A 57,671-nucleotide genomic window follows, 5' to 3' on the forward strand; every position below is an offset into this window, starting at 1 on the left:
GATAGGCAAGTAGGCGAATACCGAACCGGGTTCAATGCGCTGAAGGCCGTCGATCCGGATATCCTGCACGACGAACGGCGTTGTCGCGTGCGCCGCCATTCCGGTTGCGGCCAATGCTGCGGCCACAGCCGACTTAGGAACAAAGCGATGAGGTTTGAACAACGTGCTTCCCCAGTGTGTATAGCTGCATCAAGCCCGGCGGCGTTCGTTCAAGCGCCGCCAGACAGGATGAAAAAGGATCAAAGTGACGGCAAGCCGGATCAAAAGCGGATCAGGCGGGCAAGGTCGTTGAAGAGCGCGATCATCGACAAGGCAACGATGCAAACAAGACCCGCCCGCTGCAACACCAGCTGCCAGCGATCTGACACGGCCTTGCCGGTTGCAGCTTCAACCAAATAATATAACAGATGCCCACCGTCAAGAACCGGAATCGGTAACAAGTTCAAGACGCCGAGGCTGATACTCACGAGCGCGAGGAAAGAAAGAAACGCCGACAATCCAAGCCGAGCGCTCTTGCCGGCGTAGTCGGCGATCGTCACTGGCCCTGAAAGATTTTTCAGCGACGCTTCGCCCGTGATCATCCGCCCGAACATGCGCAGCGAATAAATGCTGATGTCCCAGGTCCGTTTGACGCCAAGCTGGAGGCTTTCCACCGGGCCGTAGCGCACGTCCACCGACGGAATCCGGGTCGCGAGCGACGCGCCGATCCGGCCGACATCGCGATGCGTAGCCGCGTCCTCCTTGAGCTCCGGCACGATCCGCACCGCTTGCTGCACGCCGTTGCGCTCGACCGTCAGCGAGACCGGCGTACCCGGACGATGCTGCACGTAGTCGATAAATCCCGTCGCGTTATCGATCTTTTTACCGTCGATCGCGCGCAGCACGTCGCCCGCCTGCAAGCCCGCTTTTGCCGCCGCGCTGCCCGCTTCCACGCCCGCGACCGCCAACGTGCCGCCACCCGGCTCGAAGCCGAGTTTATCCATGAAATCCTGGTCGACGTCCTGGTCGTCGATCTTGCCCACGCTCAAGGGGAAATCGAACGTGCCCTCGTTGGTCTTGGCCGTCAGCACCACGCGGCGGCGATCGAACGAAGCGTCGAGCAGTTTCCAGCGCAGGTCGGACCACGAGCGCACCTTGTGCGTCTCGCCGCTAGCGTCGCTGCTGCCCTGCACGTCGCGCATTGAAACAATCGTCTCGCCACCCTCGAAGCCCGCTTTCGCGGCAACGGTATTGGGTGCAGGCGCCGCGACAATGGCGGCCGGCTCCGAGACGCCGCCCGCGAACACGGCGGCGAACAGCAGGATGGCAAGAATGAAGTTCGCCACCGGACCGGCTACAACAATCGCGATCCGCTTGAACACCGGCTGACGGTTGAATGCGCGGGGCAAATCGGCTTCGGGAATGGTCGCTTCCGCTTCCCGTTCGTCGAGCATCTTCACGTAGCCGCCCAGCGGCAGCGCGGCGATTGTCCACTCGGTACCGGTGCTCTTGCTGACCCACTTCACGAGCGGCTTGCCGAAACCGACCGAAAATCGCAGGACCTTCACGCCGCAAAGCCGCGCGACGCTGTAATGGCCAAACTCGTGGACGACGACCAGCACGCCGATAGCCACCACAAATGCAACGATTTCAGTCAGGAAGTTCATGGCGACCTCAGTGCAGGACGCGTTCGGCGTGCGGCGCGTCGGCTGTCAGCAAAGCGGTGAACTCACTTGCCAGGCGACGCGCTTCGGCATCGGCGGCAAGCACTTCATCGAGTGTCGATGCGCTGCCGTTCGGCAACGCATTCAACACGCGCTCGACCACTTCCCCGATCGCCATGAAGCCAATGCGACGAGCAAGGAACGCCTCCACCGCGACCTCATTGGCCGCGTTGAGCGCCGCGCTCGCGGTGCCGCCGGCTTCCAGCGCCTTCAGTGCGAGCGCGAGGCAAGGGAAACGGTTCAGGTCGGGCTTCTCGAAGGTGAGCGTTGCAATTTGCGCGAGATCAAGTTGTGCGACCCCGGAATCCACGCGTTCCGGGAACGCCAGCGCATAGGCGATCGGCGTACGCATGTCAGGATTGCCGAGTTGCGCCAGCACGGAACCGTCCGCGTATGAAACGAGTGAATGAATCACGCTTTGCGGATGGATCAGCACTTCAATGCGCGACCCCGGCACGTTGAAGAGCCAATGCGCCTCGATCACTTCGAGACCCTTGTTCATCATCGTGGCGGAATCGACGGAAATCTTGCGGCCCATCGCCCAGTTCGGGTGCTTACAGGCTTCGTCCGGCGTGACGTGCCGGAGAGTAGCCGGCTCGCGGGTGCGGAACGGGCCGCCGGATGCCGTCAGAATGATCTTCGATACCCCGCCGTGCAGCGCTATTTCACGCGGCATGCACTGGAACACGGCGTTGTGCTCGCTGTCGACCGGCAGCAGCACCGCGTTGTTGTCGTGCACCGCGTCGATGAAAATCTTCCCCGACATGACCAGCGCTTCCTTGTTGGCCAACAGGATGCGCTTGCCCGCGCGGGCGGCAGCCAGCGTGGGGGCCAGGCCCGCCGCGCCGACAATAGCGGCCACCACCGTGTCGCAGACGGCGCTCGCCGAAACGTCCACGAGCGCTTGCGGGCCGTAGCTCACCTCGGTCTTGCAGCCTTGGGCGCGCAGCGCGGCGGCGACCTTCGCAGCGGTATCGGCGTCGCCGACCACCGCCACTTCCGGCTGAAACCGCACACATTGGTCGACGAGCTTGTCGCCGTTGCGGTGCGCGGTCAGCGCATAGACCTTGAAGCGGTCCGGATGCCGCGCCACGACGTCGAGCGTGCTTTCGCCGATCGAGCCCGTGGAACCGAGCAGAGTCAGACGTTTTTGCATAAATCCTTCTTTAGCCGATTAACCAATTGACTGGGCAACAGGACCGAGCAACAGGAGTGCGATCGGCAATACGGGCAATAACGCGTCGATCCGGTCGAGGACGCCACCGTGCCCGGGCAGCAATCCGCTCGAATCCTTGACGCCGGCCTGGCGTTTCAGCAGGGATTCGAACAGGTCACCAATCACGCTGAATACGGTCAGCACCGTCAAGGAGAGAAGCGCCCCGGCCCAGCCGAGGTGCTCCACCAGCGCCGAAAAAAGTGTTGGCGCAAAAACCAGCGTGGCCGCGCCCGCCGAGCCGACGATCATCACCGCCAGCCAGCCGCCCAACGCGCCTTCGCGGGTTTTGCCCGGACTGATGGAGGGCGCAAGTTTATGACGACCGAACGCTTTTCCGGCGAAGTATGCGCCAATGTCGGCCAGCCATACGACTAGGAGAAGCGATAGCACGAACGCCACCCCGACCGTACGGGCCGCAACGAGCGCGTGCCAGCAGGCCACGAACGTCACAATTCCCGCAAACAGCAGGAACACGCGCCACGCGCCGTCGGCAAGCGCGGGTTTGCGCGCGAGCGCGAACGGACCGGCCAGCACCCAGAATATGGCCGCCATCTGGTACAGCGGTTTATAACCCAGCCCGAGCCGCGTGCTGGCGATCAGCGCCATGCCGGCAACCACCGCGTACACGACCGGCGACCCGCCGGTCAGCTTGAGCAGCCGCCCCCACTCCCAGGCAGCGAAGATGACCACAACGGCGATCAAAGCCGCGAAGACGCCTATTGGCGCGAATAACGTGATTGGCAGAAGCACTGCCAGCAGGACGATTGCCGTGATGACACGGGTCTTTAGCATGAAAGAGTGTCGGCCTTCTGCGATTGCGGCTCAAGTTGCGCGCTGGTCCGCCCGAACCGGCGCTCACGTTCGCCATACGATTCGATCGCGCGAGCCAGTGCTTCGGCGTCGAAATCGGGCCAGTAGGTATCGGTGAAATAGAGTTCGGTGTACGCCATTTGCCACAGCAGGAAATTGCTGATGCGCTGCTCCCCGCCCGTCCGGATGAACAGGTCAGGCTCCGGCGCGTAGGACATGGCCAGGTGCTGCTCGAACGCCGCTTCGTCGACTGGCACGACGCGGCCTTCCTGAACGGACTGCTCCGCCAGCTTTTTCGCCGCCTGCATGACATCCCAGCGGCCGCCGTAATTCGCTGCAATAGTCAGCGTCAGGCGCGTATTGCGCGCCGTCTTGGTTTCGGCGCGCTGAATCAGCGCGCGGATGCGGTCGTCGAACATGGAAACGTCGCCGACCACGCGCAAACGGATGCCATTGGCGTGCAACTTGCCGACTTCCCGCTCCAGCGCCGTGACGAACAGGCGCATGAGGAAGGAAACTTCGTCGGTCGGGCGACGCCAGTTTTCGGAACTGAAAGCGAACAGCGTCAAGAATTCGACGCCCTGGCGCGCGCAGCTTTCGACCGTCGCCCGCACGGCGTCAACGCCGCGCGTATGCCCGGCCACGCGCGGCAGGCGCCGCTGCGTCGCCCAACGGCCGTTGCCGTCCATGATGATCGCGATATGGCGCGGGACAGCCGCGACATCGGGTACGCGAACGGTAGAGCTGGTATAGGTCATGGCCGCTGAATCTAAGTATCGACAGAGTGACGCGCCGGCACGACGCAAGAGACCGGCAACGGTCTCAAACCGTCATGATTTCGGCTTCTTTCGACACAACCAGCTTGTCGATATCCGCAACGTTTTTATCGGTGAGTTTCTGGACGTCGTCGCTTGCACGGCGTTCGTCGTCCTCGGAGATTTCCTTGTCCTTCACGAGCTTCTTGAGTTGCTCGTTGGCGTCGCGACGCAAGTTGCGGATCGCGATCTTGGCGTTTTCGCCTTCGCTTTTCACCACTTTCGTCAGTTCGCGACGGCGCTCTTCGGTCAGCGCGGGCATTGGCACGCGGATCTGGTCACCCTGGTTTGACGGGTTCAGGCCCAGGTCGGAGTCGCGGATCGCCTTTTCCACCACCGGCACCATCTTCTTTTCCCACGCCTGCACGCCGATCGTACGGGCGTCGATCAGCGTCATGTTCGCTACTTGCGAAATGGGCACGCTCGAACCGTAGTAATCCACCTGGATATGATCCAGCAACCCCGTATGGGCGCGGCCCGTGCGGATCTTGGCCAGATCGTTCTTGAACGCTTCGATCGACTTTTGCATCTTCTGATCGACGCTCTTCTTAATGTCAGCCACACTCATTTGAGCCTCCGTACTTTTGTTACGTGCAGTGCCGGCGGCGGCGGTGCAGTTCCCGTGGGACCGCTCCCGCCCTCGCCCTTTGTCACCGCGAGAGTTTACACGTGGACGAGCGTACCTTCGTCGTCGCCCTGAACGATGCGCTTGAGCGCACCCGGCTTATTGATCGCAAACACGCGAATAGGCAGCTTCTGGTCGCGGCATAGCGCAAATGCGGTTGCGTCCATCACCTGCAGATTCTTGCCGATCGCCTCGTCGAAGCTGATCGTGCTGTAGCGCGTGGCGCTCGGGTCCTTCTTGGGATCGGCGGAATATACACCGTCCACCTTGGTCGCTTTCAGCACGACTTCGGCACCGATTTCCGAGCCACGCAGTGCAGCGGCGGTGTCGGTGGTGAAAAACGGGTTACCGGTACCGGCCGCGAAAATGACCACTTTGCCTTCTTCCAACTGGCGAATGGCGCGCGGGCGGATGTACGGCTCGACTACCTGGTCCATGCGCAGCGCGGACTGCACGCGCGCCTCGATCCCGGCGTGACGCATGGCGTCCTGCAATGCAAGCGCGTTCATCATGGTCGCGAGCATACCCATGTAGTCGGCTGTTGCACGGTCCATGCCGGCCGCACCGCCCGCCACGCCGCGAAAGATGTTACCGCCGCCAATGACGACCGCGAGTTGCGTGCCCATGCGCACCACTTCCGCAACGTCTGCCACCATCCTTTCGATTGTCGCGCGATTGATGCCAAAGGCATCGTCGCCCATTAGTGCTTCGCCGGAGAGTTTGAGGAGTACGCGTTTGTAGGCTGTGGGCATATGAGGGTTCCGATCGCGCCGAGAGGGAGTGCAACAACGTAGAACTGTAGGGGTGAAACGATATTTCCGGCAAGCATCCCATGTCGGACAAGCCGCGGCGGCATAACGGGGTAACCTCGGGTCATCCCCGGTTTGCCCGTCCGGCGCGGTTTCGACCGCCATGAGGGCGCGAGACGGGCGTTCCGCATTTGGGAACGCCGAACTCGCATTTAGCTGCTTTTCACTGCATTTTTGACTCGGCGGCCGGTGCGCCTGCATCGAGCGGCCCGGCTGAACGGACCGGCTGATGCTGCACTGCACTGCTTGCGCGTGGCTGCTTCAAAGCAAACAGCCTGCGCGGTACTGACCGCCGTTTGACGCTTTAGCCTTGCTTGGCAGCGGCAACTTGCGCGGCCACTTCGGCAGCGAAGTCGTCCGTACGCTTTTCGATGCCTTCGCCGACCACGAACAGCGCAAACTTCTGCACCGACGCGCCGGCCGCCTTCAACATCTGTTCGATCGTCTGCTTGTCGTTCTTAACGAACGTCTGGTTCAGCAGCGACACTTCCTTCAGGTACTTCTGGACGCTACCGTCGACCATCTTCGCGACGATCTCAGCCGGCTTGCCCGATTCCGCGGCCTTTTGCTCGGCGATGCTGCGTTCCTTCGCGATCAGTTCCGCCGGAACGTCGTCCGACGACAGCGAGACCGGCTTCATTGCAGCGACGTGCATGGCAACGTCCTTGCCGACCTGCTCGTCCGCGCCCGTGAATTCGACCAGCACGCCAATGCGCGTGCCGTGAAGGTACGAAGCCAGCTTGTTGGCGGATTCAAAACGCACGAAACGGCGTACCGAGACGTTTTCGCCGATCTTGCCGATCAGCGCGAGACGCACTGCGTCGACCGTCGAGCTTTCCAGCGGCAGGGCCGACAGAGCAGCCACGTCAGCCGGGTGATGCTTCGCGATGAGCTCAGCCACGGCCTTGCCGAACGCCAGGAAGTCGTCGTTCTTCGCAACGAAGTCGGTTTCGCAGTTCAGCTCGACCAGAACGCCCACGCCGTCAGCGATATGCGAGGTCACAATGCCTTCAGCCGTCACGCGCGATGCCGCCTTGCTTGCCTTGTTACCCAGCTTCACGCGCAGCAACTCTTCAGCGCGCTCCATGTCGCCTTCAGCTTCCGTCAGCGCCTTCTTGCATTCCATCATGGGCGCGTCGGTCTTTGCGCGCAGTTCTGCCACCATGCTTGCGGTAATTGCCGCCATCATTTGCTCCTTGAGTCTGTGCCGTGCTTTCGCACGTATCGCACTATTGACACGCGCCGCCGGCGAGAAATGCCCGCGGCCAGAATGGGGGTGCTGCCTGATACTTCACAGATGCTTCACGGCTGTTTCGCGTTCTGCTACAGGCGAATAGTGCCGTTGTTACTTTACGTTGCAGTTGCGGCCGGTTAAAAAAAGGGGGCCTTTCGCAAAGCCCCCTTTTTTGCCGGATACAGCACGTCGGCGTCAGATGCCGCGACTTACGCTTCTGCGTTGACTTCCACGAACTCGTCGCCTTCACCGCTGCGAACTGCCTGAACCACTTCGTTCACCGCGTTCGAACGGCCCTCCAGGATCGCGTCGGCCACGCCCTTGGTGTACAACATGACAGCCTTGCTGGCGTCGTCGTTACCCGGGATCACGTAGTCAATGCCTTCCGGCGAGTGGTTCGTGTCAACCACGGCGATAACCGGAATGCCCAGCTTCTTGGCTTCGGTCACGGCAATCTTGTGGTAACCCACGTCAACCACGAAAATTGCGTCCGGAATGCCGCCCATGTCCTTCACGCCGCCAATCGACTTCACCAGCTTGGCCATTTCACGTTCGAACAGGAGCGCTTCCTTCTTGCTCATGCGTTCCGTTTCACCGGCTTCCAGCGCTGCTTCCATGTCCTTCAGGCGCTTGATCGATACTTTCAGCGTCTTGAAGTTGGTCAGCATGCCGCCGAGCCAGCGTGCGTTCACGAAAGGCATGCCAGCGCGTTGCGCTTCTTCTGCCACCGTGTCACGCGACTGACGCTTCGTGCCAACGAACAAAATCGTGCCGCGATTCGCTGCCAACTGACGCACGTACTTCAGCGCGTCGTTGTACATCGGCAGCGTCTTTTCGAGGTTGATAATGTGAATCTTGTTACGATGACCGAAAATGAACGGCGCCATTTTCGGGTTCCAGAAGCGAGTTTGGTGACCGAAGTGGACACCGGCTTCCAGCATTTCACGCATTGTTACTGCCATGAGAGTTCTCCGCGAGGGTTAGGTCTTAAGCCGGCTGCCGCATCGGGCGCCCCGTGTTTCTTAACCGAGTTTCCCCGGACCGGAGCGCCGGACACCCTGGGTGCACCGGCTTGCGATTCAAGTCCGATCTTCCTTCATGCCTTTTTGCACCAGCCTTCCGAAAAACACCTGTTTTCAGAAACGCCGCATTGAAAAGACAATTACAAAGTTGATGCAGACTTAGCCAGCGAGTATATCACGCTCAAATGGCACGACTCAAGATGCCCGCTCATCGGAATATAGACAGAGCGGCTTTCTCCAACCGCCCCGTCGTGGGCCGCGGCCGCCCCTGCAATCGGTAAATTCGTGTGTCAGCCGCCCTAAAACCGCTGCGCCGGCCCGCGCCCGGGTGCGGCGAGGTCTGTAAGGTGCGATAATGCCCGATTGGCGCTCAGAGCCGCTTACACGCATTCTCGATACAAGTCATGTCCATTACGCTGAAAAACGACCACGATATCGCGCAAATGCGCGTCGCCTGCCGGCTTGCCAGCGAAGTGCTCGACTTCATCACGCCCCATATTGTCGCCGGCGTGACGACGGGCGAACTCGATCGTCTCTGCCACGAGTACATGGTGAAGGAACAGGGCACGGTGCCCGCGCCGCTCAATTACCAGCCGCCTGGCTATCCGCCGTACCCGAAAGCGACCTGCATCTCCGTGAATGACGTGATTTGCCACGGCATTCCCGGCGACAAAGCGTTGAAAAACGGCGACGCGCTCAATATTGACATCACGGTGATCAAGGACGGCTATTTCGGCGATACCAGCCGGATGTTCCTGGTCGGCGAAGGGTCAATCCTGGCAAAGCGCCTGGTGCAAACCACGTTCGACTGCATGTGGCTCGGGATCGACCAGATCAAGCCGGGCGCGCATCTGGGCGATATCGGGCATGCCATCCAGAAATATGCCGAAGCACAGGGCTATAGCGTGGTGCGCGAGTACTGCGGCCACGGCGTGGGCAAGGTGTTCCACGAAGACCCGCAAGTGCTGCACTACGGCCGGCCGGGCACGGGCATTGAATTGCAGGCGGGCATGATCTTTACCGTCGAACCCATGATCAATGCTGGCCGCCGCGATATCCGCACCATGCCCGACCAATGGACTGTCAAGACGCGCGACCGCAGCCTGTCCGCGCAATGGGAGCATACGGTGCTGGTTACGCCAACGGGCTACGACGTGCTGACTGTGTCCGCGGGTACGCAAGCGCCGTCGCAATTGATCGCCGCGACGGTTTGAAGCCCTCCCTGACCGTAAAACGCGGAGCGCGTGGTTCTGCCATTGACCGGCCGGGCTTTTGACACCTCAGGGTATGGCCGAACCGCGCACGCATCGTATTTCGGACGATATCAAGCGGGTCGAATCTCGCTATTTGGGTTGTGCTCCACCCGCCAGGCGCTTGTCGCGCCCATGAATTTTCTTAGCTGAGTAGTACCAGATGTGCCGGATCGTCGAAGCCAGTTATTTCGCCCGGTTTAAAGACAGCTTAAGCTTGCTGTATAGAGCGGTATAGGGAGCCTGCGGCATCTCGCCTTGCCCGATGATCCCCCGACAAATTCAAGCTCGCGGTCATGGCTGGTCAGGCAGCGGCCTGAGTTTCACGCCGTAAGCGGCCTATGGCGGACACGCGCTGAGCGCATCGCTGCGACCCGGTCAAAAGCCCGCGAACCGCCTGTTCGCCACGATCAATTTCACCCACTGACCTCACGACCCGCCTGCCCATGAGCGTACCTGCCGACGCCCCGCCCCGCGCCGATTCGCTGAAAGCCTCGTACAAGACGGCCAAGGCCGCCCTGCTGGAGCGCTTCCAGAGCGCGACCAACGTCGATGGCCTGATGCACGCCCTCGCGCGCGCCACCGACGAAGCGCTCCGAGGCGCCTGGGAAGCCTGCGCGATGCCGAAATCGGCGGCGCTGATTGCGGTCGGCGGCTACGGGCGCGGCGAACTTGCCCCCTATTCGGACGTCGATATCCTCGTCCTCCTGCCCGATGACGATACGCCCGAGCACACCGCTTCGCTGGCCTCGCGTATCGAACGGCTGATCGGCATGGCGTGGGATCTTGGTCTGGAGATCGGCAGCAGCGTGCGTTCGGTGACGCAATGTATCGACGAAGCGAGCAACGACATCACCATCCAGACCTCGCTGCTGGAAGCGCGGCGCATAGTGGGCAACGAGAAACTGTTCGAGACGTTCGAGGAGCGGTATCGGCAGACGCTCGATCCGCGTGCGTTCTTTCAGGCGAAAGTCCTCGAGATGCGCCAGCGGCACGCCAAGTATCAGGACACACCGTACAGCCTCGAGCCGAATATCAAGGAAAGTCCCGGCGGCCTGCGCGACCTGCAGCTTATTTTATGGATCTCGCGCGCGGCCGGTTTCGGCAGTAGCTGGCGCGAACTGGATTCGCGCGGCCTCATCACCGAGCGGGAAGCCAGCGAACTGCGCCGCAACGAAGGCTTCCTGAAGACCCTGCGCGCGCGGCTGCATGTGATTGCCCGGCGGCGCCAGGACATCCTCGTCTTCGACTTGCAGACGGCGCTGGCCGAAAGTCTCGGCTACAAGGCAACGTCGTCCAAGCGCGCGAGCGAACAGCTCATGCGCCGCTATTATTGGGCCGCCAAAGCCGTCACGCAGCTTGCCACCATCCTGATCCAGAACGTGGAAGCGCAACTGTTTCCATCGACGAGCGGCATCACGCGCGTGCTCAACGAGCGTTTCGTCGAGAAGCAGGGAATGCTGGAAATTGCCAGTGACGACGTTTTCGAACGTGAACCAAACGCCATTCTCGAAGCATTCCTGCTGTACGAACAGACGCGCGGCGTGAAAGGCTTGTCCGCCCGGACGCTGCGAGCGATCTATAACGCCCGTGACCTGATGGGCCGCGACTGGCGGCGCGATCCGGAAAACCGGCGCCTGTTCATGGAGATCCTGAAGCAACCCGAAGGCATCACGCACGCGCTGCGGCTGATGAACCAGACAAGCGTGCTTGGGCGCTACCTGCTCAACTTCCGGCGCATTGTCGGCCAGATGCAGCACGACCTGTATCACGTCTATACCGTCGATCAGCACATCCTGATGGTGTTGCGCAATATCCGGCGCTTTGCGATGGCCGAACACGCGCATGAATACCCCTTTTGCAGCCAGTTGATGGGCAATTTCGAGCGCCCGTGGGTGTTGTACATTGCGGCGCTTTTTCACGATATAGCCAAGGGCCGCGGCGGCGATCACTCCGTACTCGGCATGGCGGATGCGCGGCGTTTCTGCCGTGACCACGACGTCGGCGCGGACGACAGCGACCTGGTGGTGTGGCTCGTGGAACAGCATCTGACCATGAGCCAGGTGGCGCAAAAGCAGGATACGAGCGATCTGGAAGTCATCAAGCAATTTGCATCGATGGTCAAGACCGAGCGCCGGCTGACCGCGCTGTATCTGCTGACCGTCGCCGATATCCGCGGCACCAGCCCCAAGGTGTGGAACGCGTGGAAAGGCAAGCTGCTCGAGGATTTGTACCGGGCCACGCGTGCCGTGCTCGGCGGGGCCGAACTGCACGCGCACTCGGAACTCAAGTCGCGCCAGGAAGACGCGCTGGCGTTGCTGCGCCTTGAAACCGTGCCCGAAAACGCGGAAAAAGCGTTGTGGGACAAGCTCGATGTCGGCTATTTCCTGCGCCACGACGCCGCCGATATCGCCTGGCAAACCCGTGTGCTTTACAAGCACGTGGAGAGCGAAAATCCGATTGTGCGGGCGCGGCCGTCGCCCATCGGCGCGGCGCTCCAGGTGCTGGTGTATGTGCAGGACCGGCCCGATCTGTTCGCCGGGATTTGCGCCTATTTCGATAAGAACGGCCTGTCCGTGCTGGATGCACGGGTAACAACGACGCGGCACGGCTACGCGCTCGACAATTTTCTGGTCGCGCATCCGGACCATGACGGGCATTATCGCGACATTGCGAATCTCGTCGAACAGCAGTTGAGTATGCTGCTGACCGCCGAGGGCATTTTGCCGGAACCGTCGAAAGGACGTGTTTCGCGGCTGGTGCGCACTTTTCCGATCACGCCGCGCGTGGATTTACGTCCCGACGAACGTGGTCAGTATTACATCCTGTCCGTATCGGCTAACGATCGGCAGGGCCTCCTTTATTCGATCGCGCGGGTTCTGGCCCAGCACCGGATCGGCGTCCACGCGGCGCGGATCAATACGCTTGGCGAACGCGTGGAAGACGTGTTCCTGCTCGACGGCAAAACCCTATCCGACAACCGGACGCAGATCCAGGTCGAAACCGAACTGCTGCGCGCGATCGCAGCCTGAGAATATATGCGCGTCAAACTGACAGCGAAGCACCCGCGCCCGGCATCGCCGGCACGTTCCCCCGTTCGTACCGGCAGCGCTGCCGGACGGAAAAAGCCCGCACGCGCCGAGATGGCGAGCGGCGACCGGCCAGTGCGCAGCGATAAACCGGCAGGCGGTGCGCGGCCGGCGGGTTCCGGTGAGCGCAAGCCTTTCAAGGCACGTAGCGACGACTCGCGTGGCGCGGGAGATCGCGGGCCTCGGCCTTCGTTTGGGGACCGTAGTGCTCCGCGCGGTGATCGGCCTTCGGGCGATGGCGAACGCCGGCCGTATGCGCCGCGGGGGGATGCTCCAAGGGGTCCGAGCAGTGATCGTGGCCCGCGGCCTTCGTTTGGCGATCGTGGTGCACCGCGTGGTGATCGGCCTTCTGGCGATGGCGAACGCCGTCCGTACGCGCCGCGTGGGGATGCGCCAAGGGGTCCGAGCAGTGATCGTGGGCCTCGGCCTTCGTTTGGCGATCGTGGCGCACCGCGTGGTGATCGGCCTTCGGGCGATGGTGAACGCCGTCCGTACGCGCCGCGGGGGGATGCTCCAAGGGGTCCGAGCAGTGATCGTGCCCCGCGGCCTTCGTTTGGCGATCGTGGTGCACCGCGTGGTGATCGGCCTTCTGGCGATGGCGAACGCCGTCCGTTCACCCCGCGTGGTGATGCTCCGCGTGGTCCGAGCAGCGATCGCGGCCCCCGCCCTTCCTTTGGCGATCGTGGCGCGCCCCGTGGCGACCGTCCTTCCGGCGATGGTGAACGCCGTCCGTTCACCCCGCGTGGCGACGCTCCGCGTGGTCCGAGCAGCGATCGCGGCCCCCGCCCTTCCTTTGGTGATCGCGGTGCTCCGCGTGGCGACCGCCCTTCCGGCGATGGTGAACGCCGTCCGTCCACCCCGCGTGGCGATGCTCCGCGTGGTCCGAGCAGCGACCGTGGTCCGCGCCCGTCGTTTGGCGATCGCGCGTCCCGCCCTTCCTTTGGCGACCGTGGCGCCCCGCGTGGCGACCGCCCATCGGGCGACAACGAACGCCGTCCGTTCAAAGCCCGCGATGATTCGCGTGGCCCGGGCAGCGATCGCGCACCGCGCCCATCGTTTAACGACCGTGGCGACCGTGCCGCTCCTCGCGAGCGCAACCACTCCCACGATGGCAGTCCGCGCTCAGCTTCCACTGACCGCCAACGGCCATCGAGCGATAGCCCTTACGCCAAACGCGAAACATCCGAACGGTTCAGCGATGACCGCAAGCCCGCCACGCGCAAACCGGTATCGAAGCCATCGAAACCGCGCGACGCCGACGCGCCTCCCTCACCCGCCCGCGTCGCGCGCGAAAGTGAAGAAGGACTCGTGCGCTTGTCGAAGGTGATGTCGGAACTCGGGCTGTGCTCACGCCGCGAAGCCGATGAATGGATCGAAAAGGGCTGGGTGCTGGTCGACGGCGAGGTCATCGATACGCTCGGCACCAAGATTCGTCCCGACCAGAACGTTGAAATTGCACCCGCCGCGCACGCGGCCCAGATGCAGCAGGTCACCATCCTGATACACAAGCCGGTCGGCTACGTGTCGGGTCAGGCGGAAGACGGCTATCAGCCGGCTGTCACGTTGGTCAATCCGTCCAACCATTGGGCCGACGACCAGTCCGGAATCCGGTTCACCCCGCTGCATCTGCGCACGCTTGCACCCGCAGGCCGCCTGGATATCGATTCGACCGGCCTGCTCGTTCTGACTCAGGATGGCCGGGTGGCAAAGCAACTGATTGGCGGCCATTCCGACGTCGATAAGGAATATCTCGTGCGCGTGAAATTCGGCGAGCATGAAGTCGATATCGAACCGCACTTCCCGCCCGAAAGCCTCGCGCTGCTGCGCCACGGACTCTCACTCGACGACGTGCCGCTCAAAACCGCGCAAGTCAGTTGGCAAAATGGCGAGCAGTTGCGCTTTGTGCTGCGCGAAGGCAAAAAACGCCAGATTCGCCGGATGTGCGAGCTGGTCGGCCTCGAAGTGGTCGGCCTGAAGCGGATCCGGATGGGACGCGTCACGCTCGGCGCGTTGCCGCCGGGTCAGTGGCGCTATCTGGGCGCGGACGAAGCGTTCTAAGGAGCTTCGCTCACGCTCCCCCGCACACTTCAAAGTGTCGCGGGAAACGACGTAATCGGCGCAATTGTTACCAATCGATGCGAACGGCGCCCGCCGATCGCATCGATTTTTTTTTGGCCGATTTTTGGCTAAAGAAAATATGACATATGACCGTTAGTCAGATACATGCGCAATTTACCGCTTTGAGTCGCGCGTGCCTGGGCGTTGGGCTACTGGAGAATTGCCATGTCCGTTGAAATCATTGTTCGCGAAACCAAAACCGGCCTCGAAATCATCAGCGGCCGACGTCGACTCGACGCGCTGCTTGCCGTGCGCGACGAAGTCGTTGTGACGAGTCCCGGCGTGGGTGAAGTTGTCATCGCGCGCTTGCCGGACGGACGCTTGCAGGCATCGGCGAATCCGGAACACATCGAATTGTTCCGCCAGCCGGAAACATCTGCGGGAAACAAGAAAAGCTTTGCGTGAGGATGAAGCCGCCGGCTTCCGGCGGTATTTACTTCCATGATGCATGAATGGAGCCGGTGAATCTTTCGGGTCCCGTCCGGCACGGCTGATTGCGTCGCCAATTAATCATTCGCTGCGACAAAAGCCCGATCTCGCACAACAAAAAGGGCCGCGATTCTTCGCGGCCCTCAATTCGTCCGGCGGCTGAACGGCCTGTTAAACCGGCCGTTCCCCCTCCATCGATTAATCGTCGCTTTTCGGATCGAGCCCCGGAAACAGGATATCGGTGAAGCCGAATTTCGAGAAATCCGTCACACGCATGGGATAAAGCTTGCCGATCAGGTGATCGCATTCGTGCTGCACGACCCTCGCATGGAACCCCTCGGCCAGCCGTTCGATCGCCGAACCATACTGATCGAACCCCTGATAGCGGATCATGGAATACCGCTGCACGGCGCCGCGCAGGCCCGGCACCGACAAACACCCTTCCCAGCCTTCCTCCATGTCGTGCGAGACCGGCGTGATGATCGGGTTGATCAGCACCGTTTCCGGCACCGGCTCTGCGTCCGGATAACGCTCATTGTGAGCAAAACCGAAGATCACCACCTGCAAATCCACGCCGATCTGCGGCGCGGCAAGCCCGGCACCGTTTGCGTGGCGCATGGTGTCGAACATGTCCTCGACAAGAGCATGCAGCGCGGGGGTATCGAAATGGTCGACCGGCTCCGCAATACGCAACAAACGCGGATCGCCCATTTTGAGAATTTCGCGAATCATGGGGTTTCTCCCTCCAAAAGCTTGCGCATACCATCTTCGTCGAGCACGGGGACGCCGAGTTCCTCAGCCTTCACAAGCTTGCTGCCCGCCTCCGCCCCCGCCACCACGTAATCCGTCTTCTTCGACACCGAACCCGCCACTTTCGCGCCCGCCGCCTCCAGCATCTCCTTCGCGTCTTCGCGGGACAGATTAGGCAGCGTGCCGGTGAGCACGACCGTCTTGCCAGCGAGCACGCCCTGCGGCGCCTTCGGCGCGGGCGGGCCTTCGGGCCAGGTCACCTTGCCCGGCGCGCGCAACTGCTCGATCACCATCTGGTTATGCGCTTCGCTGAAAAAATTGTGCAGCGACTCGGCCACGACCGGGCCGACATCGTTCACTTCGAGCAATTCCTCGACGCTGGCCGCCATGATCGGATCAAGCGAGCCGAAATGCTTGGCCAGGTCCTTCGCGGTGGATTCCCCGACGTGACGAATACCGAGCGCGTAAAGAAAACGCGGCAAGGTGGTTTGCTTCGCTTTTTCGAGAGAATCGTACAGATTCTGGGCGGATTTATCGGCGAAACGGTCCAGCGCCGCGAGCGTTGCCACGCCGAGATTGAACAGGTCCGCAGGCGTGCGCACAATATTCTGCTCGACCAGCTGGTCGATGATCTTCTCACCCAGCCCGTCGATATCCAGCGCGCGCCGCTGCGCGAAATGCCACAACGCCTGCTTGCGTTGCGCGGGGCAGATGAGTCCGCCCGTGCAACGGGCAATGGCCTCGTCAGGCAGCCTTTCGATCTTCGATCCGCAGACCGGGCATTCGGTCGGCATCACGAACTCGCGGGCATTATCCGGACGCCGGTCGAGAATCGCGCCGACCACTTCGGGAATGACGTCGCCGGCACGCCGCACAATCACCGTATCGCCAATACGGATGTCCTTGCGCCGCACCTCGTCCTCGTTGTGCAGCGTCGCATTCGTTACCGTCGCGCCGCCGACGAACACAGGCGTGAGCCGGGCGACCGGCGTGATGGCGCCCGTACGGCCGACCTGGACCTCGATGGCAAGCAACTGCGTGAGCGCTTCCTGCGCGGGAAACTTGTGCGCGAGCGCGAAGCGCGGTGCGCGCGAAACAAAACCCAGCTTGTCCTGCTCGTCGCGCTGGTTGACCTTGTAGACCACGCCGTCGATGTCATACGGCAAACCGTCGCGTTTCTCGCCCGTTTTGCGGAAGAATTCGAGCAAGCCTTCAGCGCCTTGCACCACGCCGCGCTCGGCGTTGACCGGCAGGCCCATTTCCTTGTACCAGTCGAGCAGCGCCGAATGCGACGCCGGCATCTCCGCGCCGTCCAGCACGCCAATGCCATAAGCGAAAAACGACAACTGGCGCTGCGCGGTCATCTTGGGATCGAGTTGGCGCAAACCGCCGGCCGCGGCGTTACGCGGATTCGCGAACTCGCGTTGTTCAGCCTCGCGTTGCCGCGCGTTGATCTTCTCAAAATCGCGCTTGAACATAAGCACTTCGCCGCGCACATCGAGCCGCTTCGGTATGATCTTGCCCTTGAGTTTCAGGGGAATCGAACGAATGGTACGGACGTTTTCCGTCACCTCTTCGCCCGTGGCACCGTCGCCGCGCGTGGCCGCCTGAACGAAGATGCCGTCGTCATAGCGCAGAGAAATGGCCAGTCCGTCGAATTTCAGTTCGCATGCGTATTCCACGGGTTTGTGGCCGAGCGTGTCGGCGACCCGTTTATCGAACGCAATAATGTCCTCGTCCGCGAAACCGTTGTTCAGCGAGAGCATGGGCACGTCGTGCGTGACCGGCTGAAAACCCGTGGCGACCTGGCCGCCGACACGTTGGGTGGGAGAGTCAGGCGTGATCAGTTCGGGCTGATCGGCCTCGATCTGCTGCAGTTCCTTGAACAGGACGTCGTATTCGGCGTCGGGCAGATCCGGCTGATCGAGGACGTAATACGCGTAATTGGCGCGCTCGAGCTCCGTGCGCAGCCAGGCGGCGCGCTCAGCCGGCCGCTCCGCGCTGGCGATGGGCGAGCCATGCGCGGCGGAAGCGGCGGAGACAGCGGAATCAGCTTTGGCAGCGGCTTTCGGTTTGGCAGACATGCGGCAGGACAGACTAGAAAGTTAGAAGAAAACCGACCTCTTGATTGTCTCAGAGATCGGCTGTTCGTGGCATCGGGCGTGTAGTCGATGCCTTGCGAAATCGCTAACTGTCCAACGGCTGCCGCCGTCAGGTCCTACTGGCTGAACAAGCGCCGCGTGGCGGGGGAGCCCGCCGGAATACCGGCCTGTTCGAGCTTCGCGTACAGCGTCATCAACTGCTTTTCAATGGCCAGCAGCGATGATTCCGGCAACGGCCGGCGCTGGTCGTCCACCACGCGCGCCCCAATGCGCTCGGAGAGCGACTTGGCGTAGTCGCACATCAGGCGGAACGGCAGGATGTCTTCATCGGCCACGGGCACGTCCAGCACGAGCGTGATCATCTGGCCGCCCTTGTACGTCAGGTCGTCGCGCAGGAAGTTTGTGTCGCCGAAAAGCAGCATGAACACCGGGTTCTGGCGCGCATCGAGCTTGACGAAACGCGTGCCGTCGCGCGACAGCAGCAAGCCATCCTGCGAGGCCACCGCCTGCACGTAGTTGGCCGACCACGGCGCGCCGTCGGAGAGAATGTTGATCGACAACTGCGCGTCGCACTGAGCCGCGAACGCGTCGAGTTCACGTGCCATGCCGACCGTTTCCAGCATGTCGGGAAACTCGGGCGAACCGTCAATACTGTCGGCGAAACGCTGCACGCCCGTGACGAACTCCGAGAATTCCAGTTCGTTCAGCGGGCCGCCGCGATTGGCCAGTTGCGCCGCTGCGCGCAGCTCTTCATAACGCGCGCCGTTCTTGAGCAGTTCCCAGGTCGTGCCGCCCTCCGGCTTGCCTTCTATGTGCACGGGTTTCGCGCCCGCGCGGCGCAGCTTCTGCGCGCTCGGGATCAGCTTTTCGCCCGCTATGGGGGCGAGCAAACGGATCGGCACCACGCAATCGATCCGCCGGTCCACGATAGCCGGCGGCGCCGATGAAATCGTGGTCGCGGCGGGCAAAACGGGGTGGTCATCGTCGGCGAGGACGGGCGCCACGGGTGACGAATCCGGCTCCGGAAAATCGCCATTGACTGAGGTGGATTCGGCCTGGAGATCGACTGCGGTATCGGCTGGCGCTACCGTAGACAGCGGCGCACCGCCGAAACTCGGCTCCACCCGCGTGTCCGCCGTGTCGCCCTCGCCGCCCATGGCGGGTTCACGCCGCACCGGGCGTGTAGGTTCAATGAACGGCTGCTCCTCGTCGGTGTCGTTGCGCACAAGCGACTCCGCTGCTTCGTCAGGCATCGGGCGCGGCATCTTGCGACGCACCTTGGCGCCCTGCCACGCGTTATAAACCACCACGCCGCCCACCACCACGGCACCGGCTCCAATCAACCCGAGTGTCAACTCGTCCATGCACTCTCCGTCATTCTTTTCAGGTTGCGCTCTCGGCGCGCCTGACGGCGCTATTGAGGCATCCGGCGCTCGATTGAGCACTTGTTGAGCTTACGCTGCGCGATCTGCGCCCCACGCGGTGCGAATGTTGCATCCGGACTGCGTGGGCCACTCCGCGCCTGCGCGCCAGAACCGGCCTCCCAGGCCCGTTCTCCATATTATCTTGCTGTCCGTTCTAAAAACGCCCGGCCAAACGTTCAAGCATTCTGTGCGAAACCCGCCGCGGATTCCATATCCACGGCAACAATCCGCGAAACGCCCTGTTCCTGCATCGTCACGCCAATCAGTTGTTGCGCCATTTCCATTGCGATCTTGTTGTGCGAGATGAAGAGGAACTGTGTCTTCTCCGACATCGCCCGCACCAGGTTCGCAAAGCGTTCCGTGTTGGCGTCGTCGAGTGGCGCGTCCACTTCGTCCAGCAGGCAGAACGGCGCCGGATTCAACTGGAACATCGCAAACACGAGCGCGGTGGCAGTCAGGGCCTTTTCGCCGCCCGACAGCAAGTGAATGGTCGAATTCTTCTTGCCCGGCGGTTGCGCGAGCACCTGCACGCCAGCATCGAGAATTTCGTCGCCGGTCATCACGAGTTTCGCCTGGCCACCGCCGAAAAGACGTGGGAAAAGCTCGCCGAAATGACGGTTCACTTCGTCGAACGTGCCTTGCAGCAACGCCCGCGTTTCCTGGTCGATCTTGTGGATCGCGTCTTCCAGCGTGCCGATGGCGTCATTCAAGTCCGCCGATTGCGCGTCCAGGAACTCCTTGCGCTCGCTGGCTGCGGCGAGTTCGTCGAGCGCGGCCATGTTCACGGCGCCAAGCGCCGCGATCGCATTGTTCAGCCGCGTGACTTCGCCCTGCAGATACGAAGGTTTCAGGTCCGGCGTGAGCTTGGCCTGCAACTCGGCTTCATCGACGCCGGCAGCCGCGAGTTGCTCGATAAACTGCTCGCCGCTGATGCGCGCCGCCTGTTCCTTCAACTGCAATTCGCTGATCTTGTCGCGCAACGGCTGCAGCGAGCGTTCCGCGATGAGCCGCAATTCGTCGGCCTGTCGCAGGCGCGCGGTGAGATCGTCGAGTTCGAGGCGGGCCGAGTGCAACGCCTCTTCCTTGACCGCGCGTAATTCGAGCGCGTCCTGCAAGCCGGTATGCGCGGTCTGTTCGTTGATCGTTTCGAGTTCGGCGCGGGCATCTTCCAGGGCACCGGCCACGCGTTCGCTCTGATCCTTCGCCGTTTCGATGTTGCGTCGGTATTCGTCGATCTTCGCCGCGAGCCCACGCGCCGCGAAGCTGGCGTCGGTGGCCGCGCGCTCGAGGTCGCGCGCTTCCTGGCGGGCGTTGGTCAACGATTCGTCGAGTGCTTCGAACGCCAGTTGATGATCTTCGAAACGCGCCTGCAACTCGGCGAGCTCGCCATCGTGGCGCTCGAAATTCGCCTCCGATTCAGCGCGCAACGCGCGCTGTTCATCGATTTGCGCGGTGATTTCAGCCAGTTCCTCACGGATCTGCGTACTGCGCTGCATGTAGCGCTCGTGCGCCTGCGCGAGCTTCAACACATCCATTTGCAATGCATGGACGCGTTGGGTCGCGCGTTCGGCGGACGAACGGGCATCTCCAAGACTTGCCGATGCCTGCGTATGCGCCGCTTCCGCTCGCACGGCCGCGGCCTTGGCTTCATCGGCGAGCAGGGCTTGTGCGCGCACTTGCTTCGTCAGGTTTTCGATTTCCTGCTGGCGGGCAAGCATGCCGGCCTGTTCGGAGTCGGCAGCGTAAAGCTGCACGCCAACCCGCGTCACCACATGGCCCGCCTTCACCACGTACGCAGCGCCATCCGGCAATTGCGAACGCGAGGCAAGCGCCTGGGCGATGTCATCGGCGACAAAAACGTTACCCAGCCAGTCGGTCAGTACGGCGCGCAGACCCGCGTCATCGATACGAATCAACGCAAGCAGCGGCCGCAAACCAGCGGGAGTTTCCTGCGGCCGACCGGCGTTAGGCGGTGCATAGAACGCCAGTTTGGCCGGCGGAGCGTCGGTCGCGAACGCCTTCACCCAGTCTAGATTCGAAACTTCCAGCGCCGCGATCCGCTCACGCAGAACCGACTCCAGCGCCGTTTCCCAGCCCGCTTCAATGTGAAGCTTTTTCCACAGGCGCGGCAACGAACCGAGTTCGTGTTTATCGAGCCACGGCTGGATCTTGCCTTCGGTCTGGACGTTTTCCTGCAACTGCTTCAACGCCGCAAGCCGCGCTTCAAGCTGGTGAATCTGCGCGCTTTCGGCCTGCACTTTTTCTTGGGCCGCGCGACGCTCGCCATCCAGACGCGGCAGTGTGTCCTGCGCATCGGAGAGACGGGCTTGGGCTTCAGCCAGGATTTCCTCGTGCTCGGCGAGTTGCATGCGCAACTCTTCGAGCTGCGCTTCGTCGGGCGCATCCAGCCCACCCGCTTCGCTTTTCAGGCGTTCGTGACGCTGTTGCAATTGCTGCAGTTGCTGATCGGCATTGCGTTGATGCGCAGCCTCGAGTTTCAACGCTTGTTCAGTCTGCGCGATACCGCCACGCTCGGCGTTCAACTCGGTCTGGGCGTCGCGGAAACGCGCTTCGAGCGCAGGCAGTTCGTCGTGTTTCGCGGCAGCCGTTTCTTGCGCAATAGCAGCCTTTTCCTCACCGATAGCCAATGCCTCTTCGGCATCCGTGATCTCGCCGCGGGCTTTCTCGGCCTGCATCTGCCACTGTTCGCGCTGAGCGCTCAACGCAGCGATCTGCGCCTGCACCCGATTGCGCGATTCCACGATAAAGCGGATCTCCGCCTCGAGCTTGGCCACCTCCGAGTTCGCTTCGTACAGCGCGCCCTGGGCGCCCTGCATGGCGTCGCTCGCGCTGTAGTGCGCCACCCGCAGCGTTTCCAGTTGCGCTTCGACTTCGCGCAGCTTGGCGGTTTGCGCCTCAAGTTCAATCTGCGCGTCGCTGATGGCGCGCTGTTGGCGCTCCGACTCGTTGCCCGCCTCGTTTTTGCGCAACAACCACAGGAGCCGTTGTTTTTCCTCGCCTTCGGCCTGCAGCGTCTTGTATTTGGTCGCGACAATAGCCTGGGCCTCGAGCTTCTCCAGATTTGCGCTCAACTCGCGCACGATGTCTTCCACGCGGGTCAGGTTTTCGCGCGTGTCGTGCAGGCGGTTTTCGGTCTCGCGGCGGCGTTCCTTGTACTTGGACACACCGGCGGCTTCTTCCAGGAACACGCGCAGTTCTTCGGGCTTCGCCTCGATGATCCGCGCGATCATGCCCTGCCCGATGATCGCGTAAGCACGTGGCCCGAGGCCTGTACCCAGGAAGATGTCCTGGATATCGCGGCGGCGGGCCGGCAGATTGTTGATGTAGTAGCTCGAGGTGCCGTCGCGCGTGAGAACGCGCTTGACGGCGATCTCGGCGTAGGTGCCCCACTGGCCGGCAGCGCGGCCGTCGGCGTTATCGAAGATGAGTTCGACGCTGGCGCGGCTGCCGGGCTTGCGCGCCGTGGAGCCGTTGAAGATCACGTCCTGCATCGACTCGCCGCGCAGCTCGGAAGCGCGCGATTCGCCGAGCACCCAGCGCACGGCGTCGATGATGTTGGATTTGCCGCAGCCATTCGGACCCACCACGCCGACAAGCTGGCCTGGGACCTGGAAATGGGTGGGATCGACGAAGGACTTGAAGCCAGCGAGTTTTATCGAGGTCAGACGCACGGCGATATCGCTGATTGAAAAGAATTCGGGAGAACGGGCCGGCGGGCCTCCGAGCCATGATGCTTGTGCGGCAGGAGATAACGACTAACGCCGGTCGAAAACGCTCGGGCGGTGGGTCGAACCCCGTCGGTTCGAAGCGACGGCGCGCAACCCGTGATGCTCTTGCTTGACGGCTTATATATAACCCATAACCCACCTATAACCCACCGCAAGCACACAACCCGGCGAACGATGACAATCATACCATCGCCCGTCTTGAATTCTTTTGGTTTGCTGACACAGGGATTTCCACTCGCAACGGAGGGCCGGCCGGGAGTCTTCCAGGGTTAATGCCGGGGTCGACGCCGGTCGACTCCGGCTTACCGGCGGCGGCAGTTGTCCAATGCCGGCGCACTGCAGGAACCGGCCTTCAGGAAACCCCCTCAAAGAGCCGGCAAACCCAACCAGGGGGCGACGGGGGGCTATAATCCGAGCCTTGCCGTTTCATCGTCCGCCCCGACTTCGCCGTGAATCCACTTCTCCAGAAACTTCAGCCGTATCCATTCGAAAAGCTGCGCGCGCTATTCAAGGGCGTCACGCCGCGCGCGGATCTGGCGCCGATCAGCTTTGGTATTGGCGAGCCGAAACATGCAACGCCGGCGCTGATCCGCGACGCTGTAATCAATGCGATGTCCGGCCTCGCGTCCTATCCCGCCACTGCAGGCAGCGAGCCGTTGCGCCAGGCCATCGCTGACTGGACCAGGCAGCGCTACGACCTGCCCGCCGTCAACGCGGCGACCGAAGTCCTGCCCGTCTCCGGTTCGCGCGAAGCCTTGTTCTCGCTGGCGCAAACCGTGATCGACAGCCGCAGCACCAGTGAACCGCCGGTTGTCGTCTGCCCCAACCCGTTCTATCAGATCTACGAAGGCGCAGCCTTGCTGGCCGGCGCCGAGCCGTACTTCGTGAACAGCAATCCGGCGCGCAATTTCGCCTGCGACTATGCCTCCGTACCCGACGCCGTCTGGGCACGCACGCAACTGCTCTACGTCTGCTCGCCCGGCAACCCGACCGGGGCCGTGCTGACCCTGAAAGACTGGCGCGAGCTATTCGCGCTATCGGATCGGCACGGTTTCGTGATCGCCTCCGACGAATGCTATTCCGAGATCTATTTCAACGAAGCCACGCCGCCTCTCGGCGGCCTGGAAGCCGCGCACAAGCTGGGCCGCGGTTTTGAACGTCTGGTGATGCTCTCCAGCCTCTCGAAGCGCTCGAACGTGCCCGGCATGCGCTCGGGTTTCGTCGCCGGCGATGCATCGATACTCAAGCAATTCCTGCTCTACCGCACCTATCACGGGGCAGCGCTCTCGCCCATGTTCCAGGCGGCGAGTGTCGTGGCGTGGAAAGACGAAGCGCACGTGCGCGACAACCGCGCGCTGTACCTGAAGAAATTCACGACGGTGACGCCCATGCTCGCCGACGTGCTCGATGTCCGCCTGCCCGACGCCGCGTTCTACCTGTGGGCGAACGTGGAGCGCACCGGCCTCGCCGACACCGAGTTCGCCGCCCGCCTTTACGCCGACTATAATGTGACGGTTTTGCCGGGCTCGTATCTGGCACGAGACGCCCACGGCACGAATCCCGGCAGCGGTTTCATTCGTATCGCGCTGGTCGCGGATGTCGACGAATGCGTGGAAGGTGCCCGGCGCATCGTCGAATTCTGCCGCGCGCTGGCGCAGTAAATCCCTCGTTAATCACAGCACTCACTTAAGTCACGACCATGTCGCAACAACTTCAGCAGATCATTGACACCGCCTGGGACAACCGCGCCGAGCTGTCGCCGAAAGCGGCCGCAGCCGAGGTGCGCGACGCCGTCGCTCACGCCATCGAGCAACTCGACAAAGGCCTGTTGCGCGTCGCCGAGAAACGGGACGGCGAATGGGTGGTCAATCAATGGCTGAAGAAAGCGGTATTGCTGTCGTTCCGGCTGGAAGACAACGCACCCATGCCGGCTGGCGGCTACAGCCAGTTCTACGACAAAGTGCCGTCGAAGTTCGCGAACTACACGGCTGAAGATTTCGCTGCGGGCGGCTTTCGCGTCGTGCCGCCGGCCATCGCGCGCCGCGGTTCGTTCATCGCGAAGAACGTGGTGTTGATGCCCTCGTACACGAACATTGGCGCCTATGTGGATGAAGGCACGATGGTGGATACATGGGCTACCGTCGGCTCGTGCGCGCAGATCGGCAAGAACGTGCATTTGTCGGGCGGCGTGGGCATTGGCGGCGTGCTGGAGCCGCTGCAGGCGAACCCGGTGATCATTGAAGACAACTGCTTTATCGGCGCGCGTTCGGAAGTGGTGGAAGGCGTGATCGTGGAGGAGAACTCGGTCATCTCCATGGGCGTGTATCTCGGCCAGAGCACCAAGATTTATGACCGCGAAACCGGTTCGGTGACCTACGGCCGCATTCCGGCGGGCTCGGTGGTGGTCGCGGGCAACCTGCCTTCGAAGGACGGATCGCACAGCCTGTACTGCGCGGTGATCGTGAAGAAGGTGGACGCGAAGACGCGCGCCAAGGTTGGCCTGAACGAGTTGCTGCGAGGCGATTGATCCATGGCCGCGAAAAAGATCGTCGTGTATGGGATTCCGAATTGCGACACCGTGAAAAAAGCACGCGTGTGGCTGGAAGAACATGACGTGCCGTTCGAATTCCACGACTTCAAGAAAGCCGGGGTATCGACGGCCTTGTTGCAGGACTGGTTGAAGGACGTCACGCTCGACGAACTGATCAACCGGCGCGGTACGACCTGGCGCGGCCTGTCGGACACCTACAAGGACGAAGCCGGCTCCACGGCCGGCGCGATCGCGTTGATGATCCACAAGCCGTCGATCATCAAGCGGCCCGTGCTCGTGGTCAACGGCCGCGTGAAATCGCTCGGTTTCGACGCCGACAAGTACGAATCGCTGTTCGTTTAAGGGTTGAGCTTTAAGCACAGCATCGCCCGCCCCCTGATAACGGCGCGCGAGTCCTGATCCCTGCCGGCCGCCGCGCCGGCATTTTTTATTGAAAGTGGCTCGAATCCATGTCCGGCACTCTTCTTCTCTCTGAACAACTCATCGCGCGCGCGTCCGTCACGCCCGACGACCAGGACTGCCAGAACCTGCTGATCGAGCGGTTAGCGGCGATTGGCTTTGAGTGCGAAACGATCGCGTCCGGCGGCGTCACGAATCTCTGGGCCGTGAAACGCGGCACGGACGGCACAGACGGCAAGCTGCTCGTGTTCGCCGGCCACACCGACGTCGTGCCGACCGGTCCGCTGGAACAATGGACCTCTCCGCCATTCGTGCCGACACACCGCGACGGCAAGCTGTACGGTCGCGGCGCGGCTGACATGAAGACGTCGATCGCGGCATTCGTCGTGTCGAGCGAAGAGTTCGTCGCGGCGCACCCGGCACATCGCGGCTCGCTTGCGTTCCTGATCACCAGCGACGAAGAAGGCCCCGCCACCGACGGCACCGTCAAGGTGATCGAAGCTTTGAAAGCGCGCGGCGAGCGGCTGGACTACTGCATTGTCGGGGAGCCCACCTCCAGCGCCACACTCGGCGACATGGTCAAGAACGGCCGGCGCGGTTCCATGTCCGGCAAGTTGGTCGTGAAAGGCGTGCAGGGGCATATTGCTTATCCGCATCTCGCCAGGAACCCGATTCACCTGCTCGCGCCCGCGCTGGCTGAACTGGTCTCCACGCATTGGGACGACGGCAACGAATATTTCCCGCCGACCACGTGGCAAGTGTCCAACCTGCACAGCGGCACGGGCGCGACCAACGTGATCCCGGGTCATATCGAGTTGATGTTCAATTTCCGCTTCTCCACGGCGAGTACGGTGGAAGGACTGCAAAGCCGTGTTCACGCGATCCTCGATAAACACGCGCTGGACTACGATCTCGCGTGGAGCGTCAGCGGCCTGCCGTTTCTCACCCCGCGCGGCACGTTGTCGAACGCGCTGGAACAAGCCATCCTCGATGAAACCGGCGTGCGCACCGAACTGTCTACTACCGGTGGCACCTCGGATGGCCGCTTTATTGCTCGCATCTGCGAACAGGTGGTCGAGTTCGGACCGCCCAACGGCAGCATCCACAAGATCGACGAGCATATCGACATCGCGTTTATCGAACCGTTGAAAAACGTGTACAGGCGCGTGCTCGAGACCTTGCTTGCCTGATCCGACTCACTCTTATAAGGAGCCTGCGATGGCGCTTCCCTTCACCACCGTTCGCGATCTGCTGCGTTTCGCCGTCTCGCGTTTCACCGCGGCAGACTTGTCGTTTGGCCACGGTTCGTCGAATGCATTCGATGAAGCCGCGTACCTCGTGCTGCATACCCTGCACTTGCCGCTCGACACACTCGATCCGTTCCTCGACGCCCGTCTGCTGGACACCGAAATTGACGCCATCATGAAAGTGATCGAGCGCCGCGCGACCGATCGCGTACCGGCGGCGTACATCACGCACGAAGCGTGGATGCACGGGCACCGTTTCTACGTGGATGAGCGCGTGATCGTGCCGCGTTCGTTTATCGGCGAGTTGTTGCAGGATGGCTTGCAGCCCTATGTACAGGACCCCGACGAAGTGTCGCGCGTGCTGGAACTCTGCACGGGCTCCGGCTGCCTCGCGATTCTGGCGGCGCAGGCGTTCCAGAACGCGGACATTGACGCGGTCGACATCTCCGCGCCCGCGCTGGAAGTCGCACATAAGAACGTAGACGATTACGACCTGGATTCGCGTGTCGCGTTGTACGAGGGCGATCTGTTCGCCCCACTGCCCGTTGGCCGCTACGAAGTCATCATCACGAATCCGCCCTACGTCAACGCGCTGGCCATGCAGACCCTGCCCGCTGAATACCGCCACGAGCCGGAACTTGCGCTCGCGGGCGGCGCGGACGGCATGGACATTGTGAAGCGGATCGTAGGCGAAGCGCGCAAGTGGCTGACCGAAGACGGTGTGCTCGTGGTCGAAATCGGCAACGAACGGGCCAATGTGGAAGCTACGCTCGGTGGCCTCGACCTGGTCTGGCTCTCGACCAGCGCCGGCGACGACAACGTATTTCTCATCCAGGCAGCCGACTTGCCGGGCTAACGGCGCAACTCCCGACTTCCAGGCACCGCGTACATGCACTTCGAGTGGCAGGACTGGCTTCATCTCGGCACGTTTGTGATCATCGCCCATTTGCTGGGCGCGGCCGCAGCATGCCACGCAGTGCTCAACACGCGCACCTCGCAAGGCGCGGTCGCGTGGGCCGTGTCGCTGGTCGCCATGCCCTACTTCACGCTGATCCCGTATCTCTTTCTCGGGCGCAGCAAGTTCGCCGGGTATATCGACGCGCGTCGGCTGGAAAACGAGATCCTGCGCAAGAGCACGCACCCGGCGGAATGGAATTTCCCCGATGAAGCCGCCCGCCTGCGCGGCGCGGCAGCAGGGGACCCCGCGGAGTATCTGGGGCATCCGACCATACGCGCGCTGACACGTTTGAGCGGCATGCCGTTCCTGCGCGGCAACTCGGTACGTGTGCTGATCAATGGCGACGCCACGTTCGACGCAATCTTCAAGGCCATCGAGGCCGCGAAGGTCTATGTGATCGTGCAGTTCTTCATTGTCCGCGACGATGAACTCGGCAATAAGCTGAAAGACCTGCTGATCAAAAAAGCGCAGCAAGGCGTGCGGGTCTATTTTCTCTACGACAGTATCGGCAGCTTCGATTTGCCGAAACGCTACGTCGACACCTTGCGCGCGGGCGGCGTGCAGACGCATCCGTTCGCGACCAAGCGCAAGTTCGTCAATCGCTTCCAGATCAACTTTCGCAATCATCGCAAGATCGTGGTGGTTGACGGTGAATGCGCGTTCGTCGGCGGTCACAACGTAGGCGTGGAATATCTCGGCGCGAATCCGCGTTTGTCGCCCTGGCGCGATACCCACATTGAAGTGCGCGGTCCGGCGGTCGCGAGCATCCAGTTCGTGTTCATTGAAGACTGGTACTGGGCAACGCAGCGCATTCCGGAAGTGGAAGCCTCGAAGACATCAGCGCACGACATGAGTTGCCTCGTCCTCGCGAGCGGCCCCGCCGACCATCAGGAAACATGCTCGCTGTTTTTCGTCGAGGCAATCAACGCGGCGCGTTCGCGGATCTGGATCACGACGCCGTATCTGATCCCAGACGAAGCCGTGTTCTCCGCGCTGCGGCTCGCCGTATTGCGCGGCGTGGACGTGCGTATCCTGATTCCGAGCCGCCGCGATCATCGCGTGGTGTTCGCCGCATCGAAACTCTATGCCTATGATGCGCTGCTCGCCGGCGTGAAGATTTATCGATATCGCCCGGGCTTCCTGCATCAGAAAGTGGTGCTCGTGGACGACATGTCCGCCGCCATCGGCAGCGCGAATCTGGACAACCGCTCGTTTCGCCTCAACTTCGAGATCATGGTCCTGACCGTAGACCGGGGTTTTGCCAGCGAAGTCGAGAAAATGCTGCTCGACGACTTCGCGCAGTCATGGGAAATCAGCCGCGACGACTATCTCGGCGCACCCGCGTGGCGCCGCATGACAATGCACGTCGCGCGTTTGTTTTCACCTATTCTTTGACGCGTTTTAACCCGCGTACGGTCCGAGGCTATCGGCGAACCGCCGGGCACATTCCAGTCCGAACGCACTCGGCGCAATGCCGCGGTCGTGCCTGACCTCAAACCCCATTCGCCATGCCGCAATGCGCTTGCCATAGCAGGTAAGCGCGTCGAGCGACTGCATCACGAAAACAATCGCCGGCAACACCTCCTCGTAGTGCCGCTGCGCCGCGGCCGGGTCGTGCGCGAATGCCCGATAGATTTCCACCTGATGATCGAAGCTGTCGGGCGCGACGATCATGCCCGCGCAGCCGGCGCGCAAGTTGTCGAGCAACTCCTGGCCGCCGCGCCCGTTGAAGACCGGCATTGTGCTACCGGCCGCCGCCAGGCAGTCAATGGTCGTACGCAGTACCGTCGCCGCGCCCTCACCCTTCAACCAGCGGAAGTTCGGACATTGCTGAGCCAGTTCGGCCAGCGCTTCCGGCGACAAACCGACGCCCAGATACTCGGGCGCGTTTTGAATGCCCGCGCCTGCCGTGCCGGTCAAACCGTTCATGACGGCGGCGAAGAAATCGAAGTAAAACCGCTCGGGCTCGGTGCGCGTGGATGGCGGTTGCAGGATCAGCCATTGCGCGCCGTATGCCACAGCGCAGTTGCCGAATTCGGTCTGCTCCCGGACAGTGTCGCCGGTGACGGTAACCGCCAGCGGGACGCGAGATGCAATGTCCTCGCGCGCCCAGTTCACAAGCTGCTCGCGCTCAGCACGCGACAGCCGCTGAACCTCGGTTGCAAGCCCCAGTGTCACGATGCCGGGAGCACCCGCGGCAATGGTCCGCTCGACCTGCACGCGCATGGCGTCACGATCAAGCTGGTTGTGTTCATCGAAATAGGCGTAGAGGACCGGCCAGATACCGGCGGGCGAATAGTCGTGTTTCAAAGTCATGTGCATTGAACATGATCTTCGATGTTCAGTGAGAGTCGCGCGGCACGGGTGCGCCGCTCGCGCCGACCAGGAAATCGAGGTCCGCGCCCTCGTCCGCCTGCAGCACGTGATCAACGTAGAGCTTCACATAACCGCGCAGGGGCGACGCCGGCCTGGACCACGCCGCACGCCGCCGTTCAAGCTCTTCATCGGACACTTCCAGATGCAGCCGGCGCGCCTCGACATCGAGTTCGATCATGTCGCCGGTCTGCACGAACGCCAGCGGACCGCCCGCCGCCGCTTCCGGCGACACATGCAACACGACCGCGCCATACGCGGTACCGCTCATCCGGCCATCCGAGATGCGAACCATGTCGGTAATGCCTTTTTGCAGCACTTTTTTCGGCAGCGGCATGTTGCCGACTTCAGCAAAACCCGGATAACCCTTCGGCCCCGCGCCCTTCAACACCATCACGCAATGCTCGTCGATATCGAGCGTTTCGTCGTCCACCTTCGCGTGCAACTCCTCCACGGTCTCGAACACAACCGCGCGGCCGCGATGTTTCAGCAAATGTTGCGTTGCCGCCGATGGTTTGATCACCGCGCCATTCGGCGCAAGATTTCCCCTCAGCACGGCGATACCGGCCCTGGGCTTGAACGGCGCCGCAAACAGCGTGATGACTTTTTCGTCGTCATTGCGGGCACCGGACACGTTGTCCCAGATCGTCTTGCCGTTCACGGTCAGCGCGTCCTTGTGCAGCAGGCCTTGTTCGCCAAGCTGCTTCAGCACGGCCGGCAAGCCACCCGCGTAGTAGAAGTCCTCCATCAGGTATTCGCCCGACGGCTGGAGATTCACGAGGCACGGAACGTCCGAACCCAGATCCCAGTCGTCGAGCGTCAACGGCACGCCAATGCGCCTGGCGAGCGCAATCAGGTGCACCACCGCGTTGGTCGATCCGCCAATCGCGGCATTCGTGCGAATCGCGTTCTCGAAGGCTTCGCGCGTGAGGATGCGGTCCATGGTGAGGTCTTCGTGCACCATGTCGACAATACGCCGGCCAGCCATATGCGCCAGCACCTGACGGCGGGCATCGACGGCGGGAATGGCTGCGTTATGCGGCAAGCCCATGCCCAGCGCTTCGACCATCGACGCCATGGTGGAGGCCGTGCCCATCGTCATGCAATGTCCTCGCGAACGGTTCATGCACGACTCGGCTTCAGTGAATTCCTCTTGCGTCATGGTGCCTGCGCGCACTTCCTCCGACATCTGCCAGACGCCCGTGCCCGAGCCGATAGGCTTGCCGCGATACCGGCCGTTCAGCATCGGTCCGCCAGATACAGCAAGCGCGGGCAGGTTGCACGACGCCGCGCCCATCAGCAGCGCGGGCGTGGTCTTGTCGCAGCCGACAAGCAGGATCACGCCGTCAAGCGGATTGCCGCGAATGGATTCCTCCACATCCATGGATGCCAGATTGCGAAACAGCATGGCGGTCGGTCTAAGGTTCGACTCGCCGAGGGACATCACCGGGAATTCGAGCGGCAGCCCGCCCGCCTCGCGAACACCGCGTTTCACGTACTCGGCCAGCTCGCGGAAATGAGCGTTGCACGGCGTCAGTTCCGACCAGGTATTGCAGATGCCGATGACCGGACGGCCATCGAAATTGTCGTGAGGAATGCCTTGGTTTTTCATCCACGAGCGATGAATGAAACCATCCTTGCCGTGTGTCCCGAACCATTGTTGCGAGCGAAGTTTGCGCATGTCCTTGTCTCCGGGCGAAGGGCCGTTGGGGTTGTTGCAGGTTGTTGTGGCGGATGGGCGTGCCGGTTCAGCGACTGCGCACGACTACCCAATGTCCTGTTCTCGCGAGTCCACCTGGCTGGTCACCTGATCGCCGGCTGCAACCGCGGCACGCACCGCGACCTTCTCCAGCACATTGAAGTCACGTTGCGTCGCGAGCAGCAACCGCGTCATTGCCGCGTGCGCCTCTGCGGGCTGGCGGCGCCGGATCGCATCGAACACTGCACGATGCTGTTCCAGCGATGCCTGCGCCGATAGCGCTTGCCCACCGGTCAGGCGAATTCCCGCGTCCAGCGCAGCCCGGACCGTGCCGATCAATTGCGTGAAAACCCAATTCCCGGCCGCCTCGATAATGCCCGCGTGAAAAGCAACGTCCGCTGCCGCCCAGCCCGCGCCGCGCGTACCGTCCGCCTCGCTTGCCATTGCGTTGAGCGACGCTTCGATACGAACCAGGTGATCCTCGGACGCTCGTGCTGCGGCGAGCTCGGCGGCACCTGGCTCGATCAACAGACGCGCTTCGACGAGCGCCAGAAAAAAAGACACATCCTCCACGCGCAATACCGCGACGCCCAACACCGATGCGTCCAGCAACTTCCACGATTCGCGCGCTAGAACGGTCGCGCCCTTGCGCCGTCTGCTCTCGATCAGGCCGAGTGACGCGAGCTTCTGCATCGCCTCCCGCGCCGCCGTCCGGCTCACGCCATGCGCGGCGGCGAGTTCCATTTCGTTCGGCAAGCTCGCGCCGACCGGGTAGGCGCCCGAGAGAATCGCATCGACGAGGTGGACGACAATCGCCTCATGAAGCTTCGTCATGGTCGGCGAGGCTGCGTTTTCTGATTTCATCGAAGCGGCGGGCTCATGTCAGTCGAAAAACTAAATCATACATAATCGTCGGCAAAAAGCCGAATATGTACGACATAATTTCACACTCACCCAAGGTCACCGGGAGCCGTTGTCGGTCGTGAGTCAGCCGTGACAGGCTGTCCAGAGGGTCGCGGAGCCTCATTGCCGGCGACTCACACAGAAGCCCGTGGCGCTCGATACAGACGTGCGGAGAGAGCCCAGGCGCTTGCCCGCGAACTCGCGGTGAATAGCATGTAGATCGGCGACGCCCGGCCGGACGCCGCGGTCAGAAACGCGGGAGTAAGGTCTTCAGCACAACCGGTGACCTATGCCCGCGCGAATAAACCAGATAGTGGAATTCAGCCGTCAGAGCAACTTTTCGATATCACTGGAAAGCGCGTCCGGTTTCGTCACTGAGCCGAACCGGGTGATCACGTTGCCTTCCTTGTCGACCAGGAACTTGGTGAAGTTCCACTTGATGCCCTCGGTCCCGAGCACGCCCGGCGCCTCTTCGGTCAGATAGCGGAACAGCGGATGCGCATTCGCCCCGTTCACGTCGATCTTCGCAAACATGGGAAACGTAACGCCGTAGTTCTGCTCGCAAAAGCTGCCAATTTGAGCCGCATCGCCGGGTTCCTGCTTGCCGAACTGGTTGCACGGGAAACCCAGCACCGCAAAGCCGCGCTCTGCGTAACGTTCGTACAACTCCTGCAAACCCTTGTACTGCGGCGTGAATCCGCACTCGCTCGCGGTGTTCACGATCAACAGTACCTTGCCCTGGTAGCTCTCCATGCTGACGGTTTCGCCGCCGAGTGTTTCCGCTGAAAACGAGTAGATAGGGTTCATTCGATGCTCCGCTTGAAAAAATCCAGTCTAAGCGAAACACGGGTCAAAAAACATCTGGCCGAACGGCCAACGGCGCGCCAACGTCGATGAGCCGGCGGCGACCACCCGCGCCGGTCTAAAATAGCGTTTTCCCGTACTTGCCTGGGTCTCCACGCCGTGATTCGCTTCAACCAGTTCAGCCTTGCCCGCGGCATCAAACCGCTCTTCGAACAGATTACGTTCGCGCTCAATCCTGGCGAAAAGGCGGGGCTCATCGGCGCTAACGGCGCGGGGAAGTCCACGCTCTTCTCCGTGCTGCGCGGCGATCTGCACGCCGACGGTGGCGATTTCTCGATGCCGCCGTCGTGGCAAATCGCGCACGTCGCGCAGGAAACGCCGGCCGTGGACCGCACCGCGCTCGACTACACGCTCGACGGCGACACGCAATTACGGCGCATAGAAGCGCGGATTGCGGCGGCATCGGCCGCTCACGACGGCGCCGCTGAAGCCGACGCGCACGCCGCCTTCGCCGACGCCGACGGTTACACCGCCCCCGCCCGTGCCGAAACCCTGCTGATCGGCCTGGGCTTCACGCTCGCGCAAACGAAAGAACCGGTGACGAGCTTCTCCGGCGGGTGGCGCATGCGCCTGAACCTGGCGCAGGCGCTGATGTGCCGTTCGGACTTGCTGCTGCTCGATGAACCAACGAACCACCTGGATCTCGATGCCATCGTGTGGCTGGAAGACTGGCTGCATCGTTATCCGGGAACGCTGATCGTGATCTCGCACGATCGTGAATTCCTCGATTCCGCCTGCAACGTGACGCTGCATCTGGAGAACCGGCAAATCAAGCGGTACGGCGGCAATTACAGCCAGTTCGAAATCCTGCGCGCACAGCAGATCGCGTTGCAACAGAGCGCGTACGAGAAACAGCAAAAGACGGTGGAGCATTTGCAAAGCTTCATCAACCGATTCAAGGCGCAGGCGACCAAGGCAAAGCAGGCGCAAAGCCGCGTGAAAGCTTTGGAGCGCATGGAGATCATCGCGCCGGCGCATGCGTCTTCGCCGTTCACGTTCGAGTTCCGCACGCCCGATGCCGCACCGAACCCGATGATGGTAATGGACGCCGTGCGCTGCGGTTATCACACGGAAGCAGGTGAAGTGCCGATCGTGGAAGGGGTCACACTGTCCATCCAGAACGGTCAGCGAATCGGCCTGCTAGGTGCAAACGGCCAGGGGAAATCGACACTCATCAAGACGCTGGCGGGCACGCTTGAAGCGTTGAGCGGGACGGTGCGTGAAGGCAAGGGCCTGCGGATTGGCTATTTCGCGCAGCATCAACTCGAAACGCTGCGTCCGGATGACTCCGCGCTCCAGCACGTCGCGCGCCTTGCTCCGGACACGCGCGAACAGGAATTACGCGATTTCCTCGGTGGGTTCAATTTTTCCGGTGAGATGGCAACCGCGAAGATCGCGCCGTTTTCCGGCGGAGAAAAGGCACGGCTCGCGCTTGCGCTGATCATCTGGCAAAAGCCCAATTTGCTGCTGCTCGACGAACCGACGAATCATCTGGATCTTGAAACGCGTCACGCGCTGACTATGGCGCTCGCGCAATTCGAAGGCACGCTGATCCTGGTGTCGCACGATCGCCATTTGCTGCGCGCCACCACGGATAATTTCATGCTCGTGGCCAAACATCGGCTGCAGCCGTTCGACGGCGATCTCGACGATTATCGCGACTGGTTGCTGCAGCACGCGGCCGAGCAGCGAGCGGCGGCCAAGGAGATGGGCGGCAATGGCAATGGTTCAGCGGACGATTCGCTGGAATCGGGGCAGAACCGCAAGGAGCAGCGTCGTCAGGAAGCACAAGAGCGGCAGAAGCTCTCGCATTTGAAAAAGCCGCTGCAATCGCGGATTTCAAAGATCGAGAAGGAGATGGACAAGCTGAATGCCGAGAAAGCCCAACTCGATATTTTCGTGGCCGACGCCGCCAGCTACGAGCCCGCCATGAAGACGAAACTCACGGAATCGATTCGTCGCCAGGCCGATGTGAACGGTCAATTGGAAGCGCTCGAAGCGCAATGGCTCGAGGCGCACGAGGAGCTGGAACAGATTGGCTGAACGCCCGCTGCTCAACCAGCCTTAACGCCTGGGCAGGGTTTGCCGCGGCATTCCTTCGTCGTCGACCAGTACGTGTTTGCGTCCCTTGACGTGGCGCCGAATGGTCGCCACTACCTCGTCTTCGGTCACGTCTTCGGCCACTACACGACGCGATATCTGCCCTTCTGCGTCGATCCACTCCACGATCCGGCATCCGCCGCCCCATGGCTGCTGAATAGGCGCGGATACGCGGCAGCCGCGCAGATGGAATGAAGGGCGAGACAAAGTTTGATCTGCGTGTTTCAAGGCGTGGTCCTTTTTCCTTTTGCGCTCGTATCCGGGTTTGTCGCGATACAAGGATAGAAAAAGCCCGCCCCGCGTGGGTTACATGAACCTCGCAGTTTTTTACATCACATTACTAAGGGACGGATCGGCGACGCCCTCGCGGCGTGCCCCCTCGCGACCCCGACGCCGCAGTGAATGGCCTCAGGCCAGCGAACGCACCCGGTCGATCGCCTCGTCAATCCGGTCGACCGCGATCACTTCCAGCCCGTCGATAGGCTGCTTCGGCGCATTCGCCTTTGGAATCAGCGCGATCGAAAAGCCCAGTTTCGCGGCCTCCTTCAGGCGGTCCTGGCCTCGCGGCGACGGCCTGATTTCACCCGCCAGCCCGACTTCACCGAACACGATCAAACCCTTGGGCAACGCCTTGTTACGCATCGACGAATGGATCGCGAGCAGCACGGCGAGATCGGCCGCGGGTTCCGTAATCTTCACGCCGCCCACGGCATTCAGGAATACGTCCTGATCGAAGCACGCAATGCCCGCGTGCCGATGCAACACGGCCAGCAGCAATGCAAGCCGGTTCTGTTCGAGCCCCACGGCAAGACGGCGCGGATTCGGGACATGCGCAGTGTCGACCAGCGCCTGCACTTCCACCAGCAGCGGCCGCGAACCTTCCTGCGTCACCAGCACGCACGAACCCGGGACGCTCTGCTCATGCTGCGATAAAAACAGCGCCGATGGATTCGCGACGCCGCGCAAACCGCGCTCGGTCATCGCGAATACGCCGAGTTCGTTCACCGCGCCGAAGCGATTCTTGAACGCGCGCACGAGGCGAAACGATGAATGGGTATCGCCTTCGAAGTACAGCACCGTATCCACGATATGCTCAAGCACGCGCGGCCCGGCGAGATTGCCCTCTTTTGTCACGTGGCCGACCATGATGATGGTCGTACCCGTCTGCTTCGCGATCCGCGTCAGTTGCGCCGCGCATTCACGCACCTGCGCAACCGACCCCGGCGCGGAGGTCAGCGCTTCGGAGTAAACGGTCTGGATTGAATCGATGACGGCAACTTCCGGCCTCTCGGTATCGATAGTTGCCTGGATTCGCTCGAGCTGGATTTCCGCCAGCAAGCGCAAATCGGGCGCTGCGTTGCCGGAATCGCCGAGCAGGCCGAGCCGCTGTGCGCGCAACGCGATCTGCGCGCCGGACTCTTCGCCGCTGATATAGAGCGCGGGCCGCTCGCGGGCGATCTCCGCCAGCGATTGCAGCAGAAGCGTAGATTTCCCGATGCCCGGGTCACCGCCGATCAGCACCACGCCGCCGGCCACCAGGCCACCGCCCAGCACCCGGTCGAATTCACCAATGCCCGTGGTAAAGCGCGGCACATCCGACGCTTCGATCTCGGACAAGCGCTGCACCGGCGAGGTCTTCGCCAGTGCTTGAAAGCGATGCGCCGACGGCGATTCCGCCACCGACTCGACCAGCGTATTCCACGCTCCGCATGCGGTACATTGGCCTTGCCATTTCGGCGCCTGGCCGCCGCATTCGGTACATACGTACAGTGTCTTGACCTTCGCTACTTTCGCCACTCGCCTTCCTGAATTCCTTCGTTACCTATCCAGATACTCAACGCAATCCCGCTCTACTCCGCCCGCATTGGCACACGCGGCGCGACCGCGCACATCAACTCATAGCCGATCGTGCCGCACGCTGCCGCGACATCATCGATTGGCAATTTCGTGCCCCACAACTCCACGGGGGCACCGATCCCGGCAGTTGGGACCGGAGTCAGATCGACCGTCAGCATGTCCATGGAGACGCGGCCGACAACCCGCGTCAGCACGCCATCGACGATAACCGGCGTGCCTTCAGGCGCCACTCGAGGATAACCGTCCGCATAACCGCACGCCACTACGCCGATCCGCATAGGACCTGTAGCCGAGAACACCGAACCATAGCCGACCGAGTGACCCGCCGGCACCGTCTGCACCCCGATCAACTCGGACGCGAGCGTCATGGCGGGCTTCAATCCCGTGCTGGCGATATCCGCCGTTTTGCCCGACGGCGAAGCGCCGTACAAAATGATGCCGGGCCGCACCCAGTCGAAATGCGAAGCCGCATGCCAGAGCGTTGCCGCCGAGTTCGCGAGGCTGCGCGCGCCCGCGATGCCTTCGGCACCGCGCTCGAACGCTTCGAGTTGATGGTCGATCCCGCGCGGACCGTCGGCATCCGAGAAATGGGTCATCAGCGTGATCTGGCCAACTCCCTGCACTGCTCGCGCGCGTTCCCACGCTGCCCGGAAGCGCTCCGGTGTATAACCCAGCCGGTTCATGCCGCTGTTCATTTTCAACTGGATATTCACCGGCTTCGACAATCGCGCCATTTCCAGCATCCGCAACTGTTCATCGCAATGCACTGCCGTGGTCAGGCTATAGCGATCGATCACATCGATATCCGTCGGACGGAAAAAACCTTCCAGCAGCAGGATGGGCCCGGCCCAGCCCAGCTCACGCAACTTGACCGCTTCTTCGAGGTCGAGAAGACCGAAGCCGTCGGTGGCGCGCAATCCGGGGAACGCTCGCGCCACGCCGTGACCATACGCGTTGGCCTTGACCACAGCCCATATCTTGGATTTCGGCGCGTGACGGCGTGCGACGGCGAGATTGTTGGCGAGTGCTGCGGTGTGGATCGTGGCGGATATGGGGCGCGGCATGGGAGTTCGGTTGGAAAAAGCGGTGATTATGCGAGAGCGGCCGCAGCTTGACAGTGAGTTGCCTGAAGGTTGCCCGAAGGTTGCCCGAAGGCTGCGTTTCAAATCCGGCACGGTGGCAGCCGATCGTGCCCTATTGCTGCCCTGTTCATGATCATTCGGGAACGTTACGAGGCTGCTCGGATCCGATCAGTCAGCCATCAATCATTGCATATGATGGCCGCTTGATAAGAGACCGTGCACGCGGTGATAAATTCGAAAATACACGATAGCCAGGCCAATAGCTGAATCAGTACCCGAATCAATACCTTATCACCACCTTGCAGACCGTTGACGTTCCGGCCTGAACGTCTGCGAATTGTCATGCAGGTTACTGCCAGGCAGAATGCGCCTATTTTCGTGTTATAAAGCCGTGCACACAACCCATTTCGAACAGAAATTGCCTGAACGGGAGCCTGAGCGCAAACCCGGACGCGAGAGACGAACGCGCCGTGTGCGAGCGGGGCGGATTACCCGCAGTGCGGACTAGCATCGGATCAGATGAAAAAAGGTTTTTACACCATCATGGCCGCGCAGTTTTTCTCGTCGCTGGCCGACAACGCCCTTCTGATCGCTGCGATCGCACTGCTGAAAGATCTTCACGCTCCGAACTGGATGACACCGCTGCTCAAGCTGTTTTTTGTGCTGTCATACGTTGTTCTGGCCGCTTTCGTCGGTGCCTTCGCAGACTCGAGACCGAAGGGCCACGTGATGTTCGTCACCAACTCGATCAAGGTCGTCGGCTGCCTGACCATGCTGGTCGGTGCGCATCCGTTGCTCGCCTACGGCATTGTCGGATTCGGCGCCGCTGCGTATTCGCCCGCGAAATACGGCATTCTCACGGAGCTCTTGCCCGCCGACCGCCTGGTCGCGGCGAACGGCTGGATCGAGGGCACGACAGTGGGCTCGATCATCCTAGGCACCGTCATGGGCGGTGCGTTGATCAGTCCGCACATTGCCTCGCACATTCTTCAGTTGCATATCCCCAAGGTCAATACCCCCGCCGAAGCCGCGATGCTCGTGATCGTGCTCATGTACATTGTCGCGGCCCTCTTCAATCTGCGGATTCCCGACACCGGCGCGCGTTATCCGAAGCAGGAACATCGCCCGCTCAAACTGATCACCGATTTCGCCGATTGTTTCAACGTGCTCTGGCACGACAAGCTCGGCCAGATCTCGCTTGCCGTGACCACGCTGTTCTGGGGCGCTGGTGCGACGTTGCAGTTCATCGTGCTCAAGTGGGCCGAAGTGTCGCTCGGCATGTCGTTGTCGGAGGCCGCCATCCTGCAGGCGATCATCGCGGTCGGCGTGGCGGTAGGCGCTATCCTTGCCGCCGCGCGCGTGCCGCTGAAAAAATCGCTGTCCGTGCTGCCGGTCGGGATTGTGATGGGCATCGCGGTGATGCTGCTCGCGTTTTATTCGAGGCATCTGTTCCCTGTGCACTGGGGCATCTATTTCGGCCGCATGCATCTTCCGGGATATCTGATCTGCGCGTATATCTTCCTGATGATTGTCGGCGGGCTGTCGGGCTTTTTCGTCGTGCCGATGAATGCGCTGTTGCAGCATCGTGGTCACGTGCTGTTGTCCGCGGGTCACTCTATTGCGGTGCAAAATTTTAACGAGAACCTGTCGGTGCTCGTGATGTTGTGCCTGTATGCCGTGCTCGTCTGGCTCGACGTGCCGATTCAATTCGTGATCGTGTTGTTCGGCACCTTCGTCTGCCTGATGATGTACTTCGTGATGCGGCGGCATCAGGCCAATCAGCGCGCCTTCGATTCAGTCGCGCTGATTGGTGAATCAAGGCATTGAGCGCGGGCTTTGCGGGTGTCCAGAGCGTGTGAATCGCGCCTGAGCGGAATAAACCAAGATAACCAAAGCCTGAAACCACCCCGGGCATTGAACCGCCCGGCGCGCGATAATCCCGCTTATTACCCTTTTCTTCACACCCTGCCCATGCTCGCCGCCGATCTCTTTTCGTTCGCCGTGCGTGTGCGCGAACGCGCGCCGCTGGTCCATTGCCTGACGAATCTCGTCGTCACGAACTTCACGGCTAACGTGCTGCTCGCGCTGGGCGCCGCACCCGCAATGGTCGTCGCCCGCGAGGAAGTAGGCGAATTCGTGCCGCTGGCCAACGCGGTATCGGTGAATCTGGGTACGCTCGATTTGCCGCAAAGCAAGGCTATCCGCGCCGCCGTTGACGCAGCCAATCGATCACATAAACCGTGGGTGCTCGATCCCGTCGCGGTCGGCCCGTTGAGTTTTCGCACCGCATTCGCATTCGATCTGCTCGATGCGCATCCGGCCGTGATTCGCGGCAACGCATCGGAGATCATCAGCTTGTCGGGAGGTGAATCGAGCGCACGCGGCGTCGACAGCACCGCTCTCGCCGAAGCCGCGCTCGACGCAGCCCAGGTTCTCGCGCTGAATACGGGCGCCGTGGTCGCCGTCACAGGTCAAACCGATTACGTCACCGACGGCCGCCGGATAGTCGCGTTATCGAATGGATCACCGTTGATGACCCGCGTGACCGGCGTAGGCTGTGCGTTATCGGCGACGGTCGCGGCATTTGTGGGCGTGGCTGAAGCCGATGACTTGTGGGCCGCGACCGCCGCCGCGATCGCTTATTCGAGCATTGCGGGAGAACTGGCGTCGCGCGACGCCGCGTTGCCCGGCAGTTTCGCGGTCGCCTATCTCGACCGGCTGGCATCGCTCGATGCAAACCTGTTCGCCGCCACGCTCGTGTCGCGTGAGCTCGCGCCCGGTGCGTGATGAAGCCCGGATGAACCTCGATCTCGCGCTGTATCTTGTCCTCGATCCCGTCCAGTGCGGCGGCCATGCACGCGCGCTCGATGTGACGCGGGCCGCGCTCGATGGCGGCGTCACGATCGTGCAACTGCGTGCGCCTGAATGGCACAAACGCGCGTGGCTCAACCTCGCGCTCGACTTGCTGCCGCTGACACGCCGGCATGGGGTGCCGCTCATCATCAACGACCATGTGGATGTCGCGCTCGCGGCCGGTGCCGATGGCGTGCATATCGGCCAGAAGGACTTGCCGCCGGATGTCGCACGGACGTTGCTTGGAACGCGGGCGCTGATCGGATTGTCGGTATCCAATGACATGCAGGTCGAGCACGCCAACACGCTGGGCGCGACGATCGATTACGTCGGCGTAGGGCCGGTATTCGATACCCCGACCAAGCCGGATGCGTCGGCGGCGTGCGGTATCGACGGACTCGCCGCGCTGTGCTCGCGTTCCATGCATCCGACTGTGGCTATCGGCGGAATCCAGCTGCACAACGCCGCCGATGTCAAACGCGCGGGGCCGGGCGGTATCGCGGTGGTATCGGCTATCTGCACCGCTGCCGACCCGCATCTCGCCGCGCGACAATTGCTTGAATCCTCTTGAAGACCATGACCCATCCAATCCCCAACGTCCTCACCATCGCCGGCTCCGACTCCGGCGGCGGCGCGGGCATCCAGGCCGACCTCAAGGCGTTCTCGGCGCTCGGCGCTTACGGTTTGTCCGTCATTACGGCGCTCACCGCGCAGAACACGCGCGGCGTGACGGCCATTCATACGCCCGACGCGTCGTTCGTTACTGCCCAGCTTGACGCCGTTTTCGACGATATCCGCATCGATGCAGTGAAGATCGGCATGCTCGCCAATGCCGACGTCGTGCGCGCGGTAGCGGCCGCGTTGAGCCGGTATCGGCCCCTGCATGTGGTGCTTGATACGGTGATGATTTCCAAGAGCAATCACGCGTTGCTCGCGCCGGACGCCGTGGCGGCGTTGCGCGATGAACTGCTGCCGCTCGCGACGCTGATCACGCCAAACTTGCCGGAAGCCGCTGCATTGCTGAACGTGGCCGCAGCCGAAGATGAAGACGCAATGGTGCGCCAGGGCGAAGCGCTGCGAGCGTTGGGCGCGCGGGCGGTGTTGATGAAGGGCGGCCACCTGAGTTCCGCCGATAGCCCCGACTGGCTAATCAAGGACAGCGGTGCGCTGCGGCTCGGCGGGCCACGCGTGCCGTTGAAGAACACGCATGGGACCGGGTGCACGTTGTCATCATCGATAGCGGCGCTGCTGCCCCAACGCGATTCGCTCGCTACCGCTACCGCCGATGCCAAGCTCTATCTGACCGGCGCAATCGAACAGAGTACGCGGCTGGAAGTCGGGCACGGGGTTGGCCCGGTGCATCATTTTTTCAGGTGGTGGTGAGGGTTGCTTTGCTACGCGCGAGCTCGGCCGGGTCAGGCACGCTTAACCCGCAAAGTCAGCGGCGCGCTCCGGCCATTCATCGGGCACGATAAATCCGCGCGAGTGCTCGCGCCAGACATCGCCGGTCGCGCACCCGGAGCAAGCATAACCTTCACAACGTTCGTAACGAGCGACCATGATCGGCGACGGCAGTGTTGCGACCCGCTCGGACAACACCGCCGTCTGTTCGAGCAGCGCTTCACCCTCTTCTGCCGATAACGTTCGCTCTGCCATCCATCCCAATCTCGGCAGTGAAGCGAACAGTGCATCCCCCTTCGAATCGCGCCACTCCGACGCCGTTTTCCACCAGCCGCGCAGATGATCCCCGGCTAGTTCGGGTGGAAGATTCGACGCGAGACTGCGATCGCCATTGCGATAAAACAAGCGTCCTTTGACGAACAACTCGGCGCGCCACGGGCCTTCGAAACCGAGTGACGCGAACTCATCGCGCGCACTCAAACCCAGTTGATGATCCAACAGCCGCGAGTGCTTCAGGTCGAAGCGATCCTGCAGATTCGGACCGACATAATGAGCGAGCGCAGCAGCGCCGTCACCCTCGCCGATGTGCAGATAAAACTTCACCGCGAGCTCCCAGTGCAGCCGCTCGCCACGCAGGTTCTCCAGCAGGAAATCGACTTCGCCGAGCGTGCGGCCTGCCGTGCGCAACGGGATGTTCGCCGCGATCAATCGTGCGTGCGGGCCATGCCTCAGGAAGTATTCGAGCAACGCTTCGGCGTAGAAGCCTAGCCGGGTCAACGACGGTGTGTGAACCAGCGCATGAAGGGCCGACGGATCTCGATCGAGCGCGGCAAGCCAGGCAAACATGCTTTCGCGCTCGATCCGCGTGGCGGCAGGACGCGCGAGCGGCGCGCCCGCGCGCGACGCACTCAGCAAGTCCGGCGAGAACAGCAGCCACGCGAGATCCCGGACGGCGGGATCGTGGAAAGGCGTGATCTCGTCCGCGGCCGTCACGGGCCCTCTACTTCCTTCACCGACTTGCGATAGGTGGCCTGGGCGAGACACAGGTCGGCCCATGCCTTCGCTTTGTCGGGGAGACTGCGCAGCAGGTAGGCCGGGTGATACGTGACGATCACCGGCACGCCCTGATAGTCATGCACCCGGCCCCGCAGCGACGCAATGCTCGCCTCCGTCTTGAGCAGGCTCTGCGCGGCAAACCGCCCAAGCGCGACGATCAGCTTGGGTTTCACCAGTTCGACCTGCCGCTTCAGATAGGGCTCGCAACGCGCGACCTCATCGAGTTCCGGATTGCGGTTGCCGGGCGGGCGGCACTTGATCACGTTGGCGATGAACACGTTGTCCTCACGCGATAACGCCACCGCGTGCAGCATGCTGTCGAGCAGCTTGCCCGCCTGGCCGACGAACGGCTCGCCCAGCTTGTCCTCGTTCTCGCCCGGCGCTTCGCCGATCAGCATCCAGTCGGCGTCCCGGTCACCGACGCCGAATACCGAATTTGTGCGCCGCTCGCACAAACGGCACCGTTCGCAGACGGAGACGCGAGCGGCCAGCGTGTCCCAGTCGAGAGTCGCGATATCGGCGGCCGTGTCGTCAATGGCTTGCGATGCGACCAGGGGTTGCGTCGGCACGTCGTCGACCCACGGGAGGTCATCGAAGACAGGCGGTTCTACAGAAGCGATTCTTGCAGGCGGTGTTTGCTTCGCGTTGCCCTGGTTCGTCTGCGCGGCGGAAAGAGCGGCGTCGAGCGCCGTCAGCGTGTCGACTGGATCAGCTGTCCGGGCCACCGGCACGTGCTGTTCTTCGACCGGCATAATCGGAGCCGGACGCTGCGCCGCGGCGGCGGTTTGATCGAGCGCAATCGCCGTCGAGTCCGTCGAGTCCGTCGAGTCCGTCGAGTCCGTCGAGTCCGTCGAGTCCGTCGAGTCCGTCGAGTCTTTCGACCGATCGGCCGCCGACACGGACGTATCAGCATCAGCCGATGCCGCCCCTCGCCTCACCCAGACCGTTCCCAGCCCGAACTCTTCCAGCATCGACTTATGCAACGCCATCCACGGCCTCCTTTGAAAACGTCAGACGCATGACGAGTGCATCCTCGCGCGACCGGTGCCGCGCGGGGTAATAGTTTTTGCGCCGCCCAATGGTGGCGAAGCCAAAGCGCTCGTATAGCTGGATGGCGCGCGGATTCGACGGCCGCACTTCCAGCAGCACGCCATCGAGTTTCTGATGCCGCGAGATCCGTACCGCTTCGCGCAGCAACGTGAGCCCGGCACCGGCGTGTTGCGCCTGGGGCGCCACACACAGATTCAGCAGATGCATTTCATCGACGACCGGCATCAGTACGCAATAACCCAGCAGCGTCCCGGTGACGTGGCGCAGGCACACGCCGAAATAGCCATTGCGCAGCGAGTCCTGGAAATTGCCGCGGGTCCAGGGGAACTCGTAAGCGAGCTTCTCGATGGCGGCGACCTCATCGAGATCGGCTTCCGTCATCGGCGACAGATAACGATCCGCCATCAACACGCCGCTCACCGTAGGGGCTCCGTTGTATGAACGACCGGCACGGCGGGGGCGGTGTGATTGGCTTGATCTTCCGCAGCCGCTGTCGCAGTGGCAGCAGCGGCTTTGGCGGCACGCGCGTCCATCCGTTCGGCGGTAGTCTGTGCGACCTTGTTGCGTACATACTCCGGCGCGGCCTGATCCGGCGCGACCGTCCGGCCGGCACGCAGCGCGCGCAACCCGGCGAGCGCCACGGGCAACGCGTGCGGCAGCGCATCGAAGTCGATACGGCATGCCGGGGCAGCCGGCACGGGCAACCGTTCGCCGAAAGCCGCCGCCGCATTGCCTGCCAGCGTGAACGGCTCGTCGGGCAGGACAATGGCCTCGGGCAGATCAAGCGATGCCGCCTGCACCGTGCCCCACTCGCCCGCCGCTGTGTCCCAGCGGAAATCCGCCCAGTACGCCTCGTTCATGCGGGCGTCGAGCGCCGCCAGCACGCGGGTGGCCGATGGTTCGTGCAAACGCGCGAACTCTGCGCACGCGAGCAAGGTGCCGACCGGCACCACCGGCACGCTCAAGCCGAACGCGAGCCCTTGCGCGACGCCGGTCGCCGTGCGCAAACCGGTAAACGATCCCGGCCCGGCGCCGAACGCCACCGCGGAGCAATCCGGGAGCTTCAAACCGGCTGTATCGAATAATTCGCGGATCGCGGGCAAAAGCCGCGTGCTGGAGACCGATCCCGTCAATTCATGGCTGAACCAGACGCGAACTTCGCCAGCAGAGTAATGAGGGGGGCTTCGATGATCGGCAGCCGCGGCGGTGGCCGCCGGGTCGGCAATCAGCAGCGCGACTGAACAAAATTCGGTCGAGGTATCGAGAGCGAGCAGAACAGTACGTGTCATGGCCGCTATTGTAATGCGTGACGTAACACCTGAGCCTTGAGGCTGCGAGCGCGACGCAGACCGTGCCTGGCGCGCACCGGACAGCGCATCGCCGCACCGGAATTCTGGAAGAAACCCTCGACAATCGCCTGCGGCCGGCTTGCTATGATCGCCAGTCCTTAACCAGCACGTCCGGAGAACCCAATGAGCGAAATCAACGAACTCGACGCGCAATTTGCGCTTGCCCAGGCGGACGTCAAGGAATTGCCCGAACGTCCGGGCAACCTCACGCTGCTGCGCCTGTACGCGCTCTACAAGCAAGCGAGCCTGGGCGATGTGCAGGGCGACAAGCCGGGTTTCACCGATATCGCCGGTAAATACAAATACGACGCGTGGAGCGCGCTCGCGGGCACGCCGCAGGACGCCGCAAAGCAGCAATATATCGGGCTGGTGGAGTCGCTGAAAAGCGGTGCGTCGACGTAAAAGCCGGGCGGTCCGGCGGCTGCTCAAGCGCGCCGCTGCGCTTTCTCGCGACACACGCAGAAAGCGCAGCCCCGCCCCGGCAAACCCCCGGCAAACGTAAGATGAATCAGACTGTCTTAAAATCTGGCGCAGCGCAACAATTGCCGCTATACTCTTGCCTGCGCTTCACTGTGACCGGGTGAATTGGTGGTTTTAGTCAATTCGTTAGCTGATTCAACCCGCGCAGCGCGGCGCCTCGTAGCGTTTTGCTCCAATCCAGTTTAGAAACTGTCCCCTCCCTGCTAGGCCTTCTTCGGCCGATCATGCATCAGGCTGACGACAAAGCCGCCTCGGCCTGTCGAATCCGATACAGCTTCTAACGAAAAGCTCGCCTTTATTGTTGCGAGCTGCCCCCGTTTTTCGATTTGCTCGCTGCTTCTTTGCTCGCTGAATCTGACGACTTGGGTATGCCGATTGGCGCCACACGCCTTATTCCCCGTTTCAAGGATCGACATGACTTCGAGCAACACCCATAGCCCGCTGGACTCCATCGCTGCACTGGCACTCGGTGAAGACACACCCGCCGCGCCGGCAGCATCTGTTTCGCCCGCTATCCCCGCCCCTATTTCTTCGGTTGCGCCCGTCGCCGCTGCTATCGCCGTGCAGACCGGCCCGAGCTTCGAGTCGCTCGGCCTGTCGCCTGAGATCGTTGTTGCCCTGACGGCCGCCGGCTATCAAGTACCGACCCCGGTTCAGCAGCGCGCGATTCCCGCAGCGCTCGCCGGCCGCGACTTGCTGGTTTCCAGCCCGACCGGTTCAGGCAAGACCGCAGCATTCATGCTGCCGGCTATCGAACGTTTCTCGCAGCTCGAAAAGGCCAAGGCTGCCGCTCCGCGTGAGCCGCACGACCCGAATGCCCGCCCGGCCCGCCGCACCCAGCCGGTCGCTCGCCCGACCATGCTGGTCCTCACGCCGACCCGCGAACTCGCGATGCAGGTTACCGCAGCCGCGACCACGTACGGCAAGCACCTGCGCCGGTTGCGCACGGTCAGCATTCTCGGCGGTGTCGCGTATGGCCAGCAATTGATGCTGCTCGCGAAGAACCCGGAAATCCTGGTTGCTACGCCGGGCCGTCTGCTGGACCATCTGGAACGCGGCCGTATTGACCTGTCGCAACTGCAAATACTCGTGCTCGACGAAGCCGACCGCATGCTGGACATGGGTTTCATCGACGACATCGAAACCATTGTTGCTGCTACCCCCGCTTCGCGTCAGACGCTGCTGTTCTCGGCAACCATCGACGGCAAGATCAGCTCGCTGACCGGCCGTCTGTTGAAGAACCCGGAACGCATCGAGATCATTCAAAAGCTCGAAGCGCAGAACAACATTGCGCAAACCGTGCATTACGTCGACGACCGCGATCACAAGGATCGTCTGCTCGACCACCTGTTGCGCGACGCCGGCCTGGATCAGGCTATCGTCTTCACGGCGACCAAGAACGACGCTGACCAACTGGCTATCCGTTTGTCGGACGCTGGTTTTGAATCGGCAGCACTGCACGGCGATCTGCCGCAAGGCGCGCGTAACCGCACGATTCGTGCACTGCGCGAGCGCAAAGTGCGCGTGCTGGTCGCAACCGACGTCGCCGCTCGCGGTATCGACATCCCCGGCATCACGCACGTATTCAACTACGATCTGCCGAAATTCGCGGAAGACTACGTTCACCGTATCGGTCGTACGGGCCGTGCTGGCCGTACGGGTACGGCAATCAGCCTCGTGCACCACGCTGAGCAAGGCGCGCTGAAGCGCATCGAGCGTTTCGTGCGCGTACCGCTGAATGTGAGCGTGATCGTTGGCTTTGAACCGCGTCGTTCGGCTCCGGCTGGTGGTGGCGGTGGTCGTCCTGGCTTTGGCGGCCGCGGCCGTCCGGGCGGTGGCGCTGGTGCGGGTGGCGCTGGTCGTCGCTTTGGCAGCGGCGGTGCCGGCAACGGTGGTTCGGCCAAGCCGGGCGGCTGGGGCAACAAGCCGGCAAGCGCCGGTGGTGCTCGCGATTCGCGCGACGGTGGCTCGCGTGACGGCTATCGTAGCGGCGGTGGATCGCGTGACGGCGGCTCGGGCTTCGGCGGCGGTTCGCGCGACGGTTATGCAGCACGTCGCAACGACGGCCCGCGCGCTCCGCGTCGTGGCAGCTAAGTCTTATCAATAGTGCGGCGCGGCGTCTCGCGCGCCCCTAAATAAAAACCGATGCTTCGCGCATCGGTTTTTTTTCGTCCGATCCCCGTATTTCACAATATGGAATAAGCTTTTGTGCCGCGAAATTGTTGGTGCGTGGCACAAATCAAAGCATCCCAGCATGAAGAAAGACATTTCTTAATGTGAAATTAATTATTCAATTCATTGATTTATAACGATAATTTTTATTATAGAAACACCATAAAAGCGCTTTCTCCTCGGTCTTCACTTCCCTAGACTCTTATATAAGAGTTGAGCAACCGGAAACGTCACTGACGGCTTCAGCGTCTCGACCGGATGACCATCCATTAGTCATTAGTCAGGTAATCAAAGGAGAAACGCCATGTCGCGCCAACAACAAGCTCAGGAACTTCAGAAGCAATGGGACACGGATCCGCGCTGGAAGGGCATCAAGCGCAGCTACAGCGCCGACGACGTCGTGCGCCTGCGTGGTTCAGCGCCGGTGGAGCACACGCTGGCCAAGCGGGGCGCGGAGAAACTGTGGGCGTCGATTCATGAAGAGCCGTTCGTCAACGCACTCGGCGCGCTGACGGGCAACCAGGCCATGCAGCAGGTCAAGGCCGGTTTGAAGGCGATCTATCTGTCCGGTTGGCAAGTGGCTGGCGACGCCAACGTCGCGGGCGAAATGTATCCCGACCAATCGCTGTATCCGGCTAATTCGGTGCCGCTGGTCGTCAAGCGCATCAATAACACGCTGACGCGCGCTGATCAGATCCAGTGGTCGGAAGGCAAGAATCCGGGCGATGAAGGCTATCTCGACTTCTTCCAGCCGATCGTGGCCGATGCCGAAGCCGGTTTTGGTGGCGTGCTGAACGCGTTCGAACTGATGAAGGCGATGATCGAAGCCGGCGCCGCGGGCGTGCACTTCGAGGATCAGCTGGCATCGGTGAAAAAATGTGGGCACATGGGCGGCAAGGTGCTGGTGCCGACGCGTGAAAACGTCGCGAAACTCACGGCTGCGCGTCTCGCTGCCGACGTTTCGGGCACGCGCACCATCCTGCTCGCCCGGACGGATGCGGAAGCGGCGGATCTGGTGACATCAGATGTGGATGAAAACGACCGGCCGTTCCTCACCGGCGAACGCACCGTGGAAGGTTTCTTCCGCACGAAGCCGGGCCTGGAGCAAGCGGTCTCGCGTGGCCTCGCCTACGCGCCGTATGCCGACATGATCTGGTGCGAAACCGGCAAGCCGGATCTGGAGTACGCGAAGAAGTTTGCCGAAGCGATCCACCGCGAATTCCCGGGCAAGCTGCTTTCGTATAACTGCTCACCGTCGTTCAACTGGAAGAAGAACCTGGACGATGCGACCATCGCCAAATTCCAGAAAGAACTCGGCGCGATGGGCTACAAGTTCCAGTTCATCACGCTGGCCGGCTTCCATGCGCTGAATTACTCGATGTTCAACCTGGCTCACGGCTACGCGCGCAATCAGATGAGCGCGTTCGTCGAGATGCAGGAAGCGGAGTTCGCCGCGGCTGAGAAGGGTTTCACCGCAGTGAAGCATCAGCGCGAAGTGGGAACGGGATACTTCGACGCAGTGACGCAAGCGGTTGAAAAAGACGCATCGACAACCGCGTTGCACGGCTCGACCGAAGATGAACAGTTCTTCGAGAAGAAAGTCGCTTGATACTCTTCAAAGTAACCGGGTAAGTTGGCAAAAAAGCACGCGGCCTGAAATCCGCGTGCTTTTTTATTGCTTGCGCATTCGCAATGTCAGAGTCCGTTTCCAGAATGGCATTCTTGGATTCTGCTTTGCGATATGCGCACTCCTCCGCGGCACCCTTAAAAAACCTACCGGTAAACAATCACCGGAATCTTGGTGTGAGTCAGTACCCGCTGGGTCTCGCTACCAATCAGCAAACTGCCTAATCCCCTTCTCCCGTGCGATGCCATGAAAATCACATCGCAACCATCACGCTCCGCAATATCGATAATGCCGATATAAGGCGCGGACTCCACGCTGGTGACGGAGTTGCAGGAAACGCCCACAGCGGCAGCGGCCTTTTCGACCGCGCCGAGATGCTCCCGCGCTTCCCGTTCGGCGCGCTCATGAAAATCCCCGGGCGGCTCGACAGCGACATCGGCGAAAGGCGAATACGGATAAAGCGGCAAGCAGGCATAAGCCGTAATCCGTGCACCCACCGACTGGGCAAGATCGATCGCGCCATCAATAGCTTTCTGCGAAAGAACCGATCCATCCGTCGGAACCAGAATGTGCTTGAACATGGTCGACTCCTCGGCAGTGGCCATCGTGCACTTTCATTGTAGTAACTGAATCAGGGCAAGCGGCCTGTAATTCAGCCCCAATAACCGGGCGCGCCGAACGTATGTTTCAGCAAATCGAGAAACAACCGCACTCTCAGCGGTAAATGCCGGCGCTGCGGGAAAACTGCGTGAATCCCGATCCGCGGTGCGGCGAATTCATCAAGCACGCTGACAAGACGACCGTGGGCGATGTCATTCCCTACTTCCCACCATGAGCGCCATGCGAGCCCGTATCCCGCGAGACACCACTCGTGCAGTACGGCGCCGTCGGAGCACTCCATCGTCCCGGATACGCGCATCTGCACGATCTTGCCGTCCTTCTGGAACACCCAGCCGCGCTGCTGATTCGAGCTTGCCCCAAGCGGCAGGCAGTTGTGCTGCGCGAGCGCGTCGAGGTCGACAGGCGCGCCGCGCACACGCAAATATTCCGGCGACGCCACGCAAACCCGCCGGTTCTCACCCAGCTTTAACGACACCAGCGACGAATCGGGCAACTCGCCAAGCCGCACGGCGCAATCGAACCCTTCGTTGACCAGGTCGACCATGCGGTCCGTGAGGTCGAGCGTGATGGACACATCCGGGTGCATCGAGGTGAAAACGGGCACGAGAGCGGCAACATGACGCCGCCCGAAACCCGCCGGCGCCGATACCCGCAAGTGCCCGCTCGCCTTCACCCCGCCCGCCGATACGCTCGCCTCGGCACTCTGCATGTCATGAATGACCCGCTGGCAATCCTCCAGGAATGCTGATCCTTCGAACGTGAGCGTCAGCCGGCGCGTGGTGCGCACAAGCAGCTTCACCCCGAGCCGTTCTTCAAGCGCGTCCAGCCGCCGGCCGATCACGGCAGGCGCGACGCCCTCGGCCTGGGCCGCCGAGGACAGGCTTCCCTTCGCGACGACCGCCACGAATGTTTCTATTTGCTTGAAGCGGTCCATATGCGCGCTTGTTCCGGATGACAGGGCGCCCAGATTAGGTGTTAAAAAGTCAAAGATCAAGTGATCTGTATGTATCTTCCGGTCATTTCAACGCACTAATAGAATGATTGGAGACCTACTTACGGAGCGCCAGCCATGTCACAGACATCGATTTCGCCTCCTCGTGCAGTCATCTTCGATGCCTACGGCACGCTGTTCGACGTGCACTCGGTCGTGGCGGCCGCCGAGCAGCTATTTCCGGGCCACGGCGATGCGCTTTCGCAGTTGTGGCGCCAAAAGCAGATCGAATACACGCAATTGCGCACACTTTCCGACCCCGCCGGCGCCCGATACGAGCCGTTCTGGTCGATCACGCTCGACGCGCTGCGCTTCGCCGCCACCCGCCTGAAGCTGGAACATGCCCTGACCCCGGCCGCGGAAAAGCGCCTGATGGACGAATACGCGTGCCTCGCGGCATTCCCCGACACCGTCGCGGCGCTCAAGCGGCTGCGCAAACGGGGCGATCTGAAACTCGCGATCCTGTCGAACGGCAATCCGCAGATGCTGGACATTGCGGTGAAAAGCGCCGGTATGTCGGGACTCTTCGATCACGTCCTCTCAGTGGACGCCGTGCGCGCCTACAAACCCGCCCCCGCTGCCTACGCACTCGGAACGCAAGCTATCGGCGTGGCGGCCCCGGGAATCGTGTTTGTATCGTCGAATGGCTGGGACGTGACGGGCGCAACATGGTTTGGCTACACCACCTTCTGGCTCAACCGCATGGCAATGCCGGCGGAACAACTCGGCGTCCTGCCGCGCGGCACTGGACGCGATATGGCCGATCTGCTTGCTTTCATCGATGCCGGCTGCCCGCAGCACCAGCACACCACGCCATTTGATCTTTCCAACCGCATGCGCCGCAACCCGGGCGGCTAACCCGTTTCATCCGATTCACCAAGCACGCAAAACCGTCTGACCGACCAAGGAGATGTAGAACATGGCGAACACGCTGACCCACGTGCCGCAGGGCATGACCATCACGGCTGAAATCAAACCCGGCTACGAGACTATCCTGACGCCTGAGGCGCTTGAATTGGTCGCAACGCTGCATCGCGCATTCGAGCCGCGTCGTCAGGCTTTGCTCAAGGCTCGTGCCGAGCGCACGAAGCGGCTGGATGCAGGCGAACGCCCGGATTTCCTGAGCGAAACGCAGTCCATCCGCGATGCCGACTGGACCATCGCACCCTTGCCCAAGGCGCTGGAATGTCGCCGGGTTGAAATCACCGGACCGGTCGAACGCAAGATGATCATCAACGCGCTGAACTCCGGCGCGGATGCGTACATGACCGACTTCGAGGATTCGAACACGCCGAACTGGGACAACCAGCTGACCGGCCATATCAACCTGAAGGAAGCGGTACGCGGCACGATCTCGCTTGAACAGAACGGCAAGTCATACAAGCTCAACGATAAAACCGCGACGCTGATCGTGCGTCCGCGCGGCTGGCATCTCGATGAAAAACACGTGACCGTGGATGGTCAGCGTGTGTCGGGCGGCATCTTCGACTTCGCGCTGTTCCTGTTCCACAACGCGAAGGAGCAACTGGCTCGCGGCGCGGGTCCGTACTTCTATCTGCCGAAGCTGGAGAGCCATCTCGAAGCGCGCTTGTGGAACGAGATTTTCGTGGCGGCGCAGGAGATTGTGGGCGTGCCGCGTGGCTCGATTCGCGCGACCGTGCTGATCGAAACCATCCTCGCCGCGTTCGAAATGGACGAGATCCTGTACGAGCTGCGCGAGCATTCGTCGGGGCTTAACGCCGGCCGTTGGGACTACATCTTTTCGGCGATCAAGAAGTTCAAGAACGACGCCAATTTCTGCCTCGCCGATCGCGCGAAGATCACGATGACCGTGCCGTTCATGCGCGCCTATGCGCTGCAATTGTTGAAGACGTGTCACCGGCGCCAGGCACCGGCTATTGGCGGCATGAGTGCGTTGATTCCGATCAAGAACGATCCACAAGCCAACGACAAAGCCATGGGCGGCGTACGTTCGGACAAGGCGCGTGATGCAGGCGACGGTTACGACGGCGGCTGGGTTGCGCATCCGGGCCTCGTGCCGATCGCAATGGAAGAGTTCGTGAAAGTGCTCGGTGACAAGCCGAACCAGATCGCGAAGCAACGCGAAGACGTGCAGGTCACGGCTGCCGACCTGCTCGATTTCCGTCCCGAAGATCCGATCACCGAAGGCGGCGTACGCGGCAATATCAACGTGGGGATCCATTATCTTGGATCGTGGCTGGCGGGCAATGGCTGCGTGCCGATCCACAACCTGATGGAGGACGCTGCGACCGCGGAAATTTCGCGCTCGCAGGTCTGGCAATGGATTCGCTCGCCGAAAGGCAAACTCGACGATGGCCGCAAAGTAACCGCAGAGATGGTTCGCGCCTTCACGCAGGAAGAGCTGGTCAAGGTGAAGGAAGTCGTATCCGGCGACACCGCACCGTACGACCGGGCAGCGACGATTTTCGAAGCGATGTCGACATCGGATACGTTCGCGGAGTTCTTGACGTTACCGCTTTACGAAGAGATTTAAGACTTATCGCTGGTCTTCGATAAAAAGAAAGCCGCTCTGGAATTTCAGGGCGGCTTTTTTTATCGGCGTTGAATAATCACTGCCTTGCTCACCTTGATCGTCGATAAACCACCCAGTCGCCGTTATCGATACGCAGCAGACCCTCCACCGCCTCTTCGCCGACCAGATAAACCAGACAATCGACAGCCTGCGCGCGACCGTCTATCTGAGCCGTCACCGGCAGCCGTTCGCTGCGGTACAAGCCGATGACACCCGGCACGACCTCTTCGATTTCATTGAGCACGGGCACGAGTGTTTCATCAATTCGATAGATATCGCCACGCACCGGCCCCGCTGCGGAATCGAGCACCAGTCCGGGATAAGCGTTGAAGTCGTACAGCCGTCCATTGATATGACCCGGGCCGATCAGCTCCGGCTCGGCAATCCCGTGACGCTCTGCCGCCAGGCGAATGTCGTTGCTCTCGCCCGCTCGCAGCGTGCCGTAGACGAATACGTGTTGCATGCGTTCCATTCCCTCCATGAAGATACAACGCGCATTATGCCAAGCGCATGAACCAGCCTTTATGTCACGACAGCACGGCAAGCGAAACACGTCTGACGCCCGGTTTCACAGCCAAGCCCACCCGATGCCTTTAATATCACGGTGGAGGAGCGCTTAAAACCATGTTCACGCCAACCGATCAACCACTGCAGCCACTGCAGCCGGAAGAAGTCGAGCATCTCGACATTCCGGCGGAGTCGTCGCCCACGCTTGCGCACCCCATCCGCGTGCGTTCGCGTCCCGTGCCGGCCGGCGTCAGGATCGCGCGGCACACGCACGCGTGGGCGCAGGTCGCGTGCACGACGCGGGGCGTATTACGGATCGCAGCCGAGGGGTCGACGTGGATGGTGCCGCCGTCGCGGGCCATCTGGGTTCCACCGAACGTGACGCATGAAGTGGTGATCGTGGAGGACGCGTTTCTGCGGACGCTGTATATAGACGCGAGCGTGGTGCCGCCGGGACTCGATGCGTGCCGCGTGGTCGAAGTGTCGCCGCTGTTGCGCGAGGTGGCTGTTGCGCTGGACGATCTCACTATTTCACGCGAACGCGAGCGGCTGCTCGGCACGCTCGCACTCGATGAAATCACGCGCTCGCGGCCGCTGCCCCTCTCCATCCCGATGCCCACCGACAAACGCCTGCTGGCACTATGCGAAGCCGTTCTCGCCGACCCTGCTTCCGCGGATTCGCTCGAACGCTGGGCAACGCTCGCCGGCGCAAGCACCCGGACAATCGCGCGTTTGTTCCGGCGTGAACTCGGTGTGAGTTTTTCGCAATGGCGTCAGCAGGCAGTACTGGCGCGCGCGATTCCCTTATTGAGCCAGGGACGACCGCTTGCACAAGTTGCATTGCTGCTTGGCTACCAAAGCCAGAGCGCCTTTTCCGCGATGTTCAGACGTGCGTTCGGTGAGAGTCCGCGAGCATTTTTTGTTCGCGACGGCGAACCGCGAGACGATAGTCATACCGGCGCACCCGGCGAGCGCTGAGACACTAAACGCCGCGCACCATATGCCGGATCGCGCCGAATTGTGCGAGTCGCGAACCCGCGGTTTTATAACCCATGCGGATATAGAGGCGGGCTGCGGGGTTATCGACGAATACGCGCAACTGCGTCTCTGTTAATCCGCGTGCGCGCGCCCAGCGATGCGCAGTATCGAGCAGAAATGTTCCCGCGCCCGTCCGGCGCCAACCCTCCACCACTTGTACGTCGCGGATGTGCAGCGACTGCTCTTCTTCCGTCACGCGCATCACGCCAATGGCCTGGCCGTCGCACTCGAGTATGAAGTTTTCCGACTCCCGCCAGCTACCCAGGAAAAGATCGCTGCGCCACACGAGATTGTGGCGGCGGTAGTAGCCGTTCATGTTGTTGCGCGTAAGCGCCTCGGCGAACGAAAAATCGTCCATCGACGCCAGGCGCAGCTGAAACGGTGAGAGAGCTTCGGTGGGATCGAGCATTGCGCGATGAAAGCCGGAATCAAGTCACCAACACTAAGTCAGCCGGAGCGCGCTGGCAATGGAGAGTTTTACGAGCGTGTACGTTCGATGGCACGCACGCCACACGTTCAACAGAATGCAACGGGACGACCGGTCGGAGGAGCTGCGGGGGAAGGCGGAAAAAAGCGAGAAAAGTGCGAGCACAAAAAACGTGGACGAAAAAAATCCAGCTTAAGCTGGATTTTCTTTTACAACTTGTTGGCGGAGCGGACGGGACTCGAACCCGCGACCCCCGGCGTGACAGGCCGGTATTCTAACCAACTGAACTACCGCTCCACTTCTTTCCATCAGTTCGTGAGGTTGGTTGGCTCATCAAACTTGCAGCGCTTCTGGCAGCCGCCGATGT

48 protein-coding genes and 1 tRNA gene are annotated in these 57,671 nt (G+C 61.9%); 21 read left to right on the forward strand and 28 right to left on the reverse strand.

Annotation, left to right across the window (positions count from 1 at the left end; genetic code table 11):
- Window positions 1-260: 260 nt before the first annotated feature.
- The 8 genes from rseP to rpsB form a co-directional block, all read right to left on the reverse strand.
- Window positions 261-1,646, reverse strand: coding sequence for an RIP metalloprotease RseP (gene rseP / locus AWB69_RS31845; RefSeq protein ID WP_062090806.1), 1,386 nt, complete (start codon window positions 1,644-1,646; stop codon window positions 261-263).
- A 7-nt stretch (window positions 1,647-1,653) separates the two neighbouring features.
- Entirely contained in the window at window positions 1,654-2,859 is a 1,206-nt protein-coding gene (locus tag AWB69_RS31850) for a 1-deoxy-D-xylulose-5-phosphate reductoisomerase (RefSeq protein WP_062090807.1), read from the reverse strand.
- An 18-nt stretch (window positions 2,860-2,877) separates the two neighbouring features.
- On the reverse strand, window positions 2,878-3,711 hold the full coding sequence (locus tag AWB69_RS31855) for a phosphatidate cytidylyltransferase (protein ID WP_062090808.1): 834 nt from the start codon (window positions 3,709-3,711) through the stop codon (window positions 2,878-2,880).
- Window positions 3,705-4,487 (reverse strand): polyprenyl diphosphate synthase, encoded by a 783-nt coding sequence (gene uppS, locus AWB69_RS31860; protein ID WP_062090809.1) that lies wholly within the window; start codon window positions 4,485-4,487, stop codon window positions 3,705-3,707. Before uppS ends, AWB69_RS31855 begins: the two co-directional genes overlap by 7 nt.
- 64 nt (window positions 4,488-4,551) lie before the next feature.
- Window positions 4,552-5,112, reverse strand: a complete 561-nt coding sequence (gene frr / locus AWB69_RS31865; RefSeq protein ID WP_062090810.1) for a ribosome recycling factor — start codon at window positions 5,110-5,112, stop codon at window positions 4,552-4,554.
- Window positions 5,113-5,207: 95 nt separating this feature from the next.
- Entirely contained in the window at window positions 5,208-5,921 is a 714-nt protein-coding gene (gene pyrH, locus AWB69_RS31870; protein WP_047896685.1) for a UMP kinase, read from the reverse strand.
- A gap of 361 nt (window positions 5,922-6,282) precedes the next feature.
- Entirely contained in the window at window positions 6,283-7,164 is an 882-nt protein-coding gene (gene tsf / locus AWB69_RS31875) for a translation elongation factor Ts (RefSeq protein ID WP_062090811.1), read from the reverse strand.
- A gap of 257 nt (window positions 7,165-7,421) precedes the next feature.
- Entirely contained in the window at window positions 7,422-8,174 is a 753-nt protein-coding gene (rpsB, locus tag AWB69_RS31880) for a 30S ribosomal protein S2 (protein ID WP_062090812.1), read from the reverse strand.
- Between the two features lie 464 nt (window positions 8,175-8,638).
- On the opposite strand from rpsB, the gene map reads away from it, so the two are divergent.
- The 4 genes from map to AWB69_RS31905 all read left to right on the forward strand — a co-directional run bounded on the left by map (window position 8,639) and on the right by AWB69_RS31905 (window position 15,096).
- Window positions 8,639-9,448 (forward strand): type I methionyl aminopeptidase, encoded by an 810-nt coding sequence (map, locus tag AWB69_RS31885; RefSeq protein WP_062090813.1) that lies wholly within the window; start codon window positions 8,639-8,641, stop codon window positions 9,446-9,448.
- A gap of 482 nt (window positions 9,449-9,930) precedes the next feature.
- The gene (locus AWB69_RS31890; protein WP_062090814.1) at window positions 9,931-12,516 is read left to right on the forward strand and encodes a [protein-PII] uridylyltransferase; all 2,586 of its coding nucleotides are present in this window, start codon (window positions 9,931-9,933) and stop codon (window positions 12,514-12,516) included.
- A gap of 6 nt (window positions 12,517-12,522) precedes the next feature.
- Window positions 12,523-14,631, forward strand: a complete 2,109-nt coding sequence (locus AWB69_RS50915; RefSeq protein WP_075644027.1) for a pseudouridine synthase — start codon at window positions 12,523-12,525, stop codon at window positions 14,629-14,631.
- A 225-nt stretch (window positions 14,632-14,856) separates the two neighbouring features.
- On the forward strand, window positions 14,857-15,096 hold the full coding sequence (locus AWB69_RS31905; protein WP_062090817.1) for a hypothetical protein: 240 nt from the start codon (window positions 14,857-14,859) through the stop codon (window positions 15,094-15,096).
- A gap of 222 nt (window positions 15,097-15,318) precedes the next feature.
- Here the strand turns inward: AWB69_RS31905 and def are convergent, their stop codons facing one another.
- The 4 genes from def to smc form a co-directional block, all read right to left on the reverse strand.
- Window positions 15,319-15,852 carry a peptide deformylase gene (gene def / locus AWB69_RS31910; protein ID WP_062090818.1) on the reverse strand — a complete coding sequence of 178 codons (534 nt, stop codon included), beginning with the start codon at window positions 15,850-15,852 and terminating at the stop codon, window positions 15,319-15,321.
- The gene (ligA, locus tag AWB69_RS31915) at window positions 15,849-17,954 is read right to left on the reverse strand and encodes an NAD-dependent DNA ligase LigA (RefSeq protein WP_062090819.1); all 2,106 of its coding nucleotides are present in this window, start codon (window positions 17,952-17,954) and stop codon (window positions 15,849-15,851) included. The genes def and ligA overlap by 4 nt, the downstream gene beginning before the upstream one ends.
- Before the next feature lie 134 nt (window positions 17,955-18,088).
- Window positions 18,089-19,336 (reverse strand): cell division protein ZipA C-terminal FtsZ-binding domain-containing protein, encoded by a 1,248-nt coding sequence (locus tag AWB69_RS31920; RefSeq protein ID WP_062090820.1) that lies wholly within the window; start codon window positions 19,334-19,336, stop codon window positions 18,089-18,091.
- 236 nt (window positions 19,337-19,572) lie between these two features.
- Entirely contained in the window at window positions 19,573-23,088 is a 3,516-nt protein-coding gene (smc, locus tag AWB69_RS31925) for a chromosome segregation protein SMC (RefSeq protein WP_062090821.1), read from the reverse strand.
- 506 nt (window positions 23,089-23,594) lie between these two features.
- Between smc and dapC the strand changes: the two genes are divergently transcribed.
- The 6 genes from dapC (at window position 23,595) to cls (ending at window position 29,695) form a co-directional block, all read left to right on the forward strand.
- Window positions 23,595-24,806, forward strand: a complete 1,212-nt coding sequence (gene dapC, locus AWB69_RS31930; RefSeq protein ID WP_062090822.1) for a succinyldiaminopimelate transaminase — start codon at window positions 23,595-23,597, stop codon at window positions 24,804-24,806.
- A 38-nt stretch (window positions 24,807-24,844) separates the two neighbouring features.
- Window positions 24,845-25,672 carry a 2,3,4,5-tetrahydropyridine-2,6-dicarboxylate N-succinyltransferase gene (gene dapD, locus AWB69_RS31935; RefSeq protein ID WP_062090823.1) on the forward strand — a complete coding sequence of 276 codons (828 nt, stop codon included), beginning with the start codon at window positions 24,845-24,847 and terminating at the stop codon, window positions 25,670-25,672.
- Between the two features lie 3 nt (window positions 25,673-25,675).
- On the forward strand, window positions 25,676-26,038 hold the full coding sequence (locus AWB69_RS31940; RefSeq protein ID WP_062090824.1) for an ArsC family reductase: 363 nt from the start codon (window positions 25,676-25,678) through the stop codon (window positions 26,036-26,038).
- A gap of 107 nt (window positions 26,039-26,145) precedes the next feature.
- Complete coding sequence (gene dapE, locus AWB69_RS31945) at window positions 26,146-27,285, forward strand: succinyl-diaminopimelate desuccinylase (protein WP_062090825.1); 1,140 nt, start codon at window positions 26,146-26,148, stop codon at window positions 27,283-27,285.
- A 28-nt stretch (window positions 27,286-27,313) separates the two neighbouring features.
- On the forward strand, window positions 27,314-28,198 hold the full coding sequence (gene prmB / locus AWB69_RS31950; protein WP_062090826.1) for a 50S ribosomal protein L3 N(5)-glutamine methyltransferase: 885 nt from the start codon (window positions 27,314-27,316) through the stop codon (window positions 28,196-28,198).
- 33 nt (window positions 28,199-28,231) lie between these two features.
- A complete protein-coding gene (cls, locus tag AWB69_RS31955; protein ID WP_062090827.1) occupies window positions 28,232-29,695 on the forward strand; it encodes a cardiolipin synthase in 1,464 nt (487 codons plus the stop codon).
- 6 nt (window positions 29,696-29,701) lie between these two features.
- Here cls and AWB69_RS31960 read toward each other — a convergent pair whose 3' ends face one another.
- The 4 genes from AWB69_RS31960 to AWB69_RS31975 form a co-directional block, all read right to left on the reverse strand.
- Window positions 29,702-30,616, reverse strand: a complete 915-nt coding sequence (locus AWB69_RS31960; RefSeq protein WP_197500370.1) for a dihydrodipicolinate synthase family protein — start codon at window positions 30,614-30,616, stop codon at window positions 29,702-29,704.
- 25 nt (window positions 30,617-30,641) lie between these two features.
- The gene (locus AWB69_RS31965) at window positions 30,642-32,354 is read right to left on the reverse strand and encodes an IlvD/Edd family dehydratase (protein ID WP_062090828.1); all 1,713 of its coding nucleotides are present in this window, start codon (window positions 32,352-32,354) and stop codon (window positions 30,642-30,644) included.
- 84 nt (window positions 32,355-32,438) lie between these two features.
- Complete coding sequence (locus tag AWB69_RS31970) at window positions 32,439-33,236, reverse strand: FadR/GntR family transcriptional regulator (protein ID WP_062090829.1); 798 nt, start codon at window positions 33,234-33,236, stop codon at window positions 32,439-32,441.
- A 366-nt stretch (window positions 33,237-33,602) separates the two neighbouring features.
- The gene (locus AWB69_RS31975; protein WP_062090830.1) at window positions 33,603-34,082 is read right to left on the reverse strand and encodes a glutathione peroxidase; all 480 of its coding nucleotides are present in this window, start codon (window positions 34,080-34,082) and stop codon (window positions 33,603-33,605) included.
- A gap of 156 nt (window positions 34,083-34,238) precedes the next feature.
- On the opposite strand from AWB69_RS31975, the gene AWB69_RS31980 reads away from it, so the two are divergent.
- Entirely contained in the window at window positions 34,239-36,182 is a 1,944-nt protein-coding gene (locus AWB69_RS31980; protein WP_062090831.1) for an ATP-binding cassette domain-containing protein, read from the forward strand.
- A 21-nt stretch (window positions 36,183-36,203) separates the two neighbouring features.
- Here AWB69_RS31980 and AWB69_RS46215 read toward each other — a convergent pair whose 3' ends face one another.
- The 3 genes from AWB69_RS46215 to alr all read right to left on the reverse strand — a co-directional run bounded on the left by AWB69_RS46215 (window position 36,204) and on the right by alr (window position 39,160).
- Complete coding sequence (locus AWB69_RS46215) at window positions 36,204-36,467, reverse strand: DUF2866 domain-containing protein (RefSeq protein ID WP_075644028.1); 264 nt, start codon at window positions 36,465-36,467, stop codon at window positions 36,204-36,206.
- 180 nt (window positions 36,468-36,647) lie between these two features.
- Window positions 36,648-38,036 (reverse strand): DNA repair protein RadA, encoded by a 1,389-nt coding sequence (gene radA, locus AWB69_RS31990; RefSeq protein ID WP_062090833.1) that lies wholly within the window; start codon window positions 38,034-38,036, stop codon window positions 36,648-36,650.
- A gap of 53 nt (window positions 38,037-38,089) precedes the next feature.
- Entirely contained in the window at window positions 38,090-39,160 is a 1,071-nt protein-coding gene (gene alr, locus AWB69_RS31995; RefSeq protein ID WP_062090834.1) for an alanine racemase, read from the reverse strand.
- Between the two features lie 537 nt (window positions 39,161-39,697).
- On the opposite strand from alr, the gene lplT reads away from it, so the two are divergent.
- The 4 genes from lplT (at window position 39,698) to thiD (ending at window position 43,414) form a co-directional block, all read left to right on the forward strand.
- Window positions 39,698-41,005: a lysophospholipid transporter LplT gene (lplT, locus tag AWB69_RS32000; RefSeq protein ID WP_062090835.1), complete on the forward strand. Its 1,308-nt coding sequence runs from the start codon at window positions 39,698-39,700 to the stop codon at window positions 41,003-41,005.
- An 87-nt stretch (window positions 41,006-41,092) separates the two neighbouring features.
- A complete protein-coding gene (gene thiM, locus AWB69_RS32005; protein WP_407923066.1) occupies window positions 41,093-41,965 on the forward strand; it encodes a hydroxyethylthiazole kinase in 873 nt (290 codons plus the stop codon).
- Window positions 41,966-41,975: 10 nt separating this feature from the next.
- A complete protein-coding gene (thiE, locus tag AWB69_RS32010) occupies window positions 41,976-42,602 on the forward strand; it encodes a thiamine phosphate synthase (protein WP_062090836.1) in 627 nt (208 codons plus the stop codon).
- A 5-nt stretch (window positions 42,603-42,607) separates the two neighbouring features.
- The gene (gene thiD / locus AWB69_RS32015) at window positions 42,608-43,414 is read left to right on the forward strand and encodes a bifunctional hydroxymethylpyrimidine kinase/phosphomethylpyrimidine kinase (protein ID WP_062090852.1); all 807 of its coding nucleotides are present in this window, start codon (window positions 42,608-42,610) and stop codon (window positions 43,412-43,414) included.
- Between the two features lie 42 nt (window positions 43,415-43,456).
- Here thiD and AWB69_RS32020 read toward each other — a convergent pair whose 3' ends face one another.
- Genes AWB69_RS32020 through tsaB form a run of 4 tightly spaced genes read right to left on the reverse strand, consistent with a single transcriptional unit; the run spans window position 43,457 to window position 46,827 of the window.
- Window positions 43,457-44,425 (reverse strand): DUF1853 family protein, encoded by a 969-nt coding sequence (locus tag AWB69_RS32020; protein WP_062090837.1) that lies wholly within the window; start codon window positions 44,423-44,425, stop codon window positions 43,457-43,459.
- Entirely contained in the window at window positions 44,422-45,477 is a 1,056-nt protein-coding gene (locus AWB69_RS32025) for a uracil-DNA glycosylase (protein ID WP_062090838.1), read from the reverse strand. The genes AWB69_RS32020 and AWB69_RS32025 overlap by 4 nt, the downstream gene beginning before the upstream one ends.
- On the reverse strand, window positions 45,464-45,958 hold the full coding sequence (gene rimI, locus AWB69_RS32030; RefSeq protein ID WP_062090839.1) for a ribosomal protein S18-alanine N-acetyltransferase: 495 nt from the start codon (window positions 45,956-45,958) through the stop codon (window positions 45,464-45,466). Before rimI ends, AWB69_RS32025 begins: the two co-directional genes overlap by 14 nt.
- Complete coding sequence (gene tsaB / locus AWB69_RS32035; protein ID WP_062090840.1) at window positions 45,955-46,827, reverse strand: tRNA (adenosine(37)-N6)-threonylcarbamoyltransferase complex dimerization subunit type 1 TsaB; 873 nt, start codon at window positions 46,825-46,827, stop codon at window positions 45,955-45,957. The genes rimI and tsaB overlap by 4 nt, the downstream gene beginning before the upstream one ends.
- 183 nt (window positions 46,828-47,010) lie before the next feature.
- Here tsaB and AWB69_RS32040 point away from each other — a divergent pair, with 183 nt between their 5' ends.
- The 3 genes from AWB69_RS32040 (at window position 47,011) to aceA (ending at window position 51,148) form a co-directional block, all read left to right on the forward strand.
- Window positions 47,011-47,289 (forward strand): acyl-CoA-binding protein, encoded by a 279-nt coding sequence (locus tag AWB69_RS32040; protein WP_407923067.1) that lies wholly within the window; start codon window positions 47,011-47,013, stop codon window positions 47,287-47,289.
- Between the two features lie 492 nt (window positions 47,290-47,781).
- Window positions 47,782-49,461, forward strand: coding sequence for a DEAD/DEAH box helicase (locus AWB69_RS32050; RefSeq protein WP_062090842.1), 1,680 nt, complete (start codon window positions 47,782-47,784; stop codon window positions 49,459-49,461).
- Between the two features lie 382 nt (window positions 49,462-49,843).
- Window positions 49,844-51,148, forward strand: a complete 1,305-nt coding sequence (gene aceA / locus AWB69_RS32055; protein WP_062090843.1) for an isocitrate lyase — start codon at window positions 49,844-49,846, stop codon at window positions 51,146-51,148.
- 164 nt (window positions 51,149-51,312) lie between these two features.
- Here aceA and AWB69_RS32060 read toward each other — a convergent pair whose 3' ends face one another.
- Both AWB69_RS32060 and AWB69_RS32065 read right to left on the reverse strand, forming a co-directional pair.
- Window positions 51,313-51,747 (reverse strand): universal stress protein, encoded by a 435-nt coding sequence (locus tag AWB69_RS32060; protein ID WP_062090854.1) that lies wholly within the window; start codon window positions 51,745-51,747, stop codon window positions 51,313-51,315.
- 71 nt (window positions 51,748-51,818) lie between these two features.
- Window positions 51,819-52,721, reverse strand: a complete 903-nt coding sequence (locus AWB69_RS32065) for a LysR family transcriptional regulator (RefSeq protein WP_062090844.1) — start codon at window positions 52,719-52,721, stop codon at window positions 51,819-51,821.
- 135 nt (window positions 52,722-52,856) lie between these two features.
- Between AWB69_RS32065 and AWB69_RS32070 the strand changes: the two genes are divergently transcribed.
- Window positions 52,857-53,636 carry a haloacid dehalogenase type II gene (locus AWB69_RS32070; RefSeq protein ID WP_062090845.1) on the forward strand — a complete coding sequence of 260 codons (780 nt, stop codon included), beginning with the start codon at window positions 52,857-52,859 and terminating at the stop codon, window positions 53,634-53,636.
- A gap of 61 nt (window positions 53,637-53,697) precedes the next feature.
- Window positions 53,698-55,293, forward strand: coding sequence for a malate synthase A (gene aceB / locus AWB69_RS32075; RefSeq protein ID WP_062090846.1), 1,596 nt, complete (start codon window positions 53,698-53,700; stop codon window positions 55,291-55,293).
- 88 nt (window positions 55,294-55,381) lie between these two features.
- Here the strand turns inward: aceB and AWB69_RS32080 are convergent, their stop codons facing one another.
- Window positions 55,382-55,795 (reverse strand): gamma-glutamylcyclotransferase family protein, encoded by a 414-nt coding sequence (locus tag AWB69_RS32080; RefSeq protein ID WP_062090855.1) that lies wholly within the window; start codon window positions 55,793-55,795, stop codon window positions 55,382-55,384.
- 161 nt (window positions 55,796-55,956) lie between these two features.
- Between AWB69_RS32080 and AWB69_RS32085 the strand changes: the two genes are divergently transcribed.
- On the forward strand, window positions 55,957-56,817 hold the full coding sequence (locus tag AWB69_RS32085) for an AraC family transcriptional regulator (RefSeq protein WP_062090847.1): 861 nt from the start codon (window positions 55,957-55,959) through the stop codon (window positions 56,815-56,817).
- A 4-nt stretch (window positions 56,818-56,821) separates the two neighbouring features.
- Here AWB69_RS32085 and AWB69_RS32090 read toward each other — a convergent pair whose 3' ends face one another.
- Entirely contained in the window at window positions 56,822-57,286 is a 465-nt protein-coding gene (locus tag AWB69_RS32090; protein WP_062090848.1) for a GNAT family N-acetyltransferase, read from the reverse strand.
- Window positions 57,287-57,524: 238 nt separating this feature from the next.
- Window positions 57,525-57,601 (reverse strand) — tRNA-Asp (locus AWB69_RS32095).
- Window positions 57,602-57,671 lie beyond the last annotated feature (70 nt).

This window comes from Caballeronia udeis, from assembly GCF_001544555.2.
GTDB lineage: Bacteria > Pseudomonadota > Gammaproteobacteria > Burkholderiales > Burkholderiaceae > Caballeronia > Caballeronia udeis.

Coding starts and splice junctions, on each gene's coding strand:
- rseP (WP_062090806.1), bottom strand. CDS start 1,646: ATGAACTTCCTGACTGAAATCGTTGCATTTGTGGTGGCTATCGGCGTG.
- AWB69_RS31850 (WP_062090807.1), bottom strand. CDS start 2,859: ATGCAAAAACGTCTGACTCTGCTCGGTTCCACGGGCTCGATCGGCGAA.
- AWB69_RS31855 (WP_062090808.1), bottom strand. CDS start 3,711: ATGCTAAAGACCCGTGTCATCACGGCAATCGTCCTGCTGGCAGTGCTT.
- uppS (WP_062090809.1), bottom strand. CDS start 4,487: ATGACCTATACCAGCTCTACCGTTCGCGTACCCGATGTCGCGGCTGTC.
- frr (WP_062090810.1), bottom strand. CDS start 5,112: ATGAGTGTGGCTGACATTAAGAAGAGCGTCGATCAGAAGATGCAAAAG.
- pyrH (WP_047896685.1), bottom strand. CDS start 5,921: ATGCCCACAGCCTACAAACGCGTACTCCTCAAACTCTCCGGCGAAGCA.
- tsf (WP_062090811.1), bottom strand. CDS start 7,164: ATGGCGGCAATTACCGCAAGCATGGTGGCAGAACTGCGCGCAAAGACC.
- rpsB (WP_062090812.1), bottom strand. CDS start 8,174: ATGGCAGTAACAATGCGTGAAATGCTGGAAGCCGGTGTCCACTTCGGT.
- map (WP_062090813.1), top strand. CDS start 8,639: ATGTCCATTACGCTGAAAAACGACCACGATATCGCGCAAATGCGCGTC.
- AWB69_RS31890 (WP_062090814.1), top strand. CDS start 9,931: ATGAGCGTACCTGCCGACGCCCCGCCCCGCGCCGATTCGCTGAAAGCC.
- AWB69_RS50915 (WP_075644027.1), top strand. CDS start 12,523: ATGCGCGTCAAACTGACAGCGAAGCACCCGCGCCCGGCATCGCCGGCA.
- AWB69_RS31905 (WP_062090817.1), top strand. CDS start 14,857: ATGTCCGTTGAAATCATTGTTCGCGAAACCAAAACCGGCCTCGAAATC.
- def (WP_062090818.1), bottom strand. CDS start 15,852: ATGATTCGCGAAATTCTCAAAATGGGCGATCCGCGTTTGTTGCGTATT.
- ligA (WP_062090819.1), bottom strand. CDS start 17,954: ATGTCTGCCAAACCGAAAGCCGCTGCCAAAGCTGATTCCGCTGTCTCC.
- AWB69_RS31920 (WP_062090820.1), bottom strand. CDS start 19,336: ATGGACGAGTTGACACTCGGGTTGATTGGAGCCGGTGCCGTGGTGGTG.
- dapD (WP_062090823.1), top strand. CDS start 24,845: ATGTCGCAACAACTTCAGCAGATCATTGACACCGCCTGGGACAACCGC.
- AWB69_RS31940 (WP_062090824.1), top strand. CDS start 25,676: ATGGCCGCGAAAAAGATCGTCGTGTATGGGATTCCGAATTGCGACACC.
- dapE (WP_062090825.1), top strand. CDS start 26,146: ATGTCCGGCACTCTTCTTCTCTCTGAACAACTCATCGCGCGCGCGTCC.
- prmB (WP_062090826.1), top strand. CDS start 27,314: ATGGCGCTTCCCTTCACCACCGTTCGCGATCTGCTGCGTTTCGCCGTC.
- cls (WP_062090827.1), top strand. CDS start 28,232: ATGCACTTCGAGTGGCAGGACTGGCTTCATCTCGGCACGTTTGTGATC.
- AWB69_RS31960 (WP_197500370.1), bottom strand. CDS start 30,616: ATGACTTTGAAACACGACTATTCGCCCGCCGGTATCTGGCCGGTCCTC.
- AWB69_RS31965 (WP_062090828.1), bottom strand. CDS start 32,354: ATGCGCAAACTTCGCTCGCAACAATGGTTCGGGACACACGGCAAGGAT.
- AWB69_RS31970 (WP_062090829.1), bottom strand. CDS start 33,236: ATGAAATCAGAAAACGCAGCCTCGCCGACCATGACGAAGCTTCATGAG.
- AWB69_RS31975 (WP_062090830.1), bottom strand. CDS start 34,082: ATGAACCCTATCTACTCGTTTTCAGCGGAAACACTCGGCGGCGAAACC.
- alr (WP_062090834.1), bottom strand. CDS start 39,160: ATGCCGCGCCCCATATCCGCCACGATCCACACCGCAGCACTCGCCAAC.
- lplT (WP_062090835.1), top strand. CDS start 39,698: ATGAAAAAAGGTTTTTACACCATCATGGCCGCGCAGTTTTTCTCGTCG.
- thiE (WP_062090836.1), top strand. CDS start 41,976: ATGAACCTCGATCTCGCGCTGTATCTTGTCCTCGATCCCGTCCAGTGC.
- thiD (WP_062090852.1), top strand. CDS start 42,608: ATGACCCATCCAATCCCCAACGTCCTCACCATCGCCGGCTCCGACTCC.
- AWB69_RS32025 (WP_062090838.1), bottom strand. CDS start 45,477: ATGGCGTTGCATAAGTCGATGCTGGAAGAGTTCGGGCTGGGAACGGTC.
- tsaB (WP_062090840.1), bottom strand. CDS start 46,827: ATGACACGTACTGTTCTGCTCGCTCTCGATACCTCGACCGAATTTTGT.
- AWB69_RS32040 (WP_407923067.1), top strand. CDS start 47,011: ATGAGCGAAATCAACGAACTCGACGCGCAATTTGCGCTTGCCCAGGCG.
- AWB69_RS32050 (WP_062090842.1), top strand. CDS start 47,782: ATGACTTCGAGCAACACCCATAGCCCGCTGGACTCCATCGCTGCACTG.
- aceA (WP_062090843.1), top strand. CDS start 49,844: ATGTCGCGCCAACAACAAGCTCAGGAACTTCAGAAGCAATGGGACACG.
- AWB69_RS32060 (WP_062090854.1), bottom strand. CDS start 51,747: ATGTTCAAGCACATTCTGGTTCCGACGGATGGATCGGTTCTTTCGCAG.
- AWB69_RS32065 (WP_062090844.1), bottom strand. CDS start 52,721: ATGGACCGCTTCAAGCAAATAGAAACATTCGTGGCGGTCGTCGCGAAG.
- AWB69_RS32070 (WP_062090845.1), top strand. CDS start 52,857: ATGTCACAGACATCGATTTCGCCTCCTCGTGCAGTCATCTTCGATGCC.
- aceB (WP_062090846.1), top strand. CDS start 53,698: ATGGCGAACACGCTGACCCACGTGCCGCAGGGCATGACCATCACGGCT.
- AWB69_RS32080 (WP_062090855.1), bottom strand. CDS start 55,795: ATGCAACACGTATTCGTCTACGGCACGCTGCGAGCGGGCGAGAGCAAC.
- AWB69_RS32085 (WP_062090847.1), top strand. CDS start 55,957: ATGTTCACGCCAACCGATCAACCACTGCAGCCACTGCAGCCGGAAGAA.
- AWB69_RS32090 (WP_062090848.1), bottom strand. CDS start 57,286: ATGCTCGATCCCACCGAAGCTCTCTCACCGTTTCAGCTGCGCCTGGCG.